The sequence below is a fragment of the Brevibacterium sp. S111 genome (genome assembly GCF_004745075.1).
Classification (GTDB): Bacteria; Actinomycetota; Actinomycetes; order Actinomycetales; family Brevibacteriaceae; genus Brevibacterium.
This window is the reverse complement of sequence record NZ_RHFH01000003.1, coordinates 57,672-114,732: the sequence shown is the minus strand read 5'-3', so window position 1 is coordinate 114,732 and position 57,061 is coordinate 57,672. Positions and strand designations below refer to the sequence as shown.

The 57,061-nt window shown below is 65.5% G+C and carries 53 protein-coding genes (2 of these 53 only partly in view); 25 read left to right on the top strand and 28 right to left on the bottom strand.

What is annotated here, in order from left to right:
• Positions 1-558 carry the 3' portion of a GntR family transcriptional regulator gene (locus EB836_RS04750; protein ID WP_135538080.1) on the top strand. It extends 162 nt beyond the left edge of the window, so 558 of the gene's 720 nt are visible here — the last part of the coding sequence; the start codon falls outside the window, past its left edge; it ends in the stop codon at positions 556-558.
• A 67-nt stretch (positions 559-625) separates the two neighbouring features.
• Here the strand turns inward: EB836_RS04750 and EB836_RS04745 are convergent, their stop codons facing one another.
• The 6 genes from EB836_RS04745 to EB836_RS04720 all read right to left on the bottom strand — a co-directional run bounded on the left by EB836_RS04745 (position 626) and on the right by EB836_RS04720 (position 8,854).
• Positions 626-1,363: an aspartate/glutamate racemase family protein gene (locus EB836_RS04745; protein WP_135538079.1), complete on the bottom strand. Its 738-nt coding sequence runs from the start codon at positions 1,361-1,363 to the stop codon at positions 626-628.
• Positions 1,364-1,373: 10 nt separating this feature from the next.
• The gene (locus tag EB836_RS04740) at positions 1,374-2,891 is read right to left on the bottom strand and encodes an NCS1 family nucleobase:cation symporter-1 (RefSeq protein WP_135538077.1); all 1,518 of its coding nucleotides are present in this window, start codon (positions 2,889-2,891) and stop codon (positions 1,374-1,376) included.
• A 197-nt stretch (positions 2,892-3,088) separates the two neighbouring features.
• A complete protein-coding gene (locus tag EB836_RS04735) occupies positions 3,089-4,576 on the bottom strand; it encodes an MFS transporter (RefSeq protein WP_240689603.1) in 1,488 nt (495 codons plus the stop codon).
• Positions 4,577-4,684: 108 nt separating this feature from the next.
• Entirely contained in the window at positions 4,685-5,998 is a 1,314-nt protein-coding gene (locus tag EB836_RS04730) for an MFS transporter (protein ID WP_135538075.1), read from the bottom strand.
• A gap of 89 nt (positions 5,999-6,087) precedes the next feature.
• Entirely contained in the window at positions 6,088-7,467 is a 1,380-nt protein-coding gene (locus tag EB836_RS04725; protein ID WP_135538073.1) for an LLM class flavin-dependent oxidoreductase, read from the bottom strand.
• 55 nt (positions 7,468-7,522) lie between these two features.
• Entirely contained in the window at positions 7,523-8,854 is a 1,332-nt protein-coding gene (locus tag EB836_RS04720) for an MFS transporter (protein ID WP_240689602.1), read from the bottom strand.
• A 318-nt stretch (positions 8,855-9,172) separates the two neighbouring features.
• Between EB836_RS04720 and EB836_RS04715 the strand changes: the two genes are divergently transcribed.
• Positions 9,173-9,703 (top strand): flavin reductase family protein, encoded by a 531-nt coding sequence (locus tag EB836_RS04715; protein WP_135538071.1) that lies wholly within the window; start codon positions 9,173-9,175, stop codon positions 9,701-9,703.
• Between the two features lie 85 nt (positions 9,704-9,788).
• Positions 9,789-10,874 (top strand): Rv2578c family radical SAM protein, encoded by a 1,086-nt coding sequence (locus tag EB836_RS04710; RefSeq protein ID WP_135538069.1) that lies wholly within the window; start codon positions 9,789-9,791, stop codon positions 10,872-10,874.
• A 100-nt stretch (positions 10,875-10,974) separates the two neighbouring features.
• Here the strand turns inward: EB836_RS04710 and EB836_RS04705 are convergent, their stop codons facing one another.
• Complete coding sequence (locus EB836_RS04705) at positions 10,975-11,631, bottom strand: TetR family transcriptional regulator (protein ID WP_167854356.1); 657 nt, start codon at positions 11,629-11,631, stop codon at positions 10,975-10,977.
• An 88-nt stretch (positions 11,632-11,719) separates the two neighbouring features.
• Here EB836_RS04705 and EB836_RS04700 point away from each other — a divergent pair, with 88 nt between their 5' ends.
• Complete coding sequence (locus EB836_RS04700; protein WP_205683306.1) at positions 11,720-12,490, top strand: hypothetical protein; 771 nt, start codon at positions 11,720-11,722, stop codon at positions 12,488-12,490.
• A gap of 89 nt (positions 12,491-12,579) precedes the next feature.
• Positions 12,580-13,317: an MgtC/SapB family protein gene (locus tag EB836_RS04695; protein ID WP_135538065.1), complete on the top strand. Its 738-nt coding sequence runs from the start codon at positions 12,580-12,582 to the stop codon at positions 13,315-13,317.
• Here the strand turns inward: EB836_RS04695 and EB836_RS04690 are convergent.
• Complete coding sequence (locus EB836_RS04690) at positions 13,314-13,991, bottom strand: TetR/AcrR family transcriptional regulator (RefSeq protein WP_167854355.1); 678 nt, start codon at positions 13,989-13,991, stop codon at positions 13,314-13,316. The genes EB836_RS04695 and EB836_RS04690 overlap by 4 nt on opposite strands.
• A 52-nt stretch (positions 13,992-14,043) precedes the next feature.
• Here EB836_RS04690 and EB836_RS04685 point away from each other — a divergent pair, with 52 nt between their 5' ends.
• Positions 14,044-15,405, top strand: coding sequence for an ABC transporter permease (locus EB836_RS04685; RefSeq protein WP_205683305.1), 1,362 nt, complete (start codon positions 14,044-14,046; stop codon positions 15,403-15,405).
• On the top strand, positions 15,365-16,141 hold the full coding sequence (locus EB836_RS04680) for a hydrolase (protein WP_135538396.1): 777 nt from the start codon (positions 15,365-15,367) through the stop codon (positions 16,139-16,141). Before EB836_RS04685 ends, EB836_RS04680 begins: the two co-directional genes overlap by 41 nt.
• Before the next feature lie 10 nt (positions 16,142-16,151).
• Here the strand turns inward: EB836_RS04680 and EB836_RS04675 are convergent, their stop codons facing one another.
• The 4 genes from EB836_RS04675 to EB836_RS04660 all read right to left on the bottom strand — a co-directional run bounded on the left by EB836_RS04675 (position 16,152) and on the right by EB836_RS04660 (position 20,806).
• Complete coding sequence (locus tag EB836_RS04675) at positions 16,152-17,303, bottom strand: acyl-CoA desaturase (RefSeq protein WP_240689601.1); 1,152 nt, start codon at positions 17,301-17,303, stop codon at positions 16,152-16,154.
• Between the two features lie 113 nt (positions 17,304-17,416).
• Positions 17,417-18,091 (bottom strand): response regulator transcription factor, encoded by a 675-nt coding sequence (locus tag EB836_RS04670; protein WP_135538061.1) that lies wholly within the window; start codon positions 18,089-18,091, stop codon positions 17,417-17,419.
• Positions 18,088-19,350 carry a histidine kinase gene (locus tag EB836_RS04665; RefSeq protein WP_135538059.1) on the bottom strand — a complete coding sequence of 421 codons (1,263 nt, stop codon included), beginning with the start codon at positions 19,348-19,350 and terminating at the stop codon, positions 18,088-18,090. The genes EB836_RS04670 and EB836_RS04665 overlap by 4 nt, the downstream gene beginning before the upstream one ends.
• Before the next feature lie 40 nt (positions 19,351-19,390).
• Positions 19,391-20,806, bottom strand: a complete 1,416-nt coding sequence (locus EB836_RS04660; protein WP_346763073.1) for a cytosine permease — start codon at positions 20,804-20,806, stop codon at positions 19,391-19,393.
• A gap of 425 nt (positions 20,807-21,231) precedes the next feature.
• Between EB836_RS04660 and EB836_RS04655 the strand changes: the two genes are divergently transcribed.
• A complete protein-coding gene (locus tag EB836_RS04655) occupies positions 21,232-22,503 on the top strand; it encodes an SLC13 family permease (RefSeq protein WP_135538057.1) in 1,272 nt (423 codons plus the stop codon).
• A 36-nt stretch (positions 22,504-22,539) separates the two neighbouring features.
• On the opposite strand, the gene EB836_RS04650 is transcribed toward EB836_RS04655, so the two are convergent.
• The 3 genes from EB836_RS04650 to EB836_RS18120 form a co-directional block, all read right to left on the bottom strand.
• On the bottom strand, positions 22,540-24,045 hold the full coding sequence (locus EB836_RS04650) for an acetyl-CoA hydrolase/transferase family protein (RefSeq protein ID WP_135538055.1): 1,506 nt from the start codon (positions 24,043-24,045) through the stop codon (positions 22,540-22,542).
• A 130-nt stretch (positions 24,046-24,175) separates the two neighbouring features.
• The gene (locus tag EB836_RS04645) at positions 24,176-25,309 is read right to left on the bottom strand and encodes a formylglycine-generating enzyme family protein (protein WP_346763072.1); all 1,134 of its coding nucleotides are present in this window, start codon (positions 25,307-25,309) and stop codon (positions 24,176-24,178) included.
• Positions 25,310-25,409: 100 nt separating this feature from the next.
• On the bottom strand, positions 25,410-25,553 hold the full coding sequence (locus EB836_RS18120; RefSeq protein ID WP_167854354.1) for a GPGG-motif small membrane protein: 144 nt from the start codon (positions 25,551-25,553) through the stop codon (positions 25,410-25,412).
• Positions 25,554-25,858: 305 nt separating this feature from the next.
• Between EB836_RS18120 and EB836_RS04640 the strand changes: the two genes are divergently transcribed.
• Both EB836_RS04640 and ribA read left to right on the top strand, forming a co-directional pair.
• A complete protein-coding gene (locus tag EB836_RS04640) occupies positions 25,859-26,587 on the top strand; it encodes a CDP-alcohol phosphatidyltransferase family protein (protein WP_167854353.1) in 729 nt (242 codons plus the stop codon).
• A gap of 31 nt (positions 26,588-26,618) precedes the next feature.
• Positions 26,619-27,989: a GTP cyclohydrolase II RibA gene (gene ribA, locus EB836_RS04635; protein WP_135538049.1), complete on the top strand. Its 1,371-nt coding sequence runs from the start codon at positions 26,619-26,621 to the stop codon at positions 27,987-27,989.
• Here ribA and EB836_RS04630 read toward each other — a convergent pair.
• The 5 genes from EB836_RS04630 to EB836_RS04610 all read right to left on the bottom strand — a co-directional run bounded on the left by EB836_RS04630 (position 27,907) and on the right by EB836_RS04610 (position 32,230).
• Positions 27,907-28,773, bottom strand: a complete 867-nt coding sequence (locus EB836_RS04630; protein WP_135538047.1) for a lysylphosphatidylglycerol synthase transmembrane domain-containing protein — start codon at positions 28,771-28,773, stop codon at positions 27,907-27,909. The two genes, ribA and EB836_RS04630, sit on opposite strands and share 83 nt — an antisense overlap.
• Entirely contained in the window at positions 28,770-29,729 is a 960-nt protein-coding gene (locus EB836_RS04625) for a class I SAM-dependent methyltransferase (RefSeq protein ID WP_135538045.1), read from the bottom strand. Before EB836_RS04625 ends, EB836_RS04630 begins: the two co-directional genes overlap by 4 nt.
• The gene (locus tag EB836_RS04620; RefSeq protein ID WP_135538043.1) at positions 29,726-30,736 is read right to left on the bottom strand and encodes a glycosyltransferase; all 1,011 of its coding nucleotides are present in this window, start codon (positions 30,734-30,736) and stop codon (positions 29,726-29,728) included. Before EB836_RS04620 ends, EB836_RS04625 begins: the two co-directional genes overlap by 4 nt.
• Positions 30,733-31,116, bottom strand: a complete 384-nt coding sequence (locus EB836_RS04615; RefSeq protein WP_135538041.1) for a 6-carboxytetrahydropterin synthase — start codon at positions 31,114-31,116, stop codon at positions 30,733-30,735. Before EB836_RS04615 ends, EB836_RS04620 begins: the two co-directional genes overlap by 4 nt.
• A gap of 121 nt (positions 31,117-31,237) precedes the next feature.
• The gene (locus tag EB836_RS04610; RefSeq protein WP_135538039.1) at positions 31,238-32,230 is read right to left on the bottom strand and encodes a zinc-binding alcohol dehydrogenase; all 993 of its coding nucleotides are present in this window, start codon (positions 32,228-32,230) and stop codon (positions 31,238-31,240) included.
• A 68-nt stretch (positions 32,231-32,298) separates the two neighbouring features.
• On the opposite strand from EB836_RS04610, the gene EB836_RS04605 reads away from it, so the two are divergent.
• Positions 32,299-33,066: a 3-keto-5-aminohexanoate cleavage protein gene (locus tag EB836_RS04605; protein ID WP_135538037.1), complete on the top strand. Its 768-nt coding sequence runs from the start codon at positions 32,299-32,301 to the stop codon at positions 33,064-33,066.
• Between the two features lie 4 nt (positions 33,067-33,070).
• The gene (locus tag EB836_RS04600; protein WP_240689600.1) at positions 33,071-33,862 is read left to right on the top strand and encodes a fructosamine kinase family protein; all 792 of its coding nucleotides are present in this window, start codon (positions 33,071-33,073) and stop codon (positions 33,860-33,862) included.
• 66 nt (positions 33,863-33,928) lie between these two features.
• Here EB836_RS04600 and EB836_RS04595 read toward each other — a convergent pair whose 3' ends face one another.
• Positions 33,929-34,747, bottom strand: coding sequence for a DUF4352 domain-containing protein (locus tag EB836_RS04595; RefSeq protein WP_135538033.1), 819 nt, complete (start codon positions 34,745-34,747; stop codon positions 33,929-33,931).
• Positions 34,748-34,906: 159 nt separating this feature from the next.
• Between EB836_RS04595 and EB836_RS04590 the strand changes: the two genes are divergently transcribed.
• The 3 genes from EB836_RS04590 to EB836_RS04580 all read left to right on the top strand — a co-directional run bounded on the left by EB836_RS04590 (position 34,907) and on the right by EB836_RS04580 (position 37,816).
• Entirely contained in the window at positions 34,907-36,232 is a 1,326-nt protein-coding gene (locus EB836_RS04590; RefSeq protein WP_240689599.1) for a histidine kinase, read from the top strand.
• 112 nt (positions 36,233-36,344) lie between these two features.
• Complete coding sequence (locus EB836_RS04585) at positions 36,345-37,013, top strand: response regulator transcription factor (protein ID WP_135538031.1); 669 nt, start codon at positions 36,345-36,347, stop codon at positions 37,011-37,013.
• A gap of 68 nt (positions 37,014-37,081) precedes the next feature.
• Positions 37,082-37,816: a phosphatase PAP2 family protein gene (locus EB836_RS04580; RefSeq protein WP_240689598.1), complete on the top strand. Its 735-nt coding sequence runs from the start codon at positions 37,082-37,084 to the stop codon at positions 37,814-37,816.
• A 63-nt stretch (positions 37,817-37,879) separates the two neighbouring features.
• On the opposite strand, the gene EB836_RS04575 is transcribed toward EB836_RS04580, so the two are convergent.
• From EB836_RS04575 to EB836_RS04565, 3 genes are all read right to left on the bottom strand, one after another.
• Positions 37,880-39,736 carry an acyl-CoA dehydrogenase gene (locus EB836_RS04575; protein ID WP_240689597.1) on the bottom strand — a complete coding sequence of 619 codons (1,857 nt, stop codon included), beginning with the start codon at positions 39,734-39,736 and terminating at the stop codon, positions 37,880-37,882.
• A gap of 108 nt (positions 39,737-39,844) precedes the next feature.
• A complete protein-coding gene (locus tag EB836_RS04570) occupies positions 39,845-40,603 on the bottom strand; it encodes an SDR family oxidoreductase (RefSeq protein ID WP_135538028.1) in 759 nt (252 codons plus the stop codon).
• 68 nt (positions 40,604-40,671) lie between these two features.
• On the bottom strand, positions 40,672-41,673 hold the full coding sequence (locus EB836_RS04565) for an acetamidase/formamidase family protein (RefSeq protein WP_135538026.1): 1,002 nt from the start codon (positions 41,671-41,673) through the stop codon (positions 40,672-40,674).
• Between the two features lie 160 nt (positions 41,674-41,833).
• On the opposite strand from EB836_RS04565, the gene EB836_RS04560 reads away from it, so the two are divergent.
• From EB836_RS04560 to rraA, 4 genes are all read left to right on the top strand, one after another.
• Entirely contained in the window at positions 41,834-43,177 is a 1,344-nt protein-coding gene (locus EB836_RS04560; protein ID WP_135538024.1) for a dicarboxylate/amino acid:cation symporter, read from the top strand.
• A 231-nt stretch (positions 43,178-43,408) separates the two neighbouring features.
• A complete protein-coding gene (locus tag EB836_RS04555) occupies positions 43,409-43,885 on the top strand; it encodes a hypothetical protein (RefSeq protein ID WP_135538022.1) in 477 nt (158 codons plus the stop codon).
• 36 nt (positions 43,886-43,921) lie between these two features.
• Entirely contained in the window at positions 43,922-44,944 is a 1,023-nt protein-coding gene (locus EB836_RS04550) for a D-cysteine desulfhydrase (protein WP_135538020.1), read from the top strand.
• Between the two features lie 45 nt (positions 44,945-44,989).
• Positions 44,990-45,457, top strand: a complete 468-nt coding sequence (rraA, locus tag EB836_RS04545) for a ribonuclease E activity regulator RraA (protein WP_135538018.1) — start codon at positions 44,990-44,992, stop codon at positions 45,455-45,457.
• 108 nt (positions 45,458-45,565) lie between these two features.
• Here rraA and EB836_RS04540 read toward each other — a convergent pair whose 3' ends face one another.
• Positions 45,566-46,063: a hypothetical protein gene (locus tag EB836_RS04540; protein WP_135538016.1), complete on the bottom strand. Its 498-nt coding sequence runs from the start codon at positions 46,061-46,063 to the stop codon at positions 45,566-45,568.
• 134 nt (positions 46,064-46,197) lie between these two features.
• Positions 46,198-48,312 carry a heavy metal translocating P-type ATPase gene (locus tag EB836_RS04535; RefSeq protein WP_135538014.1) on the bottom strand — a complete coding sequence of 705 codons (2,115 nt, stop codon included), beginning with the start codon at positions 48,310-48,312 and terminating at the stop codon, positions 46,198-46,200.
• Between the two features lie 144 nt (positions 48,313-48,456).
• On the opposite strand from EB836_RS04535, the gene EB836_RS04530 reads away from it, so the two are divergent.
• The 5 genes from EB836_RS04530 (at position 48,457) to EB836_RS04510 (ending at position 52,664) form a co-directional block, all read left to right on the top strand.
• Positions 48,457-49,518 (top strand): 2,3-butanediol dehydrogenase, encoded by a 1,062-nt coding sequence (locus EB836_RS04530; protein ID WP_135538389.1) that lies wholly within the window; start codon positions 48,457-48,459, stop codon positions 49,516-49,518.
• Positions 49,519-49,873: 355 nt separating this feature from the next.
• A complete protein-coding gene (locus tag EB836_RS04525) occupies positions 49,874-50,761 on the top strand; it encodes a polysaccharide deacetylase (protein ID WP_135538012.1) in 888 nt (295 codons plus the stop codon).
• 63 nt (positions 50,762-50,824) lie between these two features.
• Positions 50,825-51,604 (top strand): SDR family oxidoreductase, encoded by a 780-nt coding sequence (locus tag EB836_RS04520; RefSeq protein ID WP_135538010.1) that lies wholly within the window; start codon positions 50,825-50,827, stop codon positions 51,602-51,604.
• A gap of 38 nt (positions 51,605-51,642) precedes the next feature.
• On the top strand, positions 51,643-52,395 hold the full coding sequence (locus EB836_RS04515; protein WP_135538008.1) for an SDR family oxidoreductase: 753 nt from the start codon (positions 51,643-51,645) through the stop codon (positions 52,393-52,395).
• 29 nt (positions 52,396-52,424) lie between these two features.
• Positions 52,425-52,664 carry a hypothetical protein gene (locus EB836_RS04510; RefSeq protein ID WP_135538006.1) on the top strand — a complete coding sequence of 80 codons (240 nt, stop codon included), beginning with the start codon at positions 52,425-52,427 and terminating at the stop codon, positions 52,662-52,664.
• A 101-nt stretch (positions 52,665-52,765) separates the two neighbouring features.
• Here the strand turns inward: EB836_RS04510 and EB836_RS04505 are convergent, their stop codons facing one another.
• Together EB836_RS04505 and EB836_RS04500 are read right to left on the bottom strand one after the other, a co-directional pair.
• Positions 52,766-53,806 (bottom strand): LacI family DNA-binding transcriptional regulator, encoded by a 1,041-nt coding sequence (locus EB836_RS04505; protein ID WP_167854352.1) that lies wholly within the window; start codon positions 53,804-53,806, stop codon positions 52,766-52,768.
• Between the two features lie 111 nt (positions 53,807-53,917).
• On the bottom strand, positions 53,918-55,258 hold the full coding sequence (locus tag EB836_RS04500; protein ID WP_135538002.1) for an amidase: 1,341 nt from the start codon (positions 55,256-55,258) through the stop codon (positions 53,918-53,920).
• Between the two features lie 388 nt (positions 55,259-55,646).
• On the opposite strand from EB836_RS04500, the gene EB836_RS04495 reads away from it, so the two are divergent.
• Positions 55,647-57,061, top strand: partial view of an SLC13 family permease gene (locus EB836_RS04495; protein ID WP_205683303.1) — the 5' portion only. 49 nt of this gene lie beyond the right edge of the window; the window shows 1,415 of its 1,464 coding nt (coding positions 1-1,415); its start codon is at positions 55,647-55,649; the stop codon falls past the right edge of the window.

Here is a 57,061-nt window from a genome sequence, read left to right as displayed (position 1 = left end):
AAGCTCGCCTCCGAAGGGCTCGTGACGAATCGGCCGAACACGTGGTCGACGGTCCGGGAGTTCTCCCCCAGCGACATCGCCGATCTCAACGAGGTGCGCACGGTATTCGACGTGCTCTCCTTCGAGCTCGCCGCCCAGAGGCACACTCGCCAGGGTCTGGCACGGCTCGAGGCGACGATGCTCAAAGGCCGTGAGCTCTCGGACGCCGGCGACGTCGTCGGAGCCCACCGGTGCGCCGCGGAATTCCATGCCATCGTCGTCGAACTCTCCGGCAATGAGCTGCTGGCAGAGATCGGCACCCTGCTCGATTCGCGGATGCGCTGGCAGCTGAGCCAGCATGACGACCTGGACGTCGTGGCCACCGAGCATGCTGAACTCTTCGACGCAATCGCCCGTCGGGATCAGGAGCTCGCCGGCGCGCTGGCGGCCCGCCACCTGGGCACGAGCCAGGAGCAGCACGACAAGAAGTCGAAACGGCTGGCCCAGGCCGGCCACTCAGCTGACGGTTCTCCGGCCGATCCCTCCGCCGCACCGCAGGAGTCGGACCCGACCGACTGAGCGGCCGAGGTCAGTCAGGAGACCGTTGCCGAACAGGCGGCCGGGGTCGCTGAGAGGCCGAGGGCGTTCAGGAGGCCGAGGGCGTTTCAGGGAACGGCCAACCGCTCAGGCGCTTCTTCCGGGCCGGGGCATAGGTGCGCACCTTCGAGGTGCTCAGACCGAGACCGACGAGAGATTCGGCCAGACGCACGGCCGCGGCGACGCCGTCGACGACGGGGACTGCACAGCGTTCGCGGATCGTCTCGCCGAGGTCGGCCATGCCGCCGCAGCCGAGCACGATGGTCTCGGCACGATCCTTCTCGACCGCCGCGGCGGCCTGATCGACGATCGCGGAGACCGCAGCATCGGGATTCTCCTCGAGCTCGAGCACGGCCATCCCCGAAGCCCGCACGGACACGCAGTGCGCATCGAGCCCGGCCAGCAGCAGCCGATCCTCGATGAGCGGGACGGTTCGATCGAGCGACGTGACCACGGAGAAGCGGTGGCCGAGGAACAGCGCCAGAGCCGCCCCCGCCTCGGTGATGTCGATGACGGGCACGTCGAGGAGCTCCTGCAGACCCTCCCTTCCGTGCTCTCCGTACCCGGCTTGGATCACGGCATCGAACTGGCCGGAGTATTTGAGCACGGCATCCATGACGCCGAGGGCGGCAAGATAGCTCTCGACGTTGCCCTCGCAGGATTCCGCCCCGAATTCGGGGGTCAGGCCGATGATCTCCGTGCCTGCCGAAGCGGCCTGCCGGGCCGCCTCGGCGATGCCTTCGGTCATGGTCTGCGTCGTATTCACGTTGACGACGAGGATTCTCATGGCGCTCCGATCAGTGCTGGGTGGGGACGGCGATCTCCTCACCGTCGACCTCACGGAAGGTGAAGTCGCGGCGGGCGATGACGAAGTAGATGAGGGCGGCGATCGCGGCGCCGGAGAACCACGAGAACTCCGAGAATCCGGCGAAGGCGGGCACGAGGGCGAAGACCAGTGAGATCACAGAGGCCGGGATGAACGCGCCGATGGCTCGCCAGTTGACGCCGCGATGGTAGAAGTACTCACCGTCCTTGGCTTCCGTGTACAGCTGCGGGACATTGACCTTGGTCTTGCGGATGACCCAGTAGTCGACCATGATCACGCCGAACAGGGGTCCCAGCAGCGCCCCGAGCCCGCCGAGGAAGTAGACGATGACCACCGGTGAGTTGTAGAGGTTCCACGGCAGGATGACGAATCCGATGATCGCGGAGATGATCGCCGCGCTGCGGAAATTGAGGTGGCGCGGGAAGAGATTCGTCAGTGCGTAGGTCGGGGCGACGAAGTTCGCCATGAGGTTGACGGCGACCGTGAGCAGCAGCAGCGACAGAGAGGCGAGGGCGAGCAGAACGGGGTTGCCGATCGACTGGACGATATCGGCCGGTGAGGTGATGACGGTGCCGTCGATCTTGTACTGGGCTCCGGCGAGCGAGATGACGACGAGACCGAAGACGAGCATGTTCACCGGGATGCCCCAGAAGTTGCCGACGACGATCGACCCCTTCTTCTTCGCGGCCCGGGTGAAGTCGGAGAAGTTGAGCACGAAGGTGCCGTAGATGGCCACCCACAGGGAGCCGCCGCCGAGGATGTGCATCCACATCGGCCACCCGGACAGGGCGTCATCGGTCGACCAGGCGATGGAGAAGTCGACGCGCACGAGCATCCAGATCGCCAGGGCGAGGAAGGTGACGAGGATGATGGGTCCGGCGATGGCTTCGTAGCGACGGATCATCTCCATGCCGTAGCTGACGATGATGACCTGGACGATCCACAGCAGGGAGAAGGAGAACCAGCCCAGGCCCGACAGACCGAGGAACTCGGCATCGGCCCACGGCTGCAGGCCCGGGATGATCGTGAGCAGCAGAACGTTGAGCACGCTCGAGGCCAGATAGGTCTGGATGCCGAACCAGGCGATGGCGACGATTCCGCGCACCGAGGCGGCCAGCTGCGCGCCGTGGACGCCGAAGGAGATCCGGCTCATCACCGGATAGGGCACGCCCGTCTTGTATCCCATGAACCCGGAGAGGGTGAGCAGGAAGAACAGCAGTGCGGCACCGACGAGCAGAGCCACGAGGATCTGCCAGGCACCGAGGCCGAGGGCGAAGAGTCCGAGCGCGAAGCCGTAGTTGCCGAGCGAGTGGACGTCGTTGGCCCACAGGCTGAAGACGCTGTACGCCGTCCAGCTGCGCCCTTCCTTCCGCGCCGGAGCAAGGTCGGCATTGTAGAACCGAGGGCTGATCCCATGCGCTGTCAGCTGTTCGGGGCTGGGCCCCAGGCGTGCGGGCTTTGCCGCCTCCGCCGTCTCGGTTTTCCTCATGCGTCCACTCCTCGGTTCCAACGCACCCCACGCTGGGATACCAAAAGTGGGAACACAGCGCTGTAGTGCCGAAATCTGACTCGTTCAGCGTAACCTGGCTCACACGCGATTGGCAATGCAGATCACAAAGAGAAGTGTGCCGCCGAGGCAAACGGGAATGGCATACCATTCATTTCCCTCGGCGGCGCGGACTGGCTTCAGGCTTCGTCTTCGACGTCCTTGGCCGTCGGGTCCCAGGCGACGACGCCGACGGCGATCGCACCGGCCAGCGGGGCACAGGCGACGATCCAGAACACGCCGGTGCCCAGCGAAGCGGCGAGGATCGGGAACATGATGAGCGAGACGATCGAGAAGGCACGCAGCACGGACTGGTTGAAGCCGATGCCGATTCCTCGCAGCCGCGTCGGATACGACAGCGTCGCGTAGTTCATGAGGTTCGCTCCCGGACCGCCGGCCTGAGCGAAGACGAAGGCCGAGAGCATGGCGACGGCGACGATGACCAGTGCCCCGTTCGGGATGCCGACGATCGCCAGCAGCCCGAGCGATGCCGCCTGGATGATGAATCCGACGAGAGTGATCCTGCGGGTGCCGAAGCGGTTGACGATGCTCATCCCCAGCAGACCGCCGATCGTGCCGAAGCCGAGGTTGATGATCAGCGAGGAGATGATCGTGATCAGCGGCGTCTGATGGAAGAGCGTGGTGATGATGAGCGGGGTGCCGTAGGCGACGGCGTTGTAGCCGAACGTCGAGAACACGGACACGCAGAGGGCGACTATGGTGCGCACACGGTAGCGAGGAGAGAAGAGTTCGGCGAAGCCGCTCCACCGTCCGCCCTTGACTGTGTCGGTCGAGGTCGAGGTCGCGGCCTCGCGATCCTCGGCGGGAGCGAGCTCGACATTGAGGTTGTGGTGGCTGCGCATGACTTCGACTGCTCCGCGCAGATCCCCCTGATTGGCCAGCCATTCGGGCGATTCGGCCAGGTAGCGGCGACGGACGAGGAGCACGATGAGGGCCGGTACGGCACCGAAGCCGACGACGATGCGCCACAGGATCGCGTGCTGGTCGTACGGCAGGGTGATGAAGATGATGAGCACGACGAGATAGCCGACGCCGGTGGCGAAGTACCAGGCCGGAGACCAGGCGTTGACGCGCTGTGAGCGGTTGCCTTTGCCCTTGAGTTTGGAGAATTCGGCGAGGAAGGCCATCGCCACCGGCAGGTCGAGTCCGACGCCGATTCCCATGACGAAGCGGAAGGCGATGAGCACCCACTCGTTCGGCGCCAGCGCGCAGCCGATTGCCGCGACGACGAAGAAGACCATATCGGCCATGAACAGTTTGTAGCGTCCGAACCGGTCGACGAGGTATCCGCCGAAGAGCGCGCCGATGACAGCACCGACCATGATCGAGGCATTGACGAGACCTGTCATGAAGCCGCTGAGACCGAACTGCTCTTGGATCGCGGTGATCCCGAAGGCCAGGGAGGAGAAGTCGTAGGCGTCCATGAAGATGCCGCCGAGGGCGAGGATGATGACCGCCGTCGTCTTCGTGCCCTGGGACCCGAATTCGGCGAGGACCGAGTGGATGTCGGCGGCGGAGGCCACGATCCGCGGGGGCTGGGCGGCCGATGGCGCCGGAGCTGCTGATGCTGTCTGAGCCGCGTCGGCGGCGGGATCTGTCGAAGTCACAGTCGCCAAGTATGACTCCGTCGTCGCTGAGGGTCGGTTCCGGCCGTCACACTTCGTCACCGATGCGACGAGCACGGCCGGCCCCCGCGGTTCTTCACCGACGCCGGCTCAGACGAGAGCGTGCCCGCGCTTCTCCGGAAGCAGGAACATGGCGAGGAACTGGATGACGTAGATGGTCGGCAGCAGCGCCAGTGCGAATCCGAAGCCCAGGGATCCGGCCAGCACAGCGATGACGACGGGGGCCAGGCCGCCGATGGCTCGGCCGATGTTGAAGATGACGTTCTGGGCCGTGGCGCGGACTTCGGTCGGGTACATCTCCGCGAGCAGCGCCCCATGGCCGCCGAGCATGCCGTTGGCGAAAGCGCCCATGAAGAACCCTCCCGCGAGCAGCGCTGTCGGGTCACTGAGCTGGCTGTAGACGAGGATCGTGACGATCGCCCCGGACTGGAAGATCCAGAAGGCGGGTCGACGCCCGAGGCGGTCGGCGAACTGTCCGAAGATGAGGATTCCCGCGAGCATGCCCATCACGGTCACGCCCGTCCACAGGGAGCCCTTCGTGATGCCGAGTCCCATCTGCTCCGAGAGGTAGTTCGGCAGCCAGGTGATGATGCCGAAGTACCCGAAGTTCTGCACGCTGGTGAGGACCGTCAGGGCGAAGGTGATCGTCACTGTCTCCCGGTCTTTCGCCAGGGCGCCGATCTTCGCGGCGAAGGACTCTCGGACTGCTGCCGAGGATTCCCGCGAGGAGGCCGCGGGCCCCGCCCCGGAACCTGCCTCCTCATCGACGTCGGCTTCGGCGGTCTGCTCCTGCGCCCGGACGAAGGCCTCGGGTTCGCCGACGCCGCGGCGGACGAAGAAGACGTAGACGGCGGGGAAGAGTCCGATGACGAACAGCGCCCGCCACCCCCACCAGGCGATGACGGGAGCAGAGACGACAGCGGCAGCGAACACACCGAGCTGGAATCCCACCCCGACCCATGAGGTGGCCCGGGCACGCTGGTCGGCTCGCACCGCCTCGGCGGCCAGGGCCATCCCGATGCCGAACTCACCGCCGATGCCGATTCCGGCGACGAACCGGTACGCCGCAAGATCCCAGTACCCCTGGGCCAGGGCTGAGAGCCCGGTGAACACGGCGAAGATGAGCACCGTCCACGTGAGCACCCTGACTCGACCGTGTCGGTCGGCCAGCGCGCCGAAGACGATTCCTCCGACCACGGCGCCGAGCAGAGTGATCGTCGACAGAGATCCCGCTTCGACGTCGCTGAGTCCGAAGGAGGCGATGATGCCGGAGAGAGCGAAGCTGAGGATGAGGAGGTCGAAGCCGTCGAGTCCGTAGCCGACGGCGGCGGCGAACAGCGCCTTGCGTCGGTATCCGCGATCCTCGGCGATGTCGGTGGTGGTCAGCGGCGTCGATGCACTCATGCGGTCTCTGTTCGGTCGACGGATCGGAAAACGGCCGCAGACCATTATGCCCCACGGCCGCTTCCGGCACCCGGCTCACTCCGTCGCGGTCAGACGCGCGCACCCTCCCCGAGGCGGTACCGAGCTCCCGTGTGATCGTCGGCCAGTCGTGGCCCGGACCCGGTGAGCTGCTCACGCACCGTGGCTCCGGCGACGGGTTCGGGCAGGAGGCCGCGGCGGCGCAGTTCGGGTGAGACGTATTTCGTGAAACGTTCGGCGTCGGCCGGTCGGACGGCGGCCGCGATGTTGAAGCCGTCGATATCGGCTTCGTCCATCCACCGCTGGAATTCGTCGACGACCGTGGCAGGCGATCCGGTGATGACCGGTCCTCGGCCGCCGAGGGCGACGAACTCCGCGAGGTCGCGAATGGTCCACGGCTTGTCTCCGGCCATGGTGGTGAAGGAGGCGAGCGCGGACTGGTTGGCATCGGTGGCCACATATTCGAGGGTGTCGTCGGGCGAGGCCCCGGAGAGGTCGACGCCGGTCCACCCGCCGAAGAGGGAGAGCGCGGATTCGGTGTCGACATAGCGGCGGTAGTCGGCCAGCCGAGCCTCTGCGGCTTCATCGGTTTCGTCGACGATGACGGTGGCCAGGGCGAAGATCTTCACGGCGTCTCGGTCCCGTCCGCGTTCCTCGAGTCCGTCACGGACCTTGTCGACCCAGCTGCGCAGGATCTGCGGTGTCGGACCGGAGAAGAAGATCGCCTCGGCGTGGTCGAGGGCGAACTCCTGTCCGCGCTTCGAGGCTCCGGCCTGGAACAGCAGCGGGGTGCCCTGCGGGCCCGGGACGGCGAGCGCCTGGCCGGGCACGGTGAAGAACTTGCCGTCGTGGCCGATGTCGCGGACTTCGGCGGGGTCGACGAAGACGTTCTCCTCGGCGTCGGCCGTGAGCGCCTCGGGGGTGATCGAGCCTTCGAAGAGCTTGTACATGACTTCCATGAACTCATCGGCTCGGTCGTAGCGTTCGTCGTGCGGGATCTGCCCGTCCAGCCCGAGGTTGCGGGCGGCGGATTCGACATAGCTGGTGACGATGTTCCATGCCACTCGTCCGTTCGTGAAGTGGTCGAGAGTGGTCAGGGTGCGGGCGAGCAGGTAGGGCTTCTCATACGTCACCGATGCGGTGACGCCGAAGCCGAGCGTCGTCGTCGCTGCGGCCATGGCGGGCACGGCGACCAGCGGGTCGAGCAGCGGGAACTGGACTCCCCCGCGGTTGGTGACATCAGCATTGCCGCCGTAGACATCGTAGACGCCGAGGATGTCGGCGAGGAACAGGGACGAGAACCCGCCTTCTTCGAGGGTCTGTGCCAAGTCGGTCCAGTAGGACAGCTGAGTGAAGTCCTCGACGCGCGATTCCGGATGGCGCCACAGTCCGGGTGACTGGTGGACGGGGGTCATCATGTCGAAGGCGTTGAGCTGGATCGGTTTCGTCATCGAGAGTCTCCTGTGTCGGTGATTCGTGGTGCTGGTGCAGATGTGTGTCGCCTGTTCAGGCCGGGGTGCGGGAGAGCTCTCGGGCCGGGTCCTTCGCCGCCACGGCGGCGATGAGCGAGAGCAGGCACAGCAGGGTGAGGTATCCGCAGATGAGCCACGGAGTGTAGCCGCCGGCGACGTAGAGCAGGGCTGCGACCATCGGCATGATTCCACCGCCGATGACGGTGCCCAGCTGGTAGCCCATGTTCACGCCCGAGTAGCGGACCTCGATGGGGAACTGCTCAGCGAACCATGCGGCCTGCGGCCCGTAGATCGCATCGTGGGCGAGGTTCATGCCGAGGATGACGATGAGGGGAAGAAGGCTCAGCGGACCTGCGTCGAGGTAGGCGAAGAAGAGCCACCCGAAGACGGCCACGCCGATGATGCCGCCGATGGTCACCGGCTTCCGGCCGAGTCGATCGGAGACCCAGCCCCAGGCCGGCCCCGTGACGAGGCCGATGCCCGAGGCGATCATCACGGCCGTCACCCCCGAGGTCGAGTCGCCGCGGTTCTCGGTCAGGTAGCTGAGCATGTAGACGGTGATGAGGTAGAAGACGCTGTTCTGCGCCAGTCGCAGTCCGATCGTGACGAGCAGGACGCGCGGGTGGGCGGTGAGGACTTCACGCAGCGGTGCCTTCGCAACCTGGCCGGAGTCCTTGAGCTCTTGGAATTCCGGGGCGTCGGAGACGCCGAGGCGGATCCACAGTCCCAAGGCGACGAGGAGGGCGGAGGCGAGGAACGGGATGCGCCAGCCGAAGGATTCGAACTGCTCCGTGCTCAGCAGGTTCTGCACGAGGAAGAAGGCGCTGGTCGCCAGCAGCATTCCCGCCGCCGAGCCGATCTGGGTGAATGAGCCGAAGAGTCCGCGCTTGCGTGCCGGTGCATGTTCGACCGACAGCAGCGCCGATCCGCCCCATTCGGCTCCGGCCGACAGACCTTGGACGATGCGCAGCACGACGAGGGCCCCGGCCGCCCACCAGCCGATGGTCGCGAAGTTCGGCACCAGGCCGATGAGAGTCGAGGCGATGCCCATCGACAGCAGGGACACGACGAGGAGGGCCTTGCGTCCGACCCGGTCGCCGAGGTGGCCGGCGATGATGCCGCCCAACGGACGGGCGAAGAACCCGACCGCCAGGGTGGCGAAGGAGGCCAGGCGACTGCCGAGTTCGCTGTCGGAGGGGAAGAACTGGACATTGAAGATCAGCGCCGCAGCGGTGCCGTAGAGGTAGAAGTCGTACCATTCGATCGTCGTACCGGCGAAGGCCGAGGCCAACACCCGCTTCTTTCCCGCCAGCAGCCGCCGAGGCGGGGCCTGCGTCATCGGCTCGGTGACCGGACTCTGTGTCATGGCCTGCTCCTGTGCGCCCGAATGGGCATGTCGTATCGGTGTTCAGTGTCGGTTTCGCTGAGCAATCTATGCTTTGCGGCTCGGGGTCCGCCGTGCACGTCGTCACGACCCGACACCGTCCGTCACATGGGGTCACACGTCGTCGTCATATGACCTCGACCGCTGCATCTGGCGTCACAGTTTGCGATGATCGTCTCCGACGGCCTCACACAGGGGCCGTCACGCAGAACCGACAGTCAACCGAGCGATCCGCGCCGGAGCCCGCACTCGCGGGAAACTCCGATGAGCATTGCTCAACAGAGCAGCAGAGGTGAAGGAATGACGATCCTGGCAGACCCCACCACCACACATCCGTCGAGGGCGAACCAGGTCACCCCGGAAGCACTTCGCGAGACGTTCTCCCACTTCCCGCAGGGGGTCGCCTTCCTCGGCGCCGAAGTCGACGGGACCCCGCTCGGGCTCGTCGCCTCCACCCTGACCGTCGGCGTCTCGCTGACTCCCCCGCTGGTCAGCATCGCCGTGCAGAACTCCTCGACGACCTGGCCCACCCTGCGCCGCGCCCCGGAACTGGGCATCTCACTGCTCGGCACGGACCAGGAATCCTTGGCCCGGCAACTGGCCTCGAAGGATCGCAGCCGTCGATTCGCCGGGGTCGACCCCGAAGTCACCGCCGCCGGCGGGCTGACGATCCCGGACAGTTCGGCATTCCTCTGGACTCGCCTCTACAACGAAGTCGAAGCCGGCGACCACACCATCGCGCTGCTCGAGATCCTCGGCACCTCCAACGAGGACGGCCCCGAGGCACTGGTCTTCCACCGCAGCGCCTTCAAGGGCATGCGCACTCCCTGACACCTCCCCTGCGGCACCGGCCTCACCGGGCCGCTCGCCGGGCCTCACTCTTGACGCTCATTCGAACTCGTGTTCGAATTGGGCCATGAGGTGGAACGAACTGACCGATGACGCTGGCCCGAGTGCTCCCGACCTGTTCGGAGTGAAAGGACTCGTGCGCAGCGTGCGGACACCGGAGTTCGCCGGCATCACCTTCCACGAGGTGCTCGCGAAGTCGGCTCTGAACAAGGTGCCGAAGTCCAGCTCGATGCCTTTTGCCTGGACGGTGAATCCGTATCGCGGGTGCTCCCACGCCTGCGTGTACTGCTTTGCCCGCAACACCCACCGCTACCTCGATTTCGACCCCGGGACGGACTTCGACCGCCAGGTCATCGTCAAGATCAATGCCCCCGAGGTGCTCACCGCAGAACTCGCGAAGCCGAAGTGGACCCGCGAACTCGTCGCTCTGGGCACGAACACCGATCCGTACCAGCGCGCCGAGGGCCGATACAGTCTGATGCCCGGAATCATCAGCGGGCTGGCCGAGCACGGCACCCCGATGTCGATCCTCACCAAGGGCACGCTGCTGCGCCGAGACCTTCCGCTCCTGTCCCGCGCCGCCGAAGACGTCCCCGTGGAGATCAGCATGTCCTTCGCCGTCCACAACGACGCGCTGCAGCAGACGATCGAACCGGGCACCCCGACGACCGCCGCCCGGCTGGCTACAGTGAGGGCGGCAGCCGAACTCGGATTCGACGTCACCGTCTTCCTCATGCCGGTGATGCCCAAACTCACCGATTCGCTGGACCATCTGGACGCGGCGCTCAGAGCGATCCGAGACGCCGGTGCCGCCCGGGTCGTCTACGGGGCACTGCACCTGCGGCCGGGCGCACGCGAATGGTTCTTCGAGTGGCTCGAACGCGAACACCCCGAACTCCTCCCCCGGTACCGGCGCATGTACGCCACGTCCTCCTACGCGTCGAAGGACTACCGTCGGTGGCTCGCCGAGCGCATCAACCCACTCATTGACCACTACCGACTGCGGGGGTCGAGCGATGATGACCATCCCGCGACGCAGAAGGCACAGACGACGGGGACCCGCGGACACGAGGAGACGCAATCCGCGCCCGGGAGAAGACTCGCGATTTCACCGGCGAGCTGGACTCCCCCGCCGCAGGAAGCGCTCTTCTGATCGGAAACCGCCCCTGGAGCGCGGGCCTCCACGACCACCTGCGTCACCGGCAGGCACCGCACAGCCGTCACCCGAGGGCTCCTGCCGAACTTCGTCCCGGTCAGATCAAGGGCTTCGCAGGATAGCGGACGAGCCCGTCGGGGGCGGTCACGGGGGCGGCGAGCATGCCGGCCGCCGCATCGATGAGGAAGCGCCCGACCTGCTCCCAGGTGCCCTGGTGAGATCCCTCGGCCATCTTCTCCTCCTGGTCCGCACACACGCCGATGACCATGTGCGCGAGCAGATAGGCGCGTCCGCGCAGAACGCCTTCCGGGATGCCCTCTTCCTCGCCGTTGATGAACCTGATGTCATCGGGGACGCCGAACTCGTCCATCACAGCCTTCGCGACTTCGACCGCCGAGGGCACTGATCGCAGCTGGGAGAGGAACTGCGCACGCCAGCTCGGACGGGGTTGGTCGTCAAGGAGTTCGAACAGCGGACGCAGACGGCACTGAACATATTCACGGATTCCGGGCGATTCTCCCAGCTCGGCCAAGAGCGCGTCCCTGCGCTCCGCCATCTCGTCGAGGTGGCGGGTGACGAGCGCACCGAGCAGACCGTCGCGCCCGCCGAAGTGATAGGCGATCGCCGAATGATTCGCGGCTCCCGCATAATCGACGATCCGCCGATTCGACACCGCATCGATGCCATACCGAGCAAACAGCTCCTCGGCTGCATTGAGCAGCGCCTCGCGTGCCCTGTCGCTCTGCCTGCCCATCAACCCGTCCTTCATCAGCGTCGTCGTCCCTCAGCCGAATCGCCCTTCCGAAGGAAGCGGTGCGCCGCCGAAGGAGGGACCCGTCGTCATGTATGTGGCCATGGGGTGGGTCCTCGCCGGATTCATGGTCGTCATCGTGGCCGCGAACGCGAACCCCTGGACCCGCCCGCTCAAACGGATGATCCCGATCATCCTCATCTACGCCCCCTTCATGTCACTGGTCGTCGCCCTCATCGCCGGACCGATCACCGGCGCGGTCGACGGCCACTTCGCGGCCCTGTGGGGTGCGGGAATCGTCGCGATTCCGTGCATCTCGATGTTCGCGATGGTCTTTGAACGGCTGATCGGGATGTTCGCCATCATCCCCGTCATCGGCACCCTCATGTTCGCCGGTGTGCCCGCGTCGAACGGTGCTCTCTCGGAGTACATGGTGCCCTCGTTCTTCGCGACCCTGCACGACTTCCTGCCGGTGGCCGCGTCGGTCGAGACGATCCGCTCGATCCTCTACTTCGACGGCAATGTCGTCGCCGAGCATCTGCAGGTCCTCGGCCTCTGGGGCCTCGTATCCCTGGCTCTGGTGTTCCTCATCGACGGCATCAAGCCGCCGCGCACGGAGCACGACTTCGGAAACCTGCACCTGGAACGCGAGAGGGAGAGGAACAAGGAGGGCCGCCACCGTGCGCTCGAGTCGGGGCAGCACCCAGGCGAGTGGGAATCCGAGACCGTGCAGGGCTCGATCGTCGAGGACGAGGCAACACCCGAGCCCGGCCCCTCGCACGCGCCGACCGCGGGTGACGGCCTGAAGCGCCCCACCTCCGAGGCGGCCGATGAGCAGGAGCGGATCCCCTCCACCGTCTGAGTTCGAGACCGGCCACGAGTGCCGCATCGAACACGACCGACAAACCCCCGGGCTGTCGGTCGTGTTCGTACCGGACTAATGTGAGGTGAATGATGAGTGTCTCAGATTTCTTCGGCTCCACGAGCCTGCAGGAAGCCGAGTTCCTTCTGGTGAGCTTCGTCCTGTGCTCCCTCATCGGGTTCGAGCGCCAGTTCCGGCAGAAGAGCGCCGGCTACCGCACGCATGTGCTGGTGGGCATCGGCACCTGCGTATTCACCCTGGTTTCGGCCTATGGATTCGCGGGAGTGCTCGAGAACGATGTCCGGCTCGACCCGTCGAGGATCGCGGCGCAGATCGTTTCGGGCATCGGATTCCTCGGCGCCGGGGTGATCTTCAAGGGCCGCAACATGGTGCGCGGCCTTACCACCGCCGCGACGATCTGGGTGACCGCCGCCGTGGGCATGGCCTGTGGTGCCGGCATGCTGTCACTAGCCACGATGCTCACCGCTCTCCATTTGTTCACCCTCTTCGTCATCGCCCCGCTCATCCGGCGCATCCCCGACAGCGACCACAAGAAGCTGCTGCGGATCACCTACAAGGACGGGTCCGGAGTGCTGCGCGACGTCCTTGGGGTGGCGAGCAGGATGGGATTCTCGAACACCATCGTCGACACGAAGCGCTTCGAGGACGAGAACGGAGTGCGGATGGTCCAGATCGACGGCAAGTTCGAAGGCAAACCGCCGCTGCACCTCCTCGTTCCGCAGCTCATCGAGCTGCCGGGTGTGGACAAGGTGAGCATGCGCGAAGACCGCGTGCACTCCGTCGATGCCGACGGCGACTCCGTCTAGCGCAGACCGGGATCGAGGGATTCCGGTGACGCGCTGCATTCGAGTTGGGCGAGCATCGCCCTGAACCCGGCGCCGACAGATGCCCGCGCGCTCGGCCCGAAGACCGTGGTCTGCACGACGGCGCCTTGCATCATCGCCAGGATGGCAGGAGCCAGTTCACGGGCCCTGAGCTCCGCAGCGTCGCCGTCCATGCCTGCCGAGCGCCGGAAATAGGCTCGGAGGTAGTCCGTGAAGAGCCCCAACAGAGATTCGAAGATCGTTCCCGCTATCTCAGCGAAGTCCTTGTCGTGGGCGGACTCGCCCCATATCTGAAGCAGGGTCGGGGCGAGGGGGTCGTCGTCGAGGAGAGAGTCGAGCAGGGGCGGAAACACCTCCCGGGGTGCCGGAACCTCCGCGGCATCGCCGAAGTCCTCAAGGCCTGCCACACGCTGCTCCATCACGCGACGCCCGACGTCGGTCGTGAGCTCGGCCTTCGAGGAGTAGTAGACATAGACAGCGCCGGCGGAGAGGCCCGCCTCCTTGACGATATCAGCCATTGAGGTCCGGCCGAACCCCTTGCGAGCGATGCACGCCAACGCCGCATCCTGAATCCGCAGGCGCATCGCCTGTCTGTGCTCTTCGGTGACCTTCGGCACTGCTCCCCCAAAAACGAATGACCATTCTTGATAAATCATATCGGAAAGAGTAAAAAGAACGAGCATTCGTTTTCGACGATTGGACACTCTCATGGCCACGAGAATTCTCCGCAGTTCGGAGAGCACGAACCTCCCCGCCGCTGGCCGCGGCGATGACGGCACTTCCGACCGCCTGTCCGCCGAGGCCGATTCGAGGCTGCCCGAGCACAGCATCGGGCGCGCGATCGGTATCGCCGTATTCGCCGCGGCGATCGTCAGCCTCATCCTCCTCGCCTTCAGCTGGCCGACCGTCACCTCGGATCCGAAGGATCTGCCGATCGCCGCGGTCGGCGATCAGGAGCAGATCGACGAAGTGACCGAAAACGCACCGGACGGGATGCTCGATCTCAAGGACGCCGATTCCCGGGCCGAGGCCGAGACGATGATCCGAGACCGGGACGTCTACGGCGCCCTCGTCCTCGGCGACGAGCCGGAGATCCTCGTCTCATCAGCGGCCTCGCCCGCTGTCGCGCAGCAGCTGCGGGCGATGGCCTCGACGATGCAGCAGCAGATCGACAAGCAGGCGATCTCGGGCTTGCAGGACGGGCTCGAGCAGATGCAGGACGCACTCAAGGCTGCCTCACAGCCTGCGGCCGGAACACAGCCCGGACAGCCGGGTGAGGGGCCGCAAGCCGACCGGCAGCCTGCCGATGCCTCGGCGATCGAGGTTCCTCAGGTCGAAGTCACCGATGTCGTGCCTCTGTCCGATGACGATTCGACCGGGGCGGGACTGGCCATCGCCGGGCTGCCGCTGACCATCGGAGGCATCATCGGAGGCGTGCTCACCTGCATGCTCGTCCACTCGCGACGGATGCGGGCGGTCGCCGTCGTCGTCTACGGAGCCGTCGGCGGTCTGGCACTGACCCTCATCCTCCAGTCGTGGTTCGGAATCCTCCAGGGCAACTTCGGGCTCAATGTCCTCGCCGCCGGTCTCGCAGTCGCATCGACTGCAGCACTCATCAACGGATTCGTCTCACTCATCGGGACGACCGGCATCGCTGTCGGTGCGATCCTCACGATGTTCATCGGCAACCCGATCTCATCGCTGCAGCAGCCGAAGGAGTTTCTCGTCGGCGCCTGGGGCGATATCGGGCAGTTCTTCGTTCCGGGTGCGGCGGGCACGCTTCTGCGCGATCTCTCCTATTTCCCCGACTCGCCCACGGCGGCGCAGTGGTGGGTGCTCCTCGGATGGTTCGCCCTCGGCATCGTCCTCATCATCGTCGGCCATCTCCGCGCGCATGCGAAGAAGCTCAGCGGTCCTGGGACTGTACTCGTGGACAGCGGCATCGGGGACTATCCTCGAGACAGGAGGTGGCACGGAGATGAGCGCACTGACCGATGTGACGATCTGCAGGACCTGCGGGGTGGAGACGATGGCCCCTCTGCCGCAGCAGTGTCCGATCTGCGCCGATGAGCGCCAATGGATGCCCGATCAGGGACAGATCTGGACGACCCGTGAACAGCTCGAGTCCGAGGGCCACCGCGTCTCCATCTCCGAACGCGAGCCCGGACTCTACGCGCTGCGGGTCGAACCGAAGCTCGGCATCGGCCAGACCTGCTACCTCGCGCAGACCGCCGAGGGGAACCTCCTCTTCGATGTCCCCCCGTACATCGACGCCGAGGCCGTCGCTGCGGTGGCCGAGCTCGGCGGAGTGCAGGCCATCGCTGCCAGCCACCCGCACATGTTCGGACTCCAGCTCGAGTGGAGTGCCGCGTTCGGCGCGGCACCCGTCTTCGTCTGCCGAGCCGATGCCGAGTGGCTCCAGCGCACAGATGAGAGGATCTGGAAGTACTATCACGAGACCCGACCGCTGCCCTCAGTCACTCTGCAGCGCGTGGGCGGACATTTCGCCGGCAGCGCGATCGCACTGTGGCGCGGCCAAGACGGTGTCGGGGTCATGCTCAGCGGCGATTCGATCGGTCCCGTGGCCAGACAGGGATGGGTGACCTTCATGCGCAGCTTCCCGAACTATCTGCCGCTGTCGGCGAATGTCGTCCGACGCATCGCCGCCTCGGTGGCGGATCTCGATTTCGATCGGATGTACGGCAACTTCGGCCAAGTCATCTCGGCCGGGGCGCATTCAGCGGTGCAGACCTCGGCGCAGCGCTATGCTGAGTGGGTATCCGGCGCCCACGACGACCTCACCTGAGGCCGGGTGCTCAACGTGAACGGAACTGCGCGGTGACCGGGCAGTCGAAGGGATCCGCCTGGCCGAGACCGACTCGGTTGAGGTAGCGGACGATGATGCCGAAAGACTCGAACAGCGTCGTCTCCGTGTACTTGATGCCCTTCTCACGGCAGTACTCGCGAACCATGGGCTGGACCTTGTGCAGGTTGACGCTCGGCATGCTCGGGAACAGGTGGTGTTCGATCTGGTAGTTGAGTCCGCCCATGAGGAAGCCCATCGGGCGTCCACCGGAGATGTTGCGTGACATGAGTGTCTGACGGCGCAGGAAGTCGATCTTGACGTCTTTGGGAACGATCGGCTGGCCCTTGTGGTTGGGGGCGAAGGAACCGCCCATGTGGATGCCGAAGACCGCGAGCTGGACGAGGAAGAACACGCTGCCGACCACGGGACCGGCGGCCCAGATCGCGAGGGCGGGAAACCCGATGATCCGAACGGCGATGAGGATGCCCTCTGTCCAACGACGCTTGATCGATGACTGTCCCTTGAGGATGGCCTGGACCGACTGCACATGCAGCTGCAGTCCAGCCAGAGTCAGCAGCGGGAAGAAGGCCCATCCCTGCCGAGCGGCGAACCATTTGGCGAAGCCGGTGCGCTTCTGCGCATCTTCGGCCACGAACACGAGAGTTCCCGGTGCGATGTCGCCGTCGACACCGGCCTTGTTCGGGTTGGCGTGGTGGAGAGCATTGTGCTTCTTCAGCCACCAGCCGTAGCTCAGCCCGATGAAGAGGTTGCCGATGATCGTCGACACCCACTCCCCCACCTTGCCGTTGGTGAAGATCTGACGGTGGGCAGCATCGTGGGCGACGTAGGCCGTCTGGGTGAACAGCGCGCCGAAGTAGACCGCGGTCGCGATCTGCCACCAGCTGTCGCCGAGCAGGAAGAGCACGGCGAAGCCGACGATGTAGGCCACTGCGAGGAGGCTGAATCGCAGCACGTTCCAGCCCGGGCGCCGGGCCAGCAGTCCGGCCTCTTTCACCTGGGCCATGAGCGCGCTGAAGTCGCTGGTGAATTCCTGCTCCGCGGTGCCGCGCTTGGCACGCCTCCGTTCGAGCACCTCGGCGCGGGCGGAGGGATTCGCGGCCGGCGTCGGGAGGGAGGTGGTGAGCATGTCGGAGGAGTTCATATCCTCAACGCTATAGTGCGCTGCCTGCCTGCGCGTCACCCTACGGTGCCGTTTCGGCCCCCTACCCGGGTAGGGGGTGACAGCAGGGGACTGTGGAACCTCGGAACTCGGACTCAGCTGCCGGGAACGACGAGACCTGATTCGTAGGCTGCGATGACGGCCTGGGCCCGGTCGCGAGCGTCGAGTTTGTACAGGATGCGGGAGACGTGCGTCTTCACGGTCTGCACGGCGATGACGAGTGCACCGGCGATCTCGGTATTGGATTCCCCGCGGGCGACACGCACGAGGATCTCCCGCTCGCGATCGGTCAGCTCCGGCAGTTCTGCGAGGTTCGGCGGCTGAGGCGTCTGTGGGATCGTTGCGAAGTGTTCGATGACCCGTTTCGTAACGCTCGGGGCGAGCAGGCCCTCGCCGGAGGCGACGATGCGGACTGCCTCGGCGAGTTCATCGGGTGGAGCGTCCTTGAGCAGGAATCCGCTGGCGCCGGCCCGTATCGCATCGAAGACGTAGTCGTCGATGTCGAAGGTGGTGAGCATGATGATCCGCGGTCCCGTCGCCGAGGTGGCCGGGGAATCCGCGACGATCGTCCGGGTCGCTTCGATGCCGTCCATCGTCGGCATCCGCACGTCCATGAGGACGATGTCCGGCCGCTGCTCGGCAACCAGCGCCACGCATTCGCGACCGTCTTGGGCCTGGCCGACGACATCGAGGTCGGGGTGGGCGTCGAGCAGCGCTGCGAACCCCGCCCTGACCATGGCCTGGTCATCGGCGATGATGATGCGGATCATGCGCGCTCGTCTCTCTTCGATTGGGGTTCGGTCAGGCTCAGGGGCAGCACCGCTTCCACTTCGAACCCGCCCGTGCCGGTTTCGCCGCTGCGGATCTCGCCGCCGACGGAGCCGGCGCGTTCGCGCATCCCCACCAGTCCCTGCCCGCGGTGCGATTCGTGCTGGGCGACCTCGCTGGGACCGTCGCCCCGAGTGTTGGTCACCGATATCCGCACCGCACCGCCGCCGCTGCGGATGCGAATGGTGATGTGTGAGTTCCGAGCGTGCCGGATGGCGTTGCTCAGCGCTTCTTGGATGATGCGATAACCGGCGAGTCCGGTGCTTTCGCGCAGCTGAGCCTCGACCGGTTCTCCGCTGCGTTCGAGGGATACGTGGACCCCGGCGTGACGGGCATGGTCGACGAGGGCCTCGACGTCGGAGAGTTTCGGCTGCGGGGCGAGCTCGTGGGTCGAATCATCATTGCGCAGCACGCTGAGCAGACCGCGCATCTCGGTCAGCGCAGCACGGGCCGAGGTCGAGATGTCTTCGAATTCCTTTGTCACGTCCGCGTCGATGCCGGGATGGCGGAATGGTGCACTGGAGGCTTGGATGTTGATGATGGACATGCTGTGGGCGACGATGTCGTGCAGCTCGCGGGCGATCCGGGCCTTCTCCTCGATGGTGACGCGCTTCGAGTGCTCTGCTGCCGTGTTCTCCTGCTCCTGCAGGAGTTGGGAGCGGATGAGATTCCACTGCTGAACGACCACGGCCGCGACGTAGATTCCCCCTGCGATGCAGGCGTAGATCATGATGTTGATGATCGCGGAATCGGAGGATTCGTGGCCAAACAGCCAGCGCCCGATCACCACAGCCAGGACGGATGCGCCGATGCTGCCGAGCACGGCGGAGAGAGCGATGCCCCAGTGCGCGCGCAGACCGATGATGAGGATGACGAGGATCTGCGTGATCAGCGCGGGCACCATCCATGGCCAGGGAGCTCCGGAGATGTGGGACGCGACCAGCGGCAGGGCGGCGCAGGCGAAGGACGAGAGGATGGCCCCGAAGAGCGGACGGAGCATCGACAACGGCATCGTGCCGGCATGGATGAGGCTGAGGCCGAAGGCCAGGGCCACGGGCGCTTCGTAGATGCCGACCGCGATCGAGGATTCGATGGCGACCATGCCGATCGCGGTGATGACGACGGCGATCCATCCCAGAGCCGCAGGGTTGAGCCGGCGGTTCGCGGGCAGGAACCGACCGAACATTTGGTTGACGACCATAGGCAGCGGCTCCCTCCGTGCTTCCGGTCGACTGCTGTGATCAGCGAACCTGGCGCGCTCTTGTCACAGACAATAGCAAACAGCGGACCTCAGCCGCTGATGCGTGCCAGGTGTCCCGCCTCGGCGCCGGCGAACCGGGCGCGACTCGACCATGACAGTCCGAGGTAGAGGAGGAACGAGATGAAGAACGATGGGATGGTCGCCCCGATCGGACTCGGAAAGACGTAGGTGAGCAGGTAGGACACGCACGCGCCGATGCCCCACACGCCGACGGCGACCCAGTTGATTCCGCGGGCATAGGCGTAGAGTCCCCGGAGTCGCGGAGGATGTCCCGGGTGTAGACCCCGCGTTTGATGATGTAGTAGTCGACGATGAGGATCGCGAACACGGGGACGAAGAAGGCGCCGATCATGGTGAGGAAGTCCGTGTACTGGTCGAGCAGCGCCAGCCAGGTCGACCCGATCACCGAGATCGCGCCGAGGATGAGTGCCACCGGCAGGAACTTCAGCTTCGTCCTGCGCTGCGCTCCGACGACGGAGTTGACCATTCCGTAGACCACCATGGTGTTCGTCGCCATCACGGACAGGAAGATGACGATCGCCAGGGCCCATCCGAACTCATCGGCGAGCGCCGTGGGGTCGAAGGGTGCCGGCGCACCCTCGTCGATGAGGATGAAGGTGAAGGCCGTGAGTCCGAGGAGCATTGCCAACACGGTCGAGGTGATGTAGCCGAGTCCCGAACCGACGATCCCCGAGCGCTGACTGCCGGCCAAGCGGTTGAGGTCGCCGGAGAGCACGGTCCATGAGATCGCGGTGGAGATGACGATGTCCAGGGCGAGGACCGGGGTGAAGCCGAGGCCCGGGTCCTTCTCGATCTGCAGATACTCTGCGGTCGAATGGCCGGTGAACGCGACAGCGAACACATAGGCCATGACGAGGAGGATGAGGAGGGCGAACCAGGGCTCGGCCTTCTCGATGCCTTCGTGCCCGAGGATCGCCAGGCCCACGACGAGCGCCTGACAGAGGACGGAGAAGAGGATCGGGTTCGAGAATCCTGTGGTCTGAGCGACGACGTAGTCGACGCTGATTCCAGCGAGCATGGCCTGCACCCAGCTCCACCCCATGAGGATGATGACATTCGCCGCCACCGGCAGATAGCTGCCCTTGGCGCCGAAGGCTCCGCGGGTGATCGCCATAGTGGCGAGCCCGGTGCGGGTGCCGATGTTGCCGATGAGGGTGAGCACGATCGTGCCGAGGACCGTGCCGAGGACGATGACGACGACCGCGGTGGAGAAGTCGACGCCGGGGACGAACAGCGTGCCGGTGAGCATCGTGGTCACGACGAGGTTCGCGGCCAGCCAGATCATGAACATCCGTCTCCCGCTCAGGGTGCCGCGGATGACACCGGAATCCTGCCCGGTCTCCAGGCGGTTCTCGAGTCGGCGGTACCAGCTCACTGTGCAGCCTCCTCGGTGCCGGTGGCCGAGACCGTCGTGAGCACATCGTGCTCGTGAGGTTCTGTGTGGCCATGGTCCCGGCGGTCGGCGCAGGCCGGTGTGGATTCGTTCATGGTCGACGGCGACCTTTCGCAGGCGGAGGGACAGTGGACAGCGCGCGGATCCGGTGGGTCTCACGCACGTTCGGATGAGGCTGACTGCCACACTAACGAGTTTGTGATCGACCGCACTATCCGTCGTGTATGAATTCGGCTCCTGATTGTCCACAGTGGTGATTCAAAAGCTGCAGCACCGCCTCCGAGCTGGCGTGATGAGTTCACATGGCGAATATGGATGTTCGCGCCAGGTGACATGTACTAATTTGAGCCGGGTGCCCGGCGACGGACGGCCCTCGCCGGCTGAAGATCGAAGGAGAAGCTGAGTCTATGAGTCCAGAACTGATCTGCGTGGTCGTCCTCGGATTGATGTTCGTCATCGGAACGTGGAGGGACATCAATATGGGCTTCCTCGGATTCATCGCAGCGGCTGGAGTCGGCGGCCTCGTCCTGCATCAGGCCCCTGAGGAATTCCTTGCCGGTTTTCCCGTCGACCTGTTTCTCACCCTCGTGGGCTTGACCTACCTCTTCGGCTTCGCGCAGAACAATGGAGCCATCGAAGTGATCGTTCACTGGTGTGTGAAGCTCGTCGGTGGGCGCGTCGGTTTCATGCCGTGGATCTTCTTCGCGCTCACTGCGATCCTCATCTCCCTCGGGGCGCTCTTCGCCGTAGCCATCATTGCTCCTTTGGCGCTGTCCTTCGCACGCCGGCATCGGATCAATCAGTTCATGGTCGGTCTGCTCGTCGTGCATGGGGCATTGGCAGGGGCCTTCTCCCCGATCAGCGTCTACGGCATTTTCATCAACGACTATCTGGCGAAGAACGGGCTCACTGCCACACCGCTGTCCTTGTTCCTTGCCCCACTGGCTTTCAACGTCGCCTTTGCCGTGGTCGTCTTCCTCGTCCTCCGGCGCAGGCCGGGATTGCGCGCGGAGGCAGACGACGCCCTGAACCAGGCTGATTCCACCGCGCAGACGGTTGTCGATCCGACCACCCGACTGACACGTTCCCAGATTCCGACGCTGATCGGGCTCACCGCGATGGCTCTGGCCGTGATCGTCTTCGGCTGGGACGTCGGACTCGTGACGATCACGATCTCGATTGCACTCGCTGCCATCGATCCGGCCGCAGGCAAAGCCGCGATGACGCGAGTGTCCTGGCCGATCGTCATTCTCATCTGCGGTGTGCTCACCTATATCGAAGTGCTGCAGGAGGCCGGCACCGTCGAATGGGTGTCCGCTGGCATTTCGGCGATCGGCGTGCCGCTCCTGGCGGCACTGCTCCTGTTCTATATGTCGGGCCTGATTTCGGCCCTGGCTTCGTCTCTGGCCATCATCGGGGTCGTCATTGCCCTTGCTGTGCCGTTTCTGGAATCAGGCGAGGTCCACGTCGGCGGTTTTGTCGCGGCTCTTGCGATTTCCGCAACGATCGTCGACATCAGCCCGTTCTCCACGAACGGCGCGATGCTGCTGGCCAACGTCCATTCGAGCATTCGCGACCACTACTACAAGCAGATGATCGGCTACGCCGGACTCATGTGCCTCATCGGGCCCGGTCTGGCGTGGGCAGTCGCAGCCGTGCCGACGGCGATCGGCAGCTGATATCGGCCCCTCGTCGGAGGGGACCGATACGCCGGCCTACATGTGCCCGCTCGTCTGGAACTTCTCGTGCCAGGACAGAGCCTCGCCGAGGATATGCGGAGTGTGCCGCCCCGTCGGGTTCGCGACGATCGCCCGATCGAGGTAGTCGGTGAGCCGGTCACGATAATCCGGGTGGGCGCAGCTGTCGATGATCCTGCGCGCCCGTGCGACCGGTGGAAGCCCGCGCAGATCCGCCAGCCCCTGTTCGGTCACGAGGATCTGAGTGTCGTGTTCGGTGTGGTCGATGTGGCTGGCGAACGGCACGATCGCGGTGATCGCCCCGCCCTTGGCTTGGGAGTTCGACACGAAGAAGTTGAGGTAGGCGTTGCGGGCGAAGTCGCCGGACCCGCCGATGCCGTTGATGATCGACGAACCGCTCACGTGTGTGGAGTTCACGTTGCCGTAGATGTCGGCTTCGACCATCCCGTTGATCGCGATGATGCCGAGGCGGCGGATGGCTTCGGGATGATTCGACATCTCCTGGGTGCGCAGGAGGATGCGCCCCTTGTACGATTCGATCTTCTCGTTGAATTCCGCGGCTCGCTCGGCGGACAGGGAGAACGCCGTCGCCGATACCGAGGCGAGTCTGCCGCTGTCGATGAGGTCGAGCATTCCATCCTGAATGACCTCGGTATAGGCGGTCAGACCCTCGAATTCGCTGTCGGCGAGGTTGCCCATCACAGCATTGGCGACATTGCCCACTCCCGACTGCAGCGGCAGCAGCTCCGGCGGCAGTCGGTCAGCGGCGATCTCATGGCGGAGGAAGTCCACAAGATGGCTGGCGATCGCCTTCGAATCCTCGTCCGCGGGTTTGAAGGGCAGGTTGCGGTCGGGCGCATTCGTCTCGACGACGGCGACGACCTTTGCCGGGTCGACGCGCAGGTACGGGTCGCCGATGCGCTGCATGGGCTCGAGCAGCTGGATGGGCAGCCGCTCGGGCGGGCGGCGGGTGCCGTAGTAGACGTCGTGGAAGCCTTCGTATCCGCGTGGATGCCAGTCGTTGACTTCGAGGATGACTTTGTCGGCCAGGTCGAGCCAGGTCTTCGAATTGCCCACGGAGCTGCCGGGCACGAGCATTCCGTTGGGCAGAATCGCCGCGACTTCGACGACCGCGACATCGAGGTTGCCGTAGAACCCGAACCAGGCCTGCTGGGCGGAGTGGCTGAGATGGGTGTCGACATAGGCCGTGTCACCGGAGTTGATCGCCGCACGCATGGCCGGATCGGACTGGAAGGGCAGTCGTTTGCTCACCGCCTGCGCCTCGGCGAGCACTCCGTCGAGCTCCGGGGCCGTCGAGGCGCCCGTCCACAGTTCGATCCTGAAGTCGTCTCCGCGTTCATGCGCGGCACGTGCCCGGTCGGCCACCGCTGCGGGCACCGCCTTCGGATAGCCCGAACCGGTGAATCCGCTCATCGCCACGCGCTGGCCGTTGTCGATATGACGGGCGGCGGTCTCAGCGGGGACGGTCTTCGTGCTCAGTTCGGGGCAGGTGATTCTCGACATGGCCTGCAGTCTATCGGGCGCACTCCCGCGGCCGTCGCCGAGGTCGTTCCTACTGCCTGGGAGGGACCGAAGCCGGTGCCCGGCGGCAGGGGGCGTTGTTCGCCGCTCAGCTTGTGCCGATGCCGGGCGCTCAGACCGAATCGATGTCGCGCACCACCCGGAACCCGATGTTCGAGGCCGAGGAGTCCGGGGTGTTCGATGACCTCGCTGCGACTCGGTAGCGGTTGCAGTATGAGTCGTGGCAGAGGAACGAGCCTCCGCGCATGACCCGCTTCTCCCCCGTCTCGGGACCTTGGGGATCGGTCTGGGGCGAGCGCCGATAGTAGTCGCGTTCGAACCAGTCGGCACACCATTCCCAGACGTTGCCGACGGTGTTGAATACGCCCAGCCCGTTGGGTTCGTAATGGCGGGCCGGAGCAGTGCCGATGAACCCGTCGTCGAGGGTGTTCGTGCGGGGGAAATCACCCTGCCAGATGTTGCAGTTCCACTGTCCGTCCACGAGCAGACGGTTTCCCCAGGGGTAGCGTCGGCCCTTGAGTCCGCCGCGGGCGGCGCATTCCCATTCGGCCTCGGTCGGCAGTCGAGTCTCCGACCAGGCGCAGTACGCTTGTGCGTCGTCCCAGCTGATCTGGACGACGGGATGATCACCACGGCCCTCGATCGATGATCCGGGGCCCTCGGGTGCCGCCCAGTGCGCTCCGGAGACTTCGACCCACCAGGGCACGCCCGGGGCCTGTCCGAGAACGTGGCTGTGTGCCTGCGGGTTCGATTCGAGCAGCATCGCGAACACGGCCGAGGTGCCCAGACGCTCAGCTGTGGTGGTGAATCCGGTGTCGGCGACGAACCTGGCGAAATCGTCGTTCGTCACGCTCGTCGTGGCGATGGCGAATGCGCTGAGACTCACCCTGTGGCGCGGGCCCTCCCCGTCTGCCGGGTGGCCGTCGCCGTAGGGGTCCCCCATGTCGAAGTCGCCTCCGGCGCTGACGAAATCGAAGGCGAACCCGGCGAACGCAGCTGGGGTGCTGCCCCGAATTTCACCGAGGGCCTCGCCCGGTGCGGGCTCCTCATGGCGGGCCGCGGAGTCCACATCTGTGTCGGACGGAGCGGTCGCCTCGGCGTTCGTGCCGGGGACGCGACGGGTGGCGGCTGGGGCACAGCATGCGTGCCCGCTCGGCTCCCCGGCCCCGTTCGATTCCTCGGCAGCACTGGGGTCCCGGGTGATGACCCGGTCCCCGGCCGCCTGCGGGTCTCCGCTCTTCGTCACGTGTGAGTGCCCCTTTCGCTCTGGTCCTGCCGACATGGTGCAGGTTCTGGGATCACCCTATGACTTCAGTCGGTGCCGGGGACAGTCCGACGTGTGCGACTCAGGTGAAGACGCTGACTCCGCCGGGGCCGACGAGGCAGCCGACGACGATGAGGACGATGCCCCACAGCAGCTGTTTGCGGAAGATCGCGAAGATGCCGGAGATGACGAGGATCGCTGCGATGATCCAGAGGATGAAAGCCATGATGAGCTCCTAGTTCTGTTGAAACACCTCATTCGAGGTTCGTCCATCCTGACACGGCACAGCACGCTTGCCCAGCCCCTCTTCGGCAACACGCCGTGTCGCATTCGACAGTGATCGTCGTGTGTCTGAGCCGTGACCGGCGAATGACCGGTCCGGTCTCCTCCGGCAATCGTTTCGGCAGCGCCGATTCGGGTCATCCCATCGTCTAGGGTGAGAACGGACAGCCTGCCCGGGCGATCGCAATCTGCGACCGCAGTGTCTGGGTCGAACCGACGGGCGAACGCCAGACGAGAACGGGGACGACGGTGCTGCGGACACGGACGACGACCGGTGCCGATGCCGTCGTGGACGGTCCTCTGCCGTGGTCGCTGCTGGCCGCCTCGGTGATCGTCGCCGCACTCATCGAGCCGTCTCTGCTCTGCGGACTTGCGGCACTGGCGGTCCTGGCCATCGGCGGCGTCGCCCGCCTGCGCCGCGGTGCGCCGTGGACCCCCGCCGACGCGGTCACGGCCACGCGCTTGGGACTCGCCGTCGTCTGCGTCTCTCTGCTCCTCACCGATGGTCCCGGCTTGAGCTGGTCTGCTGTGGCCGTCGGGTCCGCGGCGCTGGCGCTCGACGCCCTCGACGGGTACATCGCCCGCCGCACCCGGGCCACCGAGGCGGGAGCGGCCTTCGATGAGACCGTCGATGCCCTGTTCGTCCTCCTCTTCTCCCTCGCCCTCATCCCGCTGTGGGGTGTGTGGACGGTGCTGCCGGGACTGTACTACTACGTGTTCACTGCGATCACTGCCGTGCGCACGCAATGGCAGCAGAAGCTTCCGTATTCGCGGATGCGCAAGGTCGTGGCAGCGGCGCAGGGCATTCTGCTCATCGCAGCGGGCTCTCCCCCGGCGCAGGCCCATCCATGGTTCGGCTTCGCCTGTGCGGGTGCTGCTGTGACGGCGCTGAGCTGGTCGTTCGGGCGTGACATCGTCTGGCTCGAACGCCACCACTCTGCTGTTCACGACGCTGCTGGACCGGGTCGGCATCCCTGATCACCGCAGGCAACCTGCCTATACTGCAACCATGGCTTCGATGCATGGCCGCACCGGCACGACCAGGCTTCTGGCGGGACCGCCCAGTTCGCTGCCGACGAAGCACGGGGTCTTCACCATCCGCTCATTCACTCACTGCGGCATCGCTCATGCCGTGCTGAGCATGGGTTCCCCAGAGTCCGAAGGTGCTCCTCTGACCCGCGTCCACAGCGAATGTCTGACCGGGGATGCGCTCGGCTCTCATCGCTGCGACTGCGGTGACCAGCTGGAGGCCGCTTTGGCCGCCATCGCCGAGGCCGGCACCGGGATCATCATCTACATGTCCGAACACGAAGGACGCGGAATCGGTCTGGCCGCCAAGCTCGAGGCCTACGCCCTGCAGGACGGAGGACTCGACACGGTCAGCGCCAACCGGGCCCTGGGCCTGCCCGATGATGCCCGGGACTATTCCGCTGCCGCTGCGATCCTCACCGACCTCGGCTGTCCCCGCGTGCGCCTGCTCAGTTCGAATCCGAGCAAACAGGATGCGCTCGAAGCCGCCGGCATCGAGGTCGTCTCCCGGGTTCGACTGCCGGTGGAGGACCGGCCCGAGAACAGGGCGTACCTGACCAGCAAGCGGCAGCGGATGAACCATGATCTCCCGCCCGAGTCCGCCGGCTCGGGCGATGTCTATGTCACTCTGGTGAACGAGGTCGAGGTCGTGGCCCAGTTGGCCCAGAGTCAGGACGGTTTCATCGCCACGAGCACCGGCGATGCCCGCTTCGTGTCCGGGCAGGCAGACCGCACCCATCTCCATCGCATCCGCGCCAGTGTCGGCGCTGTCCTCGTCGGCGCACGGACCGTCATCGCCGATGATCCGCAGCTGACGGTGCGGGCGGTCGAGGGTGAGAATCCCGTCCGCGTCGTCCTCGACCCCCACGCGCGGGTGCCTGCCACCGCCACGGTGTTGGCGACCGGCCCGACCCCGACGCTGTGGATGATCGGCACCGAGGCGGCCGTACCGCCCGGCATCGCCGCTCATGTGAGGGTTCTCCGCCTGCCGCCGGCCGCAGCCGGTGAGCCTGTGGATCCCCGCACGGTCGTCTCCCTCATCCGCGACGAGGTCGACGGGTCCCTCCTCATCGAAGGCGGCGGCCGCACCGTGTCGAGTTTCCTCACCGCCGGTGTCCTCGACCGGCTGTTCCTCACCACCGCACCGGTCTTCATCGGAGACGGTGTGCCCGGCATTCGCTTCCAGGGTTCTGAGGTGATGGCGCAGGCGCTGCGCACCCCGTTCCGTCGCCTGGAGTTCGGTGAGGACATCTGCACCGAGTACCTGCTCAGTCCTGCCGCGCTCGATCATTCCCAGCACGATCCGATTCGGCCGGTGCGGACCGGTTCCTGCCCGCCGTCCACACCGTGAACAGTCCGGGCAGAGTGGAGATCATCGCGAGCAGGCCGTAGCCGGTCGCCGCGGTCGCTGCGGTCTCCATCGAGACTGCGACCCCGCCGGCGATGAGACTCATCGCCAGTTCTCGCACACCCCAGCCGCCGACGCCGATGGGGATGCTCATGGCGGCGAGACCGACGACGGCGAGCACCGGCACCACCGGTCCTCCGAGCGCAACCATGGCGCTGAGGAAGAGGAGGAAGAGTGCGAGCATGCCCAGCGCCGATGATGCCCACACGATGACTCCGAGACGCCAGTCCATCCCCCTCATCCCGAGCACGGAGATCGCCAGTGTCGCCGCAGAGACGGCTGCGGCTGCCCCTGCCAGGGACGGTGAGATTCCGATGAGGCTCACCGAGGCGGTTGCGAAGAGCAGAGTCGTCGTGCTCAGCCGTTCGGCGCCGACGGCGGTGAGTGGGGACAGCCATCTGCGGGGCCCGGTGCGTCGGTAGACCGCGACGCGTGCGAGATCGCCGCCGAGTCCGCCGGGCAGCACCATGTTGAGCAGACTCGAGGAATAGCAGTCGGCGAGCGCCGTGGGCCAGGCGATGTCGGTGCCTTTGAATGACAGGAGCAGCTTCCAGCGCAGAGCCTGGGCCCCGGTCATGACGAACCCGCAGGCCAGTGCCGTCGGAACCGTCCAGACATTGAGCACTCTCCATCCGTCGAGAAGCGCTTGGGCACCGACGACGCGCGCTGTCAGCAGGAGCAGGGCGACGGTGATGAGGACCATGAGGATCCTCTTGGTCCAGGTCACGGTCGGTGGGTTCCGCTCGCGTCGATGAGGAGGTCCGCGTGGTCGACTCGCACACTCAGGCCGGTACGGAGTTGAGAGTGCCGTGCGGTGAGCCAGTCCCGGCCTGTCTGCGCCAGGTGCGGGGAAGCGCCGATGGCAGCGTCGATGCGTTCGCTGAGGAAGCGGGTGAGGAACTCATGATCGTGTGGGGCGTGCAGCAGCCAGGGGCTCTGCCCGGACGTGATCGTCGCTTCGCGATCCGCTGCCAGACGGGCCAGGGCCTCCGGTGCATCGCAGCCGAGTCTGCCGTAGCGGTGCTGGTGGGCGGTGAACGCGTCGTTCAGGATCGTGTCGTGCTGATGGGGCGGGTCAAGGGTCCACCCGCCGGTGATGCTGAGGAGGAAGAGCCCGATGCCGCGGAAGCGAACGAGCGTGTCGCTGATCGTCTCCAGGTCGGAGCGGGTGAGCACATCGAGTACCGCGCTGCAGGTGAGCAGCAGTCGCGGTGCGCCGGATTCGCCGTTCCCTGAAGCTGGGGAACCGGCGGTGCCGGCCTCGGCGGTGTTGAGGAGGTCGGCGGTGAGGGCGGGCAACTCGGAGATCTGAGCGCAGATCGCTGAGGCCTTCGGCATGGTTCGAACCGCCTGGTCGAGGGAAGCCTGATCAGCGTCGATGAAGACCCAGTCGAGCTCGCGGCCGGGCATGCGTTCGCGCAGTCGGTCGTCGAACCATCGGGCCGAGTTCCCGGTGCCCGCCCCGATGTCGATGACGAGCAGCGGCTCGTGATCGCCGTCCGGTGGGGCAGCACCGGGTGAGACGGCATCCGTTGGAGCCGCGTCGGCCGAAGCCGGGGCTGCATCTGCCGAGGCCGGGGTGAGCACCCTCACCGCGTGGTCGAGCAGATGCAGGGACTGCTGTTTGGCTGCGTCGTCGACGGGGACGCGCAGGTCCAGCCAGTCGGCATCGGCCGCGGTCATGGGTCTCCTCCGGGGGTCGACACCGCGGCCATCACCTCGTCGACGGTCTCTGCCCAGTTGCGCACCGCTTGTGTCCGTTGGTCGCGTGCCTCGGACTGCAGGCGTGTCCGGAACTGCGAGTCTTCGGCCCACCGGTGCAGGGCCCGGGTCCAGGCAGCGGGTTCGTGCGGGAGGGCGATGCCCGCCTGCAGAGGCTCTTCGGCACCGGTGCCGGCAGTGACGAATGCTGGGACACCGGCCGCGGCCGCCTCGGCGACGACCATCCCGTAGGCTTCCGCTCGCGAGGGCAGCAGCAGAAGATCGGCTCGGCCGAGGAGCGCGTCGATGTCAGGAGCGGGCAGCTCACCGAGGATCTCGGTGCTGTGTGTGGGCAGAAGCGTGCACGCGGTGCGCAGCCGCTGTTCGTAGGCGGAGTCGGCGACGGGGCCGGCGAAGCTGCAGCGCCAGTCGAGGGGAGTCTCGCCGAGGTCACACAGCGCCTCGGCGAGGAGCAGCTGGCCCTTGTTCGGGGTGATCGCTCCGATGCACAGGAGGTGCTCTCCGGTCTCACCGACCGACTGGGCACGCACCCGGTTGCCTGGTCGGGCCACCTCGGCGCGGATCCCATAACGCGAAGACAGCCGCGCTGCGGTGAAACGGCTGGTCGCGACCACACCGGCCGCGGATGAGAGCGCACGTCGCTCCCGCTCGGCCTCTGCCGATGGTTCCGGACTGTCTCCGGCCAGGGAATGGACGATCACATGCACCGGTCGGGGCGGGTGACCGGAACCGGCCGATTCGACGATTCCGGGCAGTCCGACGGCGATGAGACCGTCGAGGAGGATCGGCCCGGCCCCCGCGCGGATGGCGTCGGCGACCGCGGCCGCTTCCGCCTCTCCCGGTCGGGTCCAGTCGCCGGGCACGGGGTGGCGAACGATCCGTCGTTCGGATGCCTCGGTCAGCGCCCGGTTGAACGCCAGTCCCCCGCTGATGCGGCCGAGGACGGGCTCGATGAGGTGGAGGGTCATGGGCGGTCGGGCACGGTGTAGGTGACGGATGCCCGCGGATTCTCCTGCAGATCGACGCGGATGCCGATATGGGGACGGCCGCTCAGGGAGTCGGCGAGGCGGTCGGCGATGTACTGGGCGACGGTTTCGGTGGTGCTCAGGCGACCGCGGAAGTCCGGATGCTCATCGAGGTTCGCATAACGCAGCGGTGTCAGGGCCGCATCGAGCAGGCTCATCGCCTCCCCGATGTCGAGCACGACCGCATGTTCGTCGAGGTTCTCCCGGGAGAACGTGGCCTCGACGGCAAGCGTGGCGCCGTGCATGGCCTGGGCGGGGCCGAAGAACTCGTTGGGCAGGCTGTGGGCGATCATCACGTGATCGTTGACGGTGAGGCTGAACATCGGTGTCTCCTTGTCGCTGCGGTCACTTCGTTGCGTGCGGTCGCGGTCGGTTCCCGGCCGGTCGATCGGCCGGCCGGTGGGCCGGTCGATGGGCCGGCCGGTGGGGCCGGTCGTCGGGTGCTCAACCGGGCTGAGGATAGTCGATGATGTGGCACAGGGTGTCGGCGGCGAGGTGGCCGTCTGAGGCGAGTTCGTCGATGATCCCGGGCAGCTCCTGCCACGCGGATGTGCCGGTGATGAGGGCGTCGAACCGGTCATCGGCCAGGGCCCTCAGTGCTGCCTGCAGCCTCTGCCCGCGGGTACGACGAGCCCGGTGTCCGGCCGCCACCTCTCCGACTTGGGAGGCGATGATGGTCAGCCGGCGGGCGTGGAAGTCCGCGCCGAGCGGCACCGTCGGGCTGGACGAACCGTACCAGGAGGCTTCGACGAGGGTGCCGTCGTCGCCGGTGATCTCGAGCCCGCGCGTGAGTCCGGCTTCGTGGCCGGAGGTGTGGATGACGATGTCGCTGTCGACCGAGGCCTCCTCGGGAGCCAGGGCGCACAGTCCCAGGGACTCGAGCATTGCGCGGCGGTCGGGATTGACGTCGATGACTTCGAGACGTTCCAAGGGCATCCGAGATGCCAGGAGCGCGGTGGAGGCGCCGATCATTCCGGCGCCGATGATGCTGAGCCGGTCGGAGAAGCGCGGGGGCTGCTGCCAGAGGATGTTGATCCCGGTCTCCACTGCCCCGGCCAGCAGTGCGCGGTGGTCATCGACGCCGTCAGGGATCTCGTGGACGTCGTCGACCGTGACGATGTGGTGGCTGTGGTGCGGCAGGAGACCGAACACCCGGCGGCCGATCCAGTCCGAGGGTCCTTCGTCGACGATGCCGACACTGAGATACCCGTAGGAGACGGGGAATGGAAAGTCCCCGATCTGGTGGGGTGCGCGCATCAGAGCGGTGACCCGGTCGGGGATCCGCCCGGTGTGGACGAGTGTCTCCGTGCCCTTCGACACCGCCGAGGCGGTGGTGCGGATCCGCAGCTGTGCCGCCGCATCGGGGTCGACGTGCGGGGTCGGCACCTCACGCCAAGCCCCTCGTCGGGCGGCTTCGGTCCAGTACTGCCAAGCCATACTCCGATCGTACAGGTGAGCCCGCCCCAGGCCTGTACTCCCCGCCGGGAATGCGAGACAGTGGGCAGATGAGCGCACACACCCCGAACGAACCGCTGCTGCACGCCGCTGTCAACGGTGATCGCGACCATCCGGTGACTCCCCGCACACCGGAGACGATCGCCGCCGAGGCGGCTGCCGCGGTGGCATCCGGTGCGCAGGTGGTCCACTTCCACCCCTTCGATGAGATGGGGCGGCAGACCTTCGATGCTGAGGCGGTCGCGACCACGATCCGCGCGGTGCGTGCCGCCTGCCCTGGGATTGCGATCTCCGTGAGTACCTCGGCCGAGATCACACCCGATCCGCAGCAGCGGCTGGCCCTCATCACCGAGTGGACCGAGCTGCCCGACCTCGTCAGCGCCAATCAGGGGGAAGCGGGGATCGGCGAGGTGTGCACGCTGCTCAGCGGGCGCGGCGTCGGAATCGAGGCGGGTCTGCTCAGTGTCAGCGATGCGGCAACCTTCGTCGATTCGGGGGCGGCGGACCGCTGCCGTCGGGTGCTCGTCGAGCCCACCGTGACCGACCCGGATGCGGCCCTGGCTCAGGCTGCGGCCATCGAACGGGTCCTCGCCGAGGCGGACGTCGACCTGCCTCAGGTCCATCACGGTGAGGGCATCGCCTCCTGGGTCGTCAATGCGCGAGCCATCCGCCGCGGGCACGGCATCCGCACCGGTTTGGAGGACACCCCGGTCCTCATCGACGGCACGCAGGCGTCCGGCAATGGCGCTCTCGTCTCCGTCGCGGCCGGGCTCCTCGCCGAGCTCGGCTCGTCACCCCGCGTCCACCCACTACCCTGAGACCGTGTCTTCCGACTTCATCAAACAGCGTCCCGGTGCCCCGGCCGGCTTCTTCGCCGCCGAGGCCGCCGGTCTGCAGTGGCTGGCCGAACCCGGAATCGTTCCCGTCGTCGAGGTCCTCGACCACGGAGCGGACTTCCTGCGGCTCGAACGGCTCGGCGAGGTCGCCCCGAGCGCTGCCGCGGCACGCGAATTCGGGCGCAAGCTGGCCGGGCTGCATGATGCGGGAGCTCCCGGCTTCGGGTGGACCCCGGCGGATTCGGCATTCTTCGGTCCGCTCGATGCCCCTTTCGAGGTGAGCACTGAGTCAGGGTCCTCATTCGCTGATTTCTGGGCCGATCGACGGCTCCTCCCGCTGCTGTCGTCCCTCTCAGGAGAGCTGAGCGGCGAGGAGGAAGCGGAGATCGCCTCGGCGGCGTGGGCGATCGGCGTGGGCAGCTTCGACGGGATCTGCGGTCACGGTGTCGAGGAGCCTGCGCGAATCCACGGCGACCTGTGGTCAGGCAATCTCCTGTGGACGGCCGCGGGAGGCACCCTCATCGATCCGGCCGCCCATGGCGGCCATCGGCTGGAGGACCTGGCGCTGCTCGACCTCTTCGGCACTGCGCACCTCGAGGAGATCTTCGCCGGCTACGAGGAGGCTCATCCTCTGCCGGAGGGATGGCGTGAGGATCTGCCGGCGCACAGCTTCTTCGCGCTTCTCGCCCATGTCCGTCTCTTCGGACGCGGCTTCCTCGACCAGACTGTGAACGCGGCCCGGTCGATCACCGCACGAGCGCGGCGCCTGCGCGACTAGGACCGGTTCGATCCGGGGTCGCGGATCGAACCGGTCCCAGCTTGCCTGGCGCGCGGCACCCAGGAGTCACTGCAGCGAGATCTCCACCGGGTCGGAGAAGAGTCCGCCGGCGAAGGTGAGACGGTTGGCGTCGACGTCTTCGGGGACGTCGAAGACGAGCACGCCCTTCGCCGTGTTTCCGGGGTTGATCTCTTCGAGGAAGAGGATGTTGTTCTCGGCGGCGTAGATGCCGGCCTCGGAATCCGCCGAGTAGGTGTTGCCGTTGTCATCGCCGAGTTTGATGTCGTCTTCGAAGAAGTAGTCCGGTTCCGATCCGATGTTCTTCACAGACAGTGCGATCTGCACGAACTGACCCTGCGCTTCGGCACCCAGATACTCGTCACCGACCTTCGACACACCGTCTTCGATGGAGTCGACGGTGATCTCCCAATCGTCGGCGGCCACCGTGTCACCGACTCCGTGCGAGGCATCCTCGGCAGGCTCGTCCGCGTCCTTCTCATCCGCGGATTTTCCGGACTGCTCGGCATCGGCCGAGTTCTCCGCCGAGGAACCGGTGGTGGTTTCGTCTCCACCACCGCCGAGCGCGCTGAAGATCGCAATCACGACGATGATGACGAGCAGCCAGAACCACCAGCGTTTGAGCAGTGGCTTCTTCGGCTTCGGCGGCTTCTGAGCGGAGCCGCCGGACTGCTGCGGCGGGTAGTTGCCGCCGGCACCAAATGCGGGTGCATGCTGTGCGGGCGCCCACTGCTGCCGGTCGTGGGGATGGGGCGCCTGCTGGCCCTGCGGTCTGTGCGGGATCTGGTACTGCGGGGAATTCTGGTACTGAGGCTGCGAGGACTGGGGTTGCTGCGGGGAATTCTGGGGGTTCTGCGGCTGGGACATGACGCTCCTTCGAGACGGCTTCTGGCTGACTTCTCCAGCCTCGTCGCTTCGACCGTCCTGCACGTCCGCATTCGGGCTGGAGTCTGCCGACCGAACGGTTGACCGTCCCCAGCCCGATGGTGGACTACGTGTGTCAGTGCCCGCAGTTACGATTCATATGTGTCAGAACATCCCGCCCCTCCGCCGACGATCCCTCGCGGCATGCGCATAGCCGGCAGCCTCCTCGTCGGCCTCATTGTCTATCTCTTCGGGATCCTCACCTCGTCAATGGCCCTGACTGCCAACTCCTGGGCGTTCGCCGAGGGCGAGCTCAATGACACCGGGCTGGTCGCGGTCCTCCTGCTGTTCCTGGTGTGGGCACTGGTGTTCATCCGCCGCCGGTGGCCGTGGGGCCCCTTCATCGCAGGCGCCCTGCTCACCGCAGCCTGGGGCGATGCGCTTCTCCTCCTCATCGCCGTCTTCCACCTCGTCATCCGCGCACCCAGGAGGCAGGCGATCACTGCCTCGGCGGTGGGCACCGGCTTGGTCGTGTTCGCCACGGTGAGGATGTGTCTGGCTCCGCCCGAGTACAATCCCTTCAGCATCTTCTTCCTGCCCGACCCTGCGCAGGTGTCGGGCATCGAAGCCACGATCCCGCCGGACGATTCGCACCTGGCGATCAGAATCATCACGGTTGCGGCCTGCCTCATCGGTCTCGGGGCGGCGCTGGGAGTCGGTGCGCTTCTGCGTCGGACCAAGAGGATGAGAGCCGTGGAATCGGTCGCGCAGCGTGAAGCTCTGCGCAATGAGTCGCTCACGGCCGAGATCGCCCGGCAGTCCGAACGAGAGCTGCTGGCACGCGAACTCCACGACACCCTCTCCCACCGCCTATCGGTGATCTCACTGCACAGCGGCGCGCTGGAGGTGGGGGCGCAGACCGATCCTGAGGTCGCGTCGACCGCCTCCGCTCTGCGGCAGGAGGCTCGTGCCTCATTGGCGGATCTGCGCCACTTGGTGGGAGACGTCAGAGAGGGCAATCTGTCCGATCCGCGACCGCAGCAGGAACCCTCGACACCGCCGAGCCGCGCGACGATGACCGCGCTGCCGCAGCTCATCGCCTCGGTGCAGTCCACCGGAACGCACGTCCGCCCCCTCATCATCATCCAGGACGTCGAGTCCTGCCCGCCGGCTCTCGACCGGACGGTCTATCGCATCGTTCAAGAGGCACTGACAAATGCGATGAAGCATGCACCGGGCTCGCCGGTGACGGTCGATATCGCAGTCTCGGCCGCCGGCGGTGTGCAGATCTCGGTGACCAATCCCCTCATCCGCACCCCGGACGCGCTGGAGCCTCAGCTGGCTTCGACCGGGTCCGGAGCCGGGCTGGTCGGCATCCGCGAACGCACCGAAATGTTCGGAGGCGAAGCGTCGATCGGTGTGCGCGGTAAGGAGTTCCACGTCGTGGTGAGCTTCCCGCCGTTCCCGCCGTTCCCGCCGCAGACCTGAGCCGCGCCCTCGCGGCCCGCGCGCCCGTCGCACGCCTCCGCGAGGCCGTGATGGGGCACAGGCGCCCGAGGCACAGCGAATCGTGTCACGGGTCTCGGGTAGTGTGACGCACATGAACCACACCGTCTCTCCGATCCGCGTCATGATCGTCGATGACGACCCCATGGTCATCACCGGAATCCGAGGAATCCTGCAGGCGGCCGACGATATCGAGGTCGTCGGTTCGGCCATGAGCGGTGAGGAAGCAGTTGAGGCCGCGGCCCTCCACTATCCCGATATCGTCCTCATGGACATCAGAATGCCGGGAATCGGCGGGATCGAAGCCACTGAGCGACTGCTCAACAGCGTGCGGGCGCCGAAAGTGGTGGCACTGACGAGCATGAACAGCGACGACCATCTCTTCCGAGCACTCGAGGCGGGAGCCGCGGGCTATCTGCTCAAGGACATCGGCCCGGTGGAACTCGCTGTCGCGGTCCGTAAGGTCCACGCCGGGGAACCGATCCTCGCTCCGCAGTCCATGCGCCAGGTGATCGCCCAGATCACCTCGGACTCCGACCGTCGCCTGCAGCGAGAAGCCGCGACTCTGCTCTCGGCACTCACCGACCGTGAAAGGGAGATCGCCGCACTCGTGGCAGAAGGCCTGTCGAATCAGCAGATCGCAGAGGAGACGTTCATGAGTCTGGCCACGGTGAAGACCCATCTCAACAGGATCAACATCAAACTCGACACCGACAATCGGGTCCGTGTCGCGACCACGGTCGTCCGGGCCCGAGGATTCTGAGCAGAATTCACCGTTTCTTTATCACCCACAGCAGAAGTGATTGTCCACGCCGTCTAAACTCGTAGCTGATGGTTGCTGAGTCATATGTCGAATCCGAGAAGCTGATCAGCAGCCCCACAGATCGTGGTCCTTGGAAGACTCGAGTGCGGGGGCTGCTGTCCCGAGCAACCTCAATCTGGACCCTCGCGATCGCCTTCCTTGCAGTCACGGCCGCCGCTGCCGGACCCCTGCGCGTCTGGGACTACACACTCAACCGGCGGTGGCTCTACCTGGCCGAACCCGATCTCGTCTGGTTCTTCCAGCACATCCTCGATCCCATCGCCGGGCAGGCCGTCTGTCTGCCGGTGCTCGCGATCACCGCGATCGTGCTGTCGCGCAAGAGACAGTCGTGGCGACCGGTCCTCTTCGCCCTCGCCACTGAGGCGGCCTTCTATCTCGGCATCGGTTCGATGAAGATCCTGCTCGCGCGACCGGCGACGACGCTGCATGACCCCCGCTTCTTCCAGGACGGTCTCCTCGGACTCGGCGGGCGCGGAATCAGCTACCCGTCCGGACACGCCGCCGAGGCGGTGCTCATCTACGGCGCGGTCGCCTACCTCATCTGTGCCTACAGCACCGTCTCCACCCGCACCGTGCGACTGCTGTGGTGGGGTGTCGCTGCGGTGAGCGTGAACTCCGTCATGGTGTCCTTCGCTCTCGGCTGGCATTGGGCGACCGACCTCATCGGCGGTCTCTTAGCGGGCGGACTCTTCCTGCGCATCCTCATAGCGGCAGACCGACGACGGCCCGTCCTGCGGACGTGATGAGGCGCGAGGTTCCGCCGTCCCGCAGACGAACCCGACAGTCACACGGCTCTCAGCCCAGCCTCACAACCAGGAGTCGTCGAGATCGGCGAACGTCGTCGACCGGCTCTCAACGAGGTCGAACCACGGGCCGGTCAGCGGCAGCTCATGAGTGAAGAAGTACCGCGCGGTTGCGATCTTGCCCTGCAGGAAAGATGAGTCTCCGCGGTCCTGGGCAGTCGCCTCGGCGGTCATGCCCTGCTGCAGCCACAGCCACGCCATGACGGTGTGGCCGACCGCTTCGAGATAGGTCCACGCGTTCTCCAGCGCCGAGACCGGATCCCCATCGGACCACACCGCGGCGGTCACGGTTTCGATCCGGTCAGCCGCCGAACTCAGCGCCGAGGCTTCGTCGTTCCAGGCAGAGGTGTCGGCCGCCTCGGCGATGGTCGTACGCATCTGCTCGAGCAGGACCCGCAGTCCCTCTCCCCCGGATATCACGACCTTGCGGCCGAGCAGATCCTTGGCTTGGATGCCGTGCGTGCCTTCGTGGATCGGGTTGAGCCGATTGTCTCGGTAGAGCTGCTCGACATCGTGGTCGCGGGTGTAACCCGCTCCTCCGAGCACCTGAATGGCGTGGTCGTTGGCTTTGAGGCACCATACGCTCGGCCAGGTCTTGACGATCGGGGTGAGCACGTCGAGCAGCAGAGCCGCGCGATCGCGCTCGGCCTGGGTTTCGGCCGTCTCGGAATCGTCGAGGAGACGAGCGGCGTAGAGGGTGAGTCCGAGGCCGCCTTCGACGTAGCTCTTCGAAGCCATGAGCATGCGCCGGACGTCCGCATGCGCGGTGATCGGCACCGGCGGAAAGTCGGCGCCCTTGGCTCCGTCGGGACGCCCCTGACGACGATCGCGGGCATAGCGGAGGGCGTCGAGGTACCCGTGATAGCCCACGGCCACGGCTCCCGCACCGACTCCGATACGGGCCTCATTCATCATGTGGAACATGCAGGCCAGCCCCTTGCCCCGCTCCCCGACAAGGTAGCCGACGGCACCGGCTCTGCCGGCGGGAGTGTGGGCTCCCTCGCCGAAGTTGAGCAGAGTATTCGTCGTTCCGCGCCAGCCCATCTTGTGGTTGAGGCCCGAGAGGACGACGTCATTGCGTTCGCCGAGGCTGCCGTCGTCGTCGACGAGGTGCTTCGGCACGAGGAACAGACTGAGTCCTTTGACTCCGGGCTGGTCGCCTTCGGCGCGGGCGAGGACGAGGTGGACGATGTTCTCTGAGAGCTCATGGTCGCCGCCGGAGATCCACATCTTCGTCCCGTGCACGCGGAAAGCCCCTTCTCCTCCGTCCGGATCGGGCACGGCCTTCGTCGTGACATCGCCCAGCGAGGAGCCGACCTCGGGCTCGGACAGGCACATGGTGCCGAAGAAGCGCCCGTCGAGTTCGGGCAGGACATACTTCTCGATCTGCTCTTCGGTCCCGTATTCGAGCAGCAGGTTGGCATTTGCCATGGTCAGCATCGGATAGCTGGCGGTGGCGATATTGGCCGCTTGGAACCAGGCGAAGCAGGCCTTCGCCACGGTCTGGGGCAGCTGGATGCCGCCGAAGGATTCGTCCATCGTCGCCGACAGCAGTCCGATGTCGGCGAACTGGCCGAGTGCGGCCTTGATCTCCGGGATCAGCGTCACCGTCTTGCCGTCGAAGGTCGGTTCATTGAGGTCGGATTTGCGCGCGTGCGGGGCGAACTGCTCCTTGGCCAACTCTTCGCTCGCGGAGAGCACCGAGTCGAAGACTTCACGCGAGTGGTCGGAGAAGCGCTGCCTGCTGCACAGCTGATCGACTCTCAGCCAGTCGTAGAGAAGGAAATCGATGTCGGTGGTCGAAAGGATGGACTCTGTGGTGGCCTGCACGACGCCATTGCCGGTGTTTTCATCAGTCACAGCTTCAGTTTAGGCCAAACGTTCGTTCAGTAAAGGACTGACCGCGGTTGCAAGCACGAGGCCCTGCCCGGTCCGCTGTGTTCCTGGGCAGGGCCCTGAGTCGCCTCTTCAGAACTGGATTCCCCTCGTGAGAGCACCATCGATGAGGAGATTCGCGCCCGACGTTCGGCTGCTGCACGGGCTGGAGAGGAAGACGACGCTGGCTGCGGTCTCTTCAGGAGTGCCCATGCGTCCGGTCGGGTTGAGTCCGAGCGCATAGTCGAAGAGTTCGGGGTCGCCGGTCTCGATGCCGGGCCATACACCGTTCGGGTGGTATGTGTTCCCCGGAGACACGGTGTTGACCCTCACTCCGGTCTCAGCCAGCTGCAGAGCCAACCCAGCCATATACCCGATGATTGCGGTCTTCATCGTCCCGTACGGGCCCGAAGCGAAGTCGGCCTCTCGACCCGAGACACTCGAGATGGCGATCAACGACCCGGCTTCGCTGTCCTTGAGGTGGGCGATCGTGGCTTTCGCCAAGTTCACCGTCCCCATCAGGTCGACGTTGAATGAGCGGTACCAGTTCTCTTCTGTGTCCGGTATCGCCAAGGCGCTGACATTGGCGACGACCATGTCGATTCCGCCGAATTCCTCAGCGGTGGACTCGACCCAGTTGTTCAGCGACGTGCTGTCGCTGACATCGAGCGCCGTTCCGATGACCCTCCCCTGTGCTGCGCATTCCAGTTCCGTGTCGGCGACTTCTTGAGTGCTGCGAGCACAGAAGGCCACATTCGCGCCCTCGGCGAGAAAAGCCTCGACGATTGCCCGACCGATTCCTCGCGTTCCGCCCGTGACCATGGCGGTCTTCCCGCCGATCCTCAGATCCACTTGTCGTGCCTCTTTCCCGAACTCACCACGACGCACATCACTCGGCTCAGTGACATGCGCCCCTCCGGCTACCGGAGTTCCCGTGCACGCCGACGCAGGTCCGCGTGGATGCCGTCGAATGCCGCGGCACTCGGCAGCAGAGATTTCGCCACTTTCGTCATGACGCTGTAATTGGTGTCGACCACGTTGGCCACCGGGACCAACGCGATCTGAGTCAGCAGCTGGTAAGCATCCATACTGTCCAGACCGAAGAGCTCCGAGAGCCAGCGGATCATCTCGACCTGAGAGATCCTCCACGAATCCTCCATCGGACGCGACGAGCCCACAACCATCCAGTGCTCATCGCTCTCCAACCGCGGCCACAGCGGAGCCCCTCCTTTGATGAGGTCGACGATGATCGTCGAATTCATCGCCCCCTCCACCGCGGTGCCGCATGCCTCACCTTCGCCCTGGCGGTAGTGACCATCGCCGATGGAGAACAGCGCTCCCTCGACATTCACACCGAAGTATGCGGTGCTGCCGACCCGCATCTCCGGCGTATCCATGTTGCCGCCGAAACGCTCGGGAGTCAGCGATGAGTGCGCTTCTCCCCCAGCGGGCGCGACTCCGACCGTGCCCAGCATCGGTTCGAGAGGCAGTGCGAGTTCGAAATCGCCTGCCCGGGTCTGGAAGCCCACAGTCTGTGCGGCAGTGTCGATGTCATAGATCCATACCGCTTCCGGAAGTGCGTCGTGGAGCAGACTGGTCCGGTCTGTGGCCGTCAGCCCGCCGAAGAACGGAATCGTCGCCGAGGCGCCCCAGCTGCGGGCGGGCGTCAGATCGACGATGTGGATGGCCAAGGTATCGCCCGGTTCAGCGCCGTTGAGGTAGAAGGGGCCCGTCTGCGGGTTGAGCCTGTGCGGATCGAGCTGCGCGCTCGGCACATCGGATCGTGAGGTGATCGCGTTGTTGAACGCGTCTTCGGACCACAGCCGCAATGCCGTGCCGGGTTCGATTGCGGCCACCGGTGCAACACCGCCGAAGGTGTAGGCGAACTGATCCGGCCGCGGCGCGAAGTCGAAGATCTCCATATCTCATGGTAAGTGATGGCGATCACGCAGCCAATGGCCTGCCGCAAGCACTCGGTCGTCCCTCCGACGGCGACATTCCAACCAGCTGATCGTGAATGCCCACTATGATCTCTCCTGGCGGTCTCTCCTGCCGCCACGCACTATGTGAAAGGCAGGCTCTATGCCCTCCCTCGTCGATTCGAGCCCGACGGGCTCCGGCCATCAGCCGCAGAAGTCGGGGCTCCTTCGGGTCCTGCGCAACTATCGCTTCCCGCTGTTCATCCTCGCCGGGGTCGTCATCGGTGCGATCATCGGACTCGTCTTCGGAGAGCGCGCCACCGTCATCAAACCCTTCGGCACTCTGTTCATCAATATGATGTTCACCCTTGTCGTGCCTCTGGTGTTCTTCTCCATCGCCTCAGCGGTAGCGGGAATGTCCTCTGCCAAGCGACTGGGAAAGATCCTCGGCGGCATGCTCGGAGTCTTCGCGGTCACCGGCATCATCGCCTCGGTCGTCATGATCGCAGCCCTGTGGATGACGAAGGCCACAGAGGGGGTCCAGGTCGAGATGTCTCAGCCCGACGACGTCGAGGAGGTCGGATCGATCGGCGATCAGCTCGTATCCACCTTCGTCGTCGACGACTTCTCGAAGATCCTCTCCGCCGAGCACATGCTCGCACTCATCGTCTTCGCCGTCGTCGTCGGCATCGCCACGTCGAAGATCGGTGAGGCGGGCAGGCCGTTCGCTCAGTTCCTCAACTCCGGCTCCGAGGTGTTCCTCAAGTTCACCTCGATCATCATGTACTACGCACCGATCGGCTTGGGCGCCTACTTCGCGGCCCTCATCGGCGAGCTCGGGGCGCAGCTGGTCGGCGACTATGTGCGCGCCTTCCTCGTCTACTACCCGGTGGCGATCGTCTACTTCATCCTCGCGTTCACTCTCTATGCCTTCTTCGCAGGCGGCCGTCGCGGAGTCACCCGTTTCTGGGGCAACATCATCGAACCGACGGCGATCTCCTTGGGCACGTCCTCCTCGGTGGCGGCGATTCCGGCGAACCTGCGAGCCGGCGAGCGCATCGGCGTGCCCCGCGATGTCAGGGAGACGATCATTCCGATCGGAGCGACGATCCACATGGAAGGTTCGAGCCTGTCCGCGATACTTAAGATCTCCTTCCTCTTCGCCGTCTTCGGCCGCGACTTCTTCACCCCGGGCAACATCCTCATCGGCGTCGCTGTGGCGCTGCTGGCCGGGATGGTCATGGCCGGAATCCCCTCGGGCGGGTTCATCGGCGAGCTGATGATCATCACCCTCTACGGCTTCCCGGCAGCAGCGCTGCCGATCATCCAGATCATCGGCACAGTCATCGACCCGCCGGCGACCACCGTGAACTCTGTCGGCGATCAGGCCAGCTCCATGATGGTCGCTCGCATCCTCGATGGGAAGGACTGGATGGACCAGGAGGAGGACGCACGAGCCACCTCCGCCGAAGCGTCGGCCGACACGACGTCCGCCGACCAGACGTGATCACGATTTGATTCCGTCAGGTCACTTGTTTTCGTCATACTTCTGCGGCTTCATCGTCGGTGACTCCGAGCCCTGGTCGAATATCTCGGAGATGCCGCATGATCGCAATGAAACATTCGCAATCGGACTTCGGCTTCCAAGCCTTTGCTCAGGCTCCGGGCGGTGCTTCTCACTTGGGCGGACGATACTCAGCTCCAGCAATGACCACGATCTGCAGGAGGATTCGCCACCATGTTCATCACCGCCGCTCACCGTGTGTCTGCCGCAGCGGCCGCCGTCGTCCTCGGCAGCGGTCTGCTCTCGGCCGGTCCGGCCGTTGCCGGAGAGCCGTCCGGCGCGCAGACGACCGCATCGACATCGACTGAGTCGGAGGCGCCTGAAGTGAGACGAACGGCAGCCGACACACACAGCGTCGGTCACCCGAACACCGCCGCGGACTATGCGGACGGCCTCATCCGCGCGTGGGTCTCAGGCACGACCGGCGACCTGGAGAAACGAGCACGGCCAAAAGTCGTCAGAGCTCTCACTGCGCAGGGGGATGCTCATGTGAAGCAGTGGAAGCGCGTGGCCGCCGACGCCGACGAGACGACGGCCACCGCCGTCTATGCCAACCGGACGACCGGCCGTCTGCTCACTCTCGAAGTGGACAGGCATGCCGCTGCGAAGAACGCGGATCGCGCCGTGCTCACAGCGCGCTTCACGAGGTGAGAACTGAGTCCGGACCTGCGGGTACACTCGGAGACCATGGTCACTCTTGAGGCTTTTCCACGTCGCCGCTACAGTTCCGGACCGACTCCGCTCGAACATCTGCCGCAGCTGAGCGCGCACCTGGGCGGGCCGCAGATCTGGGTCAAGAGGGATGATCAGCTGGGACTGGCCCAAGGCGGAAACAAGACGCGCAAGCTCGAGTTCCTCATCGCCGATGCACTGGCGCAGGGAGCCGACACCTTGGTCACCGTCGGCGGCGTCCAGTCCAATCACTGCCGCCTGACTCTCGCCGCGGCCCGTCGTGAAGGGCTCGACTGTCACCTCATCGTCGAAGAGGATCTCGGCCCCGAAGGGACCGGCCTCGGTCCGGCAGGGTCGAATCCGCCGGAGTTCACGGGCAACTTCCTGCTCTTCGATCTCCTCGGCGCCGATTCGGTCACGGTACTCGGCAACGGCGCCGACCTCCTCGGTGAGGCCGAGTCCCTGGCGGAGTCCCTGCGGTCAGAAGGCAAGAATCCTTATGTCATCCCTGTCGGCGGTTCGAACCCGATCGGTGCCCTCGGCTATGTCGACTGCGCGCAGGAGATGCTCAATCAGTTCGCCTCGGCGCGGCTCGAATCCACGACGATCATCACACCCAGCGGTTCGGCCGGCATGCAGGCAGGCCTCATCGTCGGTCTCCAGGCGGCCGGCAGCAGTACCGCCGTGGTCGGGATCAATGTCAGCCGCGCACGCGAAGACCAGGAGACGAAGATCAACGGTCTCGTCGGATCCACCGCCGAGCTTCTCGGCCTGTCCCCGGCCGCCCGGAAGCACACGGTGGGACTCGGCGACTATTACGGTATCGGATACGCCCTGCCGACTGCAGGAATGGTCGAGGCCGTGCGACTCTTCGCCCGCACCGAGGGGATCCTCCTCGACCCCGTGTATACCGGCAAGGCGGCTGCCGGTCTCATCGACCTCGTCCGGCAGGGCAGGTTCTCCGCAGAGGAGAATGTCGTCTTCATCCACTCCGGTGGGGTGCCCGGACTCTATGCTCGGGCTCAGGCATTCGCCTGATCACCACGCATACACTCGCTCACACGATCAGCGGAAGGCGCAATCATGACAGTATCGACAGCAGACCTCTGGGACGAGCGCGGCGATGAGCTGTACTCCGTCGCGCTGAATTTCGGAGATTTCGGGGCCAAGATCTCATTCTCCGGCCCCGCCCGCACCATCCGGTGCTTCCAGGACAACGCCTTGGTCAAGCAGACTCTCAACCAACCCGGTGACGGCGCCGTCCTCGTCATCGACGGCGACGGTTCGATCGCCACCGCCCTGATGGGCGACATGATCGCCGAGGCGGGGGTCAGCAACGGGTGGTCCGGAGTGGTCATCAACGGAGCCGTCCGCGACCGTGAAGCTCTGGCCGAGATGGAATTCGGCATCAAGGCGCTGGCCAGCAATCCGCGCAAAAGCGCGAAGGACGGAGTCGGAGAGATCGACGTGCCCGTCGTGATCGGCGGGGCGACGATCCGTCCCGGAGCGATGGTCTTCGCCGATGCCGATGGGGTCGCTGTCGAGAAATAGGTCGAGCCCCCCCTCGAGAAATGGAACCGACAGAGGCCGACGCAGAGGTTCTGCGTCGGCCTCTGTCGTTGGCCTGTTGTCCCCGGAGTCGGGCCTGAGGGGGCGGCCTCAGCGGTGGAGGGTGTCGAAACTCTGTTCTGCAGCGTCCCAGACATCGGCGACGACGATGCTTCCATCGCTCGTGAGCTTCTTGACCGTGTCTCGGTCGTAGAGATACGACCACTCCCCGGCCGACACGTCACCGGTGACCATGAGGATGTCGTAGTCGAAGGCGGCCTGCGAGGCCGCTTGGACGATGAGTGCGGTCGCTTCCATGTCCGCTGCCCGCTGCTGGTCCGACGTGAAATCGACGTGGAGGCGGTCGGCTTCGTTCTGCGCATCGAAGTCCGGGTTCGTCTCCGATTCAAGATGCACCTCGACCCCATCCAGCGATTCCGCCACATAGTCGGACAGGTCTTCGAGCGAGTCGAAGCCCTGTGTCACAACCGACATGGTCTGCGTCGGAGTCGAGTCCGCCGCGGGCTCTTCGTCGCTGGAGCCGCAAGCGCTCAGAGGCAGCACCAAGGCAATCGAAGCTGTGCAGATGAGACGGGCAACTGACTTCATGGGCACCAGCCTATCGGTGCAGCCCCTGCCCGAGTGCGGCACCCCCAAAGCCGAACGCCTCCGCGAGGAAGCCGGCTGGCTTTCGGTTGAGCCCGATTCCTCCGGGTGCCTCTCCCCTCACGCGCGAATCAGCGTCACGAGGACACGTGCTCGACCGCGGATTCGGGACGCAGGTCGAGCCGGCGCAGAAGCTGAGCGTTGAGCGCCACGACGATCGTCGAAATCGACATGAGGATGGCACCGACGCTCATCGGCAGGACGAAGCCGATCGGCGCCAGGATGCCTGCTGCCAGCGGAACCGACAGCAGGTTGTAACCGGCCGCCCACCACAGGTTCTGCTTCATCTTGCGGTAGGTTGCCCGGGAGAGTTCAACGATCGAGAGCACGGAGCGCGGGTCGTCGGACGCGAGGATGACTCCAGCCGAGCCGATCGCCACATCGGTGCCGGCGCCGATGGCGATGCCGACGTCGGCCTGCGCCAGTGCAGGCGCATCATTGACCCCGTCGCCGACCATCGCCACCTGCCGACCCTCGTCCTGCAACTCAACAACCTTGGCAGCCTTGTCTGCGGGATGGACGCCGGCGTAGACGCGATCGATGCCGAGATCGGCAGCCACGGACTTCGCGACCGCCTCGGCGTCACCGGTGATCATCACGACCTGAGCACCGATGGCGTGGAGGGCCACAACAGCGTCGCGTGACTCCGGACGAATCTCATCGGCCAGCCGCAGCGCGCCGATGACCGCGCCGTCGACCAGCACGTGAAGGATGATGGCGCCTTCGGACCGCCACTGGTCGGCGATCTGCGCCTCTGCAGCATCGTGTTCGGCCAGCAGCCTCGGCCCGCCGACCTCGACGGTCCGACCATCGACGACAGCCCTGACACCGACTGCGGGAGACGAGGAGAATTCGGCTGCGGACGGAACGTCGAGGCCCTGTTCGTCCGCGGCCCGGACGAGAGCCCGCGCCAGCGGGTGCTCACTGTCGGCCTCTGCCGCGGCAGCCAGACGGAGCACTTCGGCTTCTGTTCGTGCCGAATGAGCGCCCGGCACCACCTCGACGCCGGTGACCGTCGGTTCACCCTTTGTCAGGGTTCCGGTCTTGTCGAACAGGACGGAGTCGACGGTGCGCATCGTCTCCAGCGCCAGCCGGTCCTTGACCAGCACCCCGGCACGAGCAGCCCGCTCGGTGGCGATGGACACGACCAGCGGGATCGCCAGGCCGAGGGCATGCGGGCAGGCGATGACGAGGACGGTGATCGTCCGGACGACCGCGGAGTCCGGCATGCCGATGAGCGACCAGACGACGGCCGTGACCACGGCCGATCCGAGAGCGAACCAGAACAGCCAGGCCGAGGCCCTGTCGGCGATGCGCTGGGCCCGGGACGAGGAATTCTGGGCATCGGCGACGAGTTTGCGGATTCCGGCGAGCGCGGTGTCCTCTCCGATCGCCGTGATCTCGAGCCGCAGCCCCGAGTCCGTGGCCACGGTCCCGGCGACGACGGCATCGCCTTCGCCACGGCGCACAGTCGCCGACTCTCCGGTGACCATGGATTCGTCCATGCTCGCCGACCCTTCGAGGATGCGACCATCCGCCGGCACGGACGACCCCGGACGGACGAGGACGACGTCACCGACCACAAGGTCATCGGGCGACACCACCACCGCCTCGCCGTCTTCGATCTTCTCCGCCTCATCCGGCAGCAGCGCCGCCAGACTGTCCAGCGCCGAGGTGGTCTGCGCAAGCGATCGCATCTCCATCCAGTGCCCGGCAAGCATGATCACGATGAGCAGCGCCAGCTCCCACCAGAAGTCGAGCTGCGGGTCGAGGAGACCGAGGGACGATCCCCATGATGAGACGAAGGCGACCGTGATCGCCAAGGCGATGAGCAGCATCATCCCCGGGCTGCGTCCCTTGATCTCGGAGACGCCTCCGGTCAGGAAGGGCTTGCCGCCCCAGACGTACATGACCGTGCCGAGGATCGGCGCGAGCCACGACAACGCTCCGACCAACCCGGCATCGGGGACTTCGTAGCCGACCAGATGGCCGAACATCGGGCTGAATGCGACGACGGGAACGGCGATGACGAGCATCATCCAGAACAGTCGTCGGAATTGCGCGACATGATCATCGTGGCCGGCGTGGCCGGCATGATCCGCGTGGCCGGCTCCATCTGCGGCACCCTCATGTCCGCCGAAACCGCCGTGTTCCTCGTGATCCGAATGCCGATGAGTGCGATGCTTGTCCATACCCTCAACATATACCCCCATAGGGTATTGTTCAACGGTGATTCACCCCACCACGCAATCTCGTGCAACCCTGGCTCTCCGGCGGCTTCCGGGCCTATCGTTCGAAGACACCCGCTGCCGCGGCACCACTCGAAGGGAAACATGATGAGAGCAGCACGGTTCTACGACCGCAAAGACATCCGCATCGAAGACATTCCGGAACCGGATCTCCTGCCGGGCACCGTCGCCATCGACGTCGCCTGGTGCGGAATCTGCGGAACGGACCTCCACGAATACCTCGAAGGTCCGATCTTCGTCCCACCGGCAGGCCACCCTCACCCGATCTCCGGAGAATCTGCACCGGTGACGATGGGGCATGAGTTCTCCGGGACGATCACCGACCTCGGCGAGGGCATCACCGACCTCAAGGTCGGACAGACGGTGGTCGTCGAGCCCTACATCATCGCCGACGACGTCGACACGAGCATCGGTGAGAGCTACCAGCTGTCCAAGGACATGAACTTCATCGGCCTCGGCGGGCGCGGAGGCGGCCTTGCCGAGAAGATCGTCGTGCAGCGTCGCTGGGTGCATCCGATCGGAGACATCCCCCTCGACCAGGCGGCGCTCATCGAACCGCTCTCCGTCGCCCACCATGCCTATGCCCGCTCTGAAGCGCAGTCCGGTCAGGTCGCCATCGTCGGTGGCGCGGGGCCCATCGGTCTGCTCACGGCTGCGGTGCTCAAGGCCGAAGGCCTGACCGTCTACATCTCCGAGCTCTCCGAAGCCAGGAAGAAGATGGCCTTGACCACCGGCGTCGCCGACGAGGTCTTCGATCCTCGCGACGGTGACGTCGCGGAGGCCGTCCGGGAACGCACCGACGGCAAGGGCGCCGACGTCGGCTTCGAGTGCTCTTCGGTCCCGGTGGTTCTCGACATGCTCCTCGACGCAGTCCGACCGGGCGGGGTCATCGTCAATGTCTCGATCTGGGGCCACAAACCAGAAGTGGACATGCCGAAGCTCGTCCTCAAAGAGATCGACCTGCGCGGAACGATCGGCTACTCCGGCGATCACCCGTCGACGATCGAGTTGGCGGGCAGCGGCAAGATCGATCTCTCGGCATTCATCACCGCTCGCATCGGCCTCGACGAACTCATCACCGGTGGATTCGACGAACTCATCGACAACAACGAACAGCACGTGAAGATCATCGTCGATCCGCGAGCCTGACCACCCGGGCACCAGCACGAACAGGTCCTCCCGCCGCTCTCCCCACACCGCAGCGTGTCGGAGCAGAGCGACGGGAGGACCTCCTCCTTTCGTCGGGGACGTGGATCCGCAGCCACCCTCTCGACTCCCCTCGGCCACACTCGCCCAGCCAACCGCGACCGCGCGAAGGAGTGTTGCGGGCCACATTCGTCTGCGCTACAGTCGCACTATCGGTTTTACAATCGATTGCAACAATGAATGCAGAAGATGCGAGGCTGCGGCAAAATGCACGGCGACTGAGACCGATCCTCCCGACCCCGGTTCGCTGACCATCGACCGCTGCGAAACCACATATCAATGGAGAAATGGAGTCCACATGTCAAAGAAGATCTTCGTGTCCGTAGGAATCGACGTCGACGCCGTTGGAGGCTGGCTGGGCTCATACGGCGGAGAGGACTCCCCCGGCGACATCTCCCGCGGCATGTTCGCCGGCGAGGTCGCCGTCCCCCGACTGCTCGAGCTCATCCGCCGCCGGAACATGCCGGCGACCTGGTTCTGGCCCGGTCACTCCATCGAAACCTTCCCTGAGCAGTTCGACAAGGTCGTCGAGGCCGGACACGAGATCGGCGTCCACGGGTATTCGCACGAAAACCCCCTGGCCATGACGCGCAAGCAGGAAGAGGAGATCCTCGATTACTGCACGGACCTCATCACCAAACGGTCCGGCACGAAACCCGTCGGCTACGTCGCACCATGGTGGGAGTTCTCCACGGTCACCAACGAGCTCCTCGCCGAGCGCGGATTCCTCTACGACCACTCCCTTATGCACGATGACCACACCCCCTACTACGTTCGCGTCGGCGACCAGTGGACCAAGATCGACTACGACGCCGAGTCAGCACACGAGTGGATGAAGCCCTTGGTCCGCGGCACGGAGACGGATCTCATCGAGATCCCTGCCTCCTGGTACCTCGATGACCTGCCGCCCATGATGTTCATCAAATCTTCCTTCACCTCGCACGGCTTCGTCTCACCACGCGACATCGAGGATCTGTGGCGCGACCAGTTCGACTGGGTCTACCGCGAAATGGATTACGCCGTCTTCCCCATCACCATCCATCCCGATGTCTCGGGCCGTCCGCAGAACCTCCTCATGCTCGAGCGCCTGTTCGATCACATGGCCGCGCACGAAGGCGTCGAATTCGCCTATATGAAGGACGTCGCAGCCGACTTCGCTCAGCGCTCACCTCGGAAGAAGGGCTGAAGCGGCCCCGGTCGGTGAGCGGTGCGTCTGATGAACCATTCACCCACACAAGGAGAGGAACCAATGAGTAACGATGACGGACTGGCCGGCAAGGTCGCTGTGATCAGCGGCGGTGCGAGCGGAATCGGACAGGCACTTGCTGTGGCCTACGCCCGTGCCGGAGCCCACAGCGTGGTCAACTACTTCCCCGGAGACGATCACGACGTGCAGCAGACGATCACCGCCGTCGAAGCCGAAGGCGCCAGGTGCATCGCGCTGCCCGCCGATGTGCGCAGCACCGAAGAGTGCGAAGCCATGGCACAGGCCGCCATCGACGAGTTCGGGCGACTCGACATCGCGGTGGCTGCCGCCGGAATCCTCCGCCGCAACGCCCTCGACGATATGACTGACGACTCATGGGGCGAGATGCTCGATGTCGACCTCAACGGCGTCTTACGCGTCTTCCAGGCAGCAGCGGCGAAGATGAGCAAGGGCGGAGCGATGGTCGCCACCTCTTCGATCGCCGGCGGAGTCTACGGCTGGGAAGAGCACGCACACTATGCGGCTGCCAAGTCCGGCGTCCTCGGTCTGTGCCGGTCTCTTGCCGTCGAGCTGGCACCGCAGGGCATCCGCGTGAATGCGGTCATTCCTGGGCTCATCGAGAGTCCCCAGTCACTGGACGGGGCGAATTCTCTGGGCAAGGAAGGACTCGAGGCCGCGGGCTCCATCATCCCCTGGGGCCGAGTCGGCACCACAGACGAATGCGCCCGCACCATCCGGTTCCTCACCAGCGATGACAGCGCGTATGTCACGGGCCAGGAACTCATCGTCGACGGTGGGCTGACCATTCGCTGGCCCAGCTGAGACACCGCCCTGAGACACACCTTCTGGAAGAGGAACACATGACACAGGAACAGCTGAAGTCCAAGGTCGCGCTCATCACCGGAGGCGCCAGCGGAATCGGAGCCGCGATCGCCCAGATCTTCGTCGAGCAGGGAGCCGCGGTCGCCGTCCTCGACATCAACAGCGAGGCGGCAGAAGCCTCTGCCGCGTCGCTGTCGAACAGCGGAACCGCCATCGCTGTCACCGCAGATGTCACGGACGCCGAATCGATGCAATCCGCGGTCGATCGCGTGGCGCAGCGCCTCGGCGGGCTCGACATCGTGGTCTCGGCGGCGGGGACACTCGACGAGACTCCGCTGGCCGAAATGAGCGTCGAAACGTTCGAGAGGACGATCGACATCGACCTCAAGGGAGTCTTCCTCGCCGCCCGCTTCGCACTGCCGCACCTCCAGCGCCGAGGCGGCGGCAGGATCATCAACGTCGCTTCGCAGCTGGGGATCAAGGGTGGAACCGGACTGACCCACTATGTCGCGGCAAAGGCCGGCGTCATCGGCATGACCAAAGCGATGGCCCTCGAGCTGGCTCCTGAGAACATCCTCGTCAACTCGATCGCTCCCGGCCCGATCCACACGCCTTTGGTCGACGGCCTCAGCGATGAGTGGAAGCGCGAAAAACAGGCCGAGCTGCCGATCGGTCGCTTCGGTACTGCGGAGGAAGTGGCTCCGACAGCACTCCTTCTGGCGTCCTCTCCCGGGGGCGATCTCTACACCGGGCAGACGCTGGGACCCAACAGCGGAGATGTGATGCCCTGATGTGCGGTGCCTGCAATTCGTCACGGGCAGTGTCGGAGGCCACGGCCCACATCAATGAGAAGGGCGTGAAGTATCGGCTGTTGGGGCAGCTGCGCTCTGCCTTGCCTCCCGGTCAGACACTTGTGACCATGCAGGACCGGTGGGCGCTGCGCGGCCGGAACGGCTCGCATCTCGTCTTCGACGACATCGACGAGCTGCTCGCCCATGTCCGCAGCCGATTCGGCATCGACATCAGCGGTTGGAAGCACGGCCGCGTCGAACGCACCTGACCTCCCGAGCACATCGCCCGCGCCACATGATCCGAGTTCTCTGTGCGAACCGAGCACGCCCTGCTGCCCGGTCGTTCCTTGCGACCGGGCAGCCCGTGCGTTCACGGCTGGTTCGCGAGCGGAACAGATGACTCCCTCACCACCAGCTCCACGGGCAGCTGCACCGACTCCGGATCGCCCCCGCCGATGATCCTCAGCAGTGAGGAGGCTGCCAGATGTCCCAGCTCGCGGGTGGGGCTGACGATCGTCGAGAGCGCGATCGGAGTGGCCTTGGCCAACGAGATGTCATTGAAGCCCACGACGAATACATCGCTTCCCGGAGTCAGACCGGAGCGCGAGAATTCGCCCAGAGCGCCGATCCCTGCCGTGTCGTTGACGACGAAGGCGCCGAAGGGTGCGTCGCATTCTGCGATCATCTCCCGAGCCGCCAGGATTCCGTCCTCGGCGTAGATCCCGCCGTTGAGGTGGAACCCGTCGATCGGGGTCCGACCCTGTTCTCTGACCGTTCGGATGAATCCCTCGGACCGATTGACGAGGTTCTCGGCGTAGTCCATCGCCCTGTACACCACGAGGGGACCATCGGTGAGTTCCATGAGATGTTCGGCGGCCAGGACTCCCCCGTGGAAGTCATCGCAGGTCACTGACCGGTGCCCTTCAAGGGGACGGTTGAAGAGCAGATACGGGATACCGGCCTTCTCGACCTTGGACAGCACTTGGGACCCGACCATCGCATCACCGAAGAGGATCCCGTCGACCCCGCGCTGAATCGCGACGTCGAGTTTGGCCAGCTGAACCTCCGGATCATCCCCCGTCGAGAGCACAATGCACTGGTACCCCTGCCCCTGCAGCTCTTCCTCGATCCCCTCGTACATGAGGGCGAGGACTTCATCGCGCAGACGTGGGACGAAGACGGCGATGAGCCTGGTCGTGTTCGTCCGCAGCGACGAAGCGGTGAGATTGGGCGAATAGCCCAGCTCGTCGGCGATCTCCCAGATGCGCCTGCCCTTCTGGGTTCGGATAGAATCCCGTTCCCGGCCCAGCGTGCGCGAGACCGTCGACACGTCGGCATCGGCGGCAGCGGCGATATCCGCCATGGTGATGCGGCTGGCTCGCCTACCCTCGGAACCGCGTGGACTCTGCATCTTCCCATCGTACAAACATCGGCGCCTGTTCTCCTCGCTGCACACGTGCATTGCTCCTGCTGAGGCGACTTCCTCCACCGCCGAGGTGGTGGTTTTCGCCCCAGCGGCTGCTCAGTCCGCGCAGCGCAGGTCGCCGACGGCCTCGGCAAGAGCGAGAAGCTGACCTTCATTTCCGGATCTGGAAATCAGCTGCACGCCCACGGGCAGCGGTCGCCCCGCGCCCCATACAGGGATGTTCACGGCAGGCAGGCCGAGCACGCTGAAGGGAATGGTGTGATGCAGTGCCACTTCACGCACCGTCGATCGTCCTGCGGCGAAATCGGCGCGAGCGCCGACCGGCGGAGCCGCCACCGGCGTCGTTGCGCACAGAAGAATGTCCGCACCGCCGAAGACCCCGTCGGAGTGCTCGCGCATGGTGGTCAGTTCTTCAAGGGCATTGACATACTGCCACCCGGGGATCTTACGTGCGCTTTCGAGCCGGCCGCGGACTTCCGGTTGGAACAGCTCGGGATGGTCGGCCATGTTCTCGCTGTGCACAGCAGCGGCTTCGGCGCCTTGGACGAGATCGTAGAGCTCGATGGTTCGTGCAGTCTCAGGCAGTTCTCTCCTCGTCATCCGGTGTCCCATCTCGGCAAGCCTGGAGCGGACGGTCACGATCGCCTCGGCGACCTCGGGCTGCAGATGTGACCACTGACCACCTTCGAGTTCGGCGATCGTCAGCCGGGCCGAAGCCGCTGGAACTTCGGTCATCTCTCCGGTGAGCGCCGTCCACAGATCACTCAGCCCTTCCGCGCTTCCGGCCATCGGGCTGACCGTGTCGAGGCTCTTCGAAAGCGGGAAGACGCCTACCGAACTCAGCGAGTTCGAGGTCGGTCGCAGACCATAGACTCCGCAGAAGGCGGCCGGCGTGCGCCCGGAACCTCCGGTGTCCGTTCCCAACGCCAGATCGACAGAACCTTCGCCCAGCAGCGCCGCCGACCCTGCGCTGGATCCGCCCGCCATCCGAGTGTCATCGTGCGGATTGAGAACAGGTCCGCTGTTCGTCACATCTCCGGTGGGACCGTAGGCGAACTCGTGCGTGGTCGTCTTGACTCCGACGATCGCCCCGGATCGGCGCAGCTCGGCTACGACCTCGGCGTCCCCGGATTTCGGCTCCCCTGCACACAGATCCGAGCCGCACCGAGTGGCGATTCCGGCGACGTCGATCATGTCCTTGATGGCCACGATGCGTCCCGCCAGCGGCGAGCCTCGGCGGGCAGCCGATTCGATCAGCGTCTCATCGACCCGGCTCGCGTCCACGTCGACGATCGCATTGAGGCCGCGCGCTCGGGAATCCGGATCCCGCAGGGAATCGAGTGTCCTTCGGGATGCGGCGAGTCGGTCCGCCCAATCCGGCAGCTCATATGCCGATGTCTCACTTGTCGACGGTTCGTCCTCTGCGCTCTGGTCCATCGGGCGGCTCCCCTCCGCAGCGGTTCTCGGCCTCCTCTTTCCGGCGGCTCGTCCTTGAGTCCTTCTATTAGACATGATGAGAACGCTATAGCGTCAGTCACATTTTTGCAATCGATTGCATTGCAAGCGTCGGCACTCCGCGGTCGGACGCAGCGCCTGCCACCGGCCGCGCTTCGAAACGAAAAGCCGCCGAAGTACATTGCATAAATGTTCATGTATGCGCAATACTTGCTCATACTGCTCAACTTGGCATCCGATGATCTGGTTCGGCAGGCGAACGTCGGCACCATATCGACGCTCAGACTCTCGGACAGCGGGAACGCTGCGAGAGTCACCCCGGATCGACCCCGGCCCTGGAACGGGACCGGCCTCACCGCGGAGGACACACATGGACCTGCAACTCATCCTGGCACTCGTCGCCGGCATCGTGACGATCGTCGTCATCGTCCTGGCCACCCGACTCGATGCCTTCATCGCCCTACTCGTCGCATCGATCGTCACCGGCATCGTCGCCGGCCAGGATCTGCTCTCACTCGTCGACGCCATCACCACCGGCTTCGGCAACACCCTCGCCAGCATCGGCATCGTCATCGGCCTCGGTGTGGGAATCGGCAAGATCCTCGAGGTCTCCGGCGCCGCCGACTCCCTCGCACGAGCATTCCTCCGCGCCTTCGGCAAGGGACGGGAACCCTGGGCCATGGGCACTGTGGGCTCCCTCGTGTCGATTCCGGTCTTCTGCGACTCCGGCTACGTCATCATGAACCCGCTGGCCCGGTCGATCGCCCGAGTCAAGAGGGGCGGGTACATCACCCTCGCACTGGCGCTGGGCTGCGGAATGACGCTGACGCACCATATGGTGCCGCCGACGCCGGGGCCGCTTGCGGCGACGGGCATCCTCGGTGCCGATATCGGTGCCGTCATCCTCACCGGACTGATCTTCACCGTCGTCCTCCTGCCCGTCGTCGTCATCTACGCCCGCTGGATCGGGCCGAAGCTCGAACCCTTCCTCAACTCCCAGGTCAGGCACGATGTCTACGGACGCGTCGCAGCAGCAGGATCGGCCGGGCCGCACCCGACCGGTGGCAGCGGAGTCGACACCGTCACCGGAGACGATCCCGAGACCACCCCCACCGATGAGACCGCTGCGACTTCGCAGAAGAAGCCCGGAGCCTTCCTCGGGTTCCTCCCTCTCATCGTGCCGCTGCTGCTCATCGTCGCCAACACCGTGTCGACAGCGATCGACAAGAATGCCCAGGGAGAACTCTCCGGAGACGCCTACGAACCCTCAGCGTGGGTCGCACCCCTGGCCTTCCTCGGCAACCCCGTCGTCGCCCTCATCATCGGGCTCGTCCTCGCCGTGTACACGCTGCTGCCCCGGGTGACACCGAAGAACGATGTGCAGAACTGGCTCGCCGAAGGCGCCGCCTCAGCCGGCCTCATCCTGCTCATCACCGGTGCCGGCGGCAGCTTCGGCATGGTGCTCACCGAATCCGGTGTCGGCGACGCCCTGGCCGAGGCGATCGCGTCGATCAGCCTGCCGGCGCTCCTCGTGCCGTTCCTCATCGCCTCGCTCGTCCGAGTGGCGCAGGGCTCGGGCACGGTCGCCATGATCACCGCCGCCTCTGTGTCCGCCCCTCTCGTCGCCCCTCTGGGACTCAGTCCCCTGGTGGCGGTGATGGCGTGCACCGCCGGTTCGATGGTCTTCTCCTACTTCAACGACTCATACTTCTGGGTCGTGACCCGCTTTTCAGGTCTCGACGGAATCAACGCCATCAAGGGCTGGTCGGGCATCACCACCGCCGT

Excerpts from the sequence above, each read along its gene's own strand:
- rraA (WP_135538018.1), top strand. The coding sequence starts at position 44,990 with ATGACAGTATCGACAGCAGACCTCTGGGACGAGCGCGGCGATGAGCTG.
- EB836_RS04685 (WP_205683305.1), top strand. The coding sequence starts at position 14,044 with ATGGCCACGAGAATTCTCCGCAGTTCGGAGAGCACGAACCTCCCCGCC.
- EB836_RS04560 (WP_135538024.1), top strand. The coding sequence starts at position 41,834 with ATGCCCTCCCTCGTCGATTCGAGCCCGACGGGCTCCGGCCATCAGCCG.
- EB836_RS04505 (WP_167854352.1), bottom strand. The coding sequence starts at position 53,806 with ATGCAGAGTCCACGCGGTTCCGAGGGTAGGCGAGCCAGCCGCATCACC.
- ribA (WP_135538049.1), top strand. The coding sequence starts at position 26,619 with ATGGCTTCGATGCATGGCCGCACCGGCACGACCAGGCTTCTGGCGGGA.
- EB836_RS04585 (WP_135538031.1), top strand. The coding sequence starts at position 36,345 with ATGAACCACACCGTCTCTCCGATCCGCGTCATGATCGTCGATGACGAC.
- EB836_RS04625 (WP_135538045.1), bottom strand. The coding sequence starts at position 29,729 with ATGACCGCGGCCGATGCCGACTGGCTGGACCTGCGCGTCCCCGTCGAC.
- EB836_RS04605 (WP_135538037.1), top strand. The coding sequence starts at position 32,299 with ATGAGCGCACACACCCCGAACGAACCGCTGCTGCACGCCGCTGTCAAC.
- EB836_RS04525 (WP_135538012.1), top strand. The coding sequence starts at position 49,874 with ATGTCAAAGAAGATCTTCGTGTCCGTAGGAATCGACGTCGACGCCGTT.
- EB836_RS04555 (WP_135538022.1), top strand. The coding sequence starts at position 43,409 with ATGTTCATCACCGCCGCTCACCGTGTGTCTGCCGCAGCGGCCGCCGTC.
- EB836_RS04565 (WP_135538026.1), bottom strand. The coding sequence starts at position 41,673 with ATGGAGATCTTCGACTTCGCGCCGCGGCCGGATCAGTTCGCCTACACC.
- EB836_RS04670 (WP_135538061.1), bottom strand. The coding sequence starts at position 18,091 with ATGATCCGCATCATCATCGCCGATGACCAGGCCATGGTCAGGGCGGGG.
- EB836_RS04520 (WP_135538010.1), top strand. The coding sequence starts at position 50,825 with ATGAGTAACGATGACGGACTGGCCGGCAAGGTCGCTGTGATCAGCGGC.
- EB836_RS04650 (WP_135538055.1), bottom strand. The coding sequence starts at position 24,045 with ATGTCGAGAATCACCTGCCCCGAACTGAGCACGAAGACCGTCCCCGCT.
- EB836_RS04725 (WP_135538073.1), bottom strand. The coding sequence starts at position 7,467 with ATGACGAAACCGATCCAGCTCAACGCCTTCGACATGATGACCCCCGTC.
- EB836_RS04680 (WP_135538396.1), top strand. The coding sequence starts at position 15,365 with ATGGCCCCTCTGCCGCAGCAGTGTCCGATCTGCGCCGATGAGCGCCAA.
- EB836_RS04665 (WP_135538059.1), bottom strand. The coding sequence starts at position 19,350 with ATGGTCGTCAACCAAATGTTCGGTCGGTTCCTGCCCGCGAACCGCCGG.
- EB836_RS04695 (WP_135538065.1), top strand. The coding sequence starts at position 12,580 with ATGATGAGTGTCTCAGATTTCTTCGGCTCCACGAGCCTGCAGGAAGCC.
- EB836_RS04540 (WP_135538016.1), bottom strand. The coding sequence starts at position 46,063 with ATGAAGTCAGTTGCCCGTCTCATCTGCACAGCTTCGATTGCCTTGGTG.
- EB836_RS04580 (WP_240689598.1), top strand. The coding sequence starts at position 37,082 with ATGGTTGCTGAGTCATATGTCGAATCCGAGAAGCTGATCAGCAGCCCC.
- EB836_RS04740 (WP_135538077.1), bottom strand. The coding sequence starts at position 2,891 with ATGAGGAAAACCGAGACGGCGGAGGCGGCAAAGCCCGCACGCCTGGGG.
- EB836_RS04535 (WP_135538014.1), bottom strand. The coding sequence starts at position 48,312 with ATGGACAAGCATCGCACTCATCGGCATTCGGATCACGAGGAACACGGC.
- EB836_RS04690 (WP_167854355.1), bottom strand. The coding sequence starts at position 13,991 with ATGATTTATCAAGAATGGTCATTCGTTTTTGGGGGAGCAGTGCCGAAG.
- EB836_RS04550 (WP_135538020.1), top strand. The coding sequence starts at position 43,922 with ATGGTCACTCTTGAGGCTTTTCCACGTCGCCGCTACAGTTCCGGACCG.
- EB836_RS04730 (WP_135538075.1), bottom strand. The coding sequence starts at position 5,998 with ATGAGTGCATCGACGCCGCTGACCACCACCGACATCGCCGAGGATCGC.
- EB836_RS04655 (WP_135538057.1), top strand. The coding sequence starts at position 21,232 with ATGAGTCCAGAACTGATCTGCGTGGTCGTCCTCGGATTGATGTTCGTC.
- EB836_RS04530 (WP_135538389.1), top strand. The coding sequence starts at position 48,457 with ATGAGAGCAGCACGGTTCTACGACCGCAAAGACATCCGCATCGAAGAC.
- EB836_RS04620 (WP_135538043.1), bottom strand. The coding sequence starts at position 30,736 with ATGACCCTCCACCTCATCGAGCCCGTCCTCGGCCGCATCAGCGGGGGA.
- EB836_RS04705 (WP_167854356.1), bottom strand. The coding sequence starts at position 11,631 with ATGGGCAGGCAGAGCGACAGGGCACGCGAGGCGCTGCTCAATGCAGCC.
- EB836_RS04610 (WP_135538039.1), bottom strand. The coding sequence starts at position 32,230 with ATGGCTTGGCAGTACTGGACCGAAGCCGCCCGACGAGGGGCTTGGCGT.
- EB836_RS18120 (WP_167854354.1), bottom strand. The coding sequence starts at position 25,553 with ATGGCTTTCATCCTCTGGATCATCGCAGCGATCCTCGTCATCTCCGGC.
- EB836_RS04500 (WP_135538002.1), bottom strand. The coding sequence starts at position 55,258 with ATGGACCAGAGCGCAGAGGACGAACCGTCGACAAGTGAGACATCGGCA.
- EB836_RS04745 (WP_135538079.1), bottom strand. The coding sequence starts at position 1,363 with ATGAGAATCCTCGTCGTCAACGTGAATACGACGCAGACCATGACCGAA.
- EB836_RS04700 (WP_205683306.1), top strand. The coding sequence starts at position 11,720 with ATGTATGTGGCCATGGGGTGGGTCCTCGCCGGATTCATGGTCGTCATC.
- EB836_RS04715 (WP_135538071.1), top strand. The coding sequence starts at position 9,173 with ATGACGATCCTGGCAGACCCCACCACCACACATCCGTCGAGGGCGAAC.
- EB836_RS04675 (WP_240689601.1), bottom strand. The coding sequence starts at position 17,303 with ATGAACTCCTCCGACATGCTCACCACCTCCCTCCCGACGCCGGCCGCG.
- EB836_RS04515 (WP_135538008.1), top strand. The coding sequence starts at position 51,643 with ATGACACAGGAACAGCTGAAGTCCAAGGTCGCGCTCATCACCGGAGGC.
- EB836_RS04720 (WP_240689602.1), bottom strand. The coding sequence starts at position 8,854 with ATGACACAGAGTCCGGTCACCGAGCCGATGACGCAGGCCCCGCCTCGG.
- EB836_RS04710 (WP_135538069.1), top strand. The coding sequence starts at position 9,789 with ATGAGGTGGAACGAACTGACCGATGACGCTGGCCCGAGTGCTCCCGAC.
- EB836_RS04595 (WP_135538033.1), bottom strand. The coding sequence starts at position 34,747 with ATGTCCCAGCCGCAGAACCCCCAGAATTCCCCGCAGCAACCCCAGTCC.
- EB836_RS04615 (WP_135538041.1), bottom strand. The coding sequence starts at position 31,116 with ATGTTCAGCCTCACCGTCAACGATCACGTGATGATCGCCCACAGCCTG.